Annotated in this window: 49 protein-coding genes, 1 tRNA gene and 1 pseudogene (1 of these 51 cut by a window edge); 19 read left to right on the top strand and 32 right to left on the bottom strand. The window is 73.0% G+C overall.

Annotation, left to right across the window (positions count from 1 at the left end):
• Window positions 1-39: 39 nt before the first annotated feature.
• A complete protein-coding gene (locus A949_RS0123240; RefSeq protein ID WP_019358439.1) occupies window positions 40-1,674 on the bottom strand; it encodes a multicopper oxidase family protein in 1,635 nt (544 codons plus the stop codon).
• Window positions 1,675-1,874: 200 nt separating this feature from the next.
• Between A949_RS0123240 and A949_RS0123235 the strand changes: the two genes are divergently transcribed.
• Both A949_RS0123235 and A949_RS0123230 read left to right on the top strand, forming a co-directional pair.
• Window positions 1,875-4,055 (top strand): MMPL family transporter, encoded by a 2,181-nt coding sequence (locus A949_RS0123235; RefSeq protein WP_019358438.1) that lies wholly within the window; start codon window positions 1,875-1,877, stop codon window positions 4,053-4,055.
• Between the two features lie 88 nt (window positions 4,056-4,143).
• Window positions 4,144-5,355 carry an FAD-dependent oxidoreductase gene (locus A949_RS0123230; protein WP_019358437.1) on the top strand — a complete coding sequence of 404 codons (1,212 nt, stop codon included), beginning with the start codon at window positions 4,144-4,146 and terminating at the stop codon, window positions 5,353-5,355.
• 81 nt (window positions 5,356-5,436) lie between these two features.
• Here the strand turns inward: A949_RS0123230 and A949_RS0123225 are convergent, their stop codons facing one another.
• The gene (locus A949_RS0123225) at window positions 5,437-5,967 is read right to left on the bottom strand and encodes a VOC family protein (protein ID WP_019358436.1); all 531 of its coding nucleotides are present in this window, start codon (window positions 5,965-5,967) and stop codon (window positions 5,437-5,439) included.
• A gap of 307 nt (window positions 5,968-6,274) precedes the next feature.
• Between A949_RS0123225 and A949_RS0123220 the strand changes: the two genes are divergently transcribed.
• Genes A949_RS0123220 through A949_RS0123205 form a run of 4 tightly spaced genes read left to right on the top strand, consistent with a single transcriptional unit; the run spans window position 6,275 to window position 11,178 of the window.
• Window positions 6,275-7,699, top strand: a complete 1,425-nt coding sequence (locus tag A949_RS0123220) for an NAD(P)/FAD-dependent oxidoreductase (protein ID WP_037707363.1) — start codon at window positions 6,275-6,277, stop codon at window positions 7,697-7,699.
• Window positions 7,696-9,249, top strand: coding sequence for a peptide MFS transporter (locus A949_RS0123215; RefSeq protein ID WP_019358434.1), 1,554 nt, complete (start codon window positions 7,696-7,698; stop codon window positions 9,247-9,249). Before A949_RS0123220 ends, A949_RS0123215 begins: the two co-directional genes overlap by 4 nt.
• Entirely contained in the window at window positions 9,246-10,292 is a 1,047-nt protein-coding gene (locus A949_RS0123210; RefSeq protein WP_019358433.1) for a methyltransferase, read from the top strand. The genes A949_RS0123215 and A949_RS0123210 overlap by 4 nt, the downstream gene beginning before the upstream one ends.
• 19 nt (window positions 10,293-10,311) lie before the next feature.
• A complete protein-coding gene (locus tag A949_RS0123205; RefSeq protein WP_019358432.1) occupies window positions 10,312-11,178 on the top strand; it encodes an LLM class flavin-dependent oxidoreductase in 867 nt (288 codons plus the stop codon).
• An 88-nt stretch (window positions 11,179-11,266) separates the two neighbouring features.
• On the opposite strand, the gene A949_RS35680 is transcribed toward A949_RS0123205, so the two are convergent.
• The 5 genes and pseudogenes from A949_RS35680 to A949_RS0123180 form a co-directional block, all read right to left on the bottom strand.
• Entirely contained in the window at window positions 11,267-11,707 is a 441-nt protein-coding gene (locus tag A949_RS35680; protein WP_158687622.1) for a hypothetical protein, read from the bottom strand.
• Between the two features lie 130 nt (window positions 11,708-11,837).
• Window positions 11,838-12,914: a cation:proton antiporter gene (locus tag A949_RS34240; protein ID WP_272944210.1), complete on the bottom strand. Its 1,077-nt coding sequence runs from the start codon at window positions 12,912-12,914 to the stop codon at window positions 11,838-11,840.
• Between the two features lie 38 nt (window positions 12,915-12,952).
• Window positions 12,953-14,150: pseudogene (locus tag A949_RS34235) on the bottom strand (RNA-guided endonuclease InsQ/TnpB family protein).
• A gap of 44 nt (window positions 14,151-14,194) precedes the next feature.
• Window positions 14,195-14,539, bottom strand: coding sequence for a hypothetical protein (locus tag A949_RS37755; protein WP_027759543.1), 345 nt, complete (start codon window positions 14,537-14,539; stop codon window positions 14,195-14,197).
• Between the two features lie 191 nt (window positions 14,540-14,730).
• A complete protein-coding gene (locus A949_RS0123180) occupies window positions 14,731-15,228 on the bottom strand; it encodes a hypothetical protein (RefSeq protein WP_019358426.1) in 498 nt (165 codons plus the stop codon).
• 117 nt (window positions 15,229-15,345) lie between these two features.
• Between A949_RS0123180 and A949_RS0123175 the strand changes: the two genes are divergently transcribed.
• On the top strand, window positions 15,346-15,840 hold the full coding sequence (locus A949_RS0123175) for a MarR family winged helix-turn-helix transcriptional regulator (RefSeq protein WP_019358425.1): 495 nt from the start codon (window positions 15,346-15,348) through the stop codon (window positions 15,838-15,840).
• Window positions 15,841-15,976: 136 nt separating this feature from the next.
• Entirely contained in the window at window positions 15,977-16,903 is a 927-nt protein-coding gene (locus A949_RS0123170; protein WP_037707360.1) for an NADP-dependent oxidoreductase, read from the top strand.
• A 130-nt stretch (window positions 16,904-17,033) separates the two neighbouring features.
• Here A949_RS0123170 and A949_RS0123165 read toward each other — a convergent pair whose 3' ends face one another.
• Entirely contained in the window at window positions 17,034-18,059 is a 1,026-nt protein-coding gene (locus A949_RS0123165; RefSeq protein ID WP_019358423.1) for a methyltransferase, read from the bottom strand.
• An 18-nt stretch (window positions 18,060-18,077) separates the two neighbouring features.
• Complete coding sequence (locus A949_RS0123160) at window positions 18,078-19,712, bottom strand: FAD-dependent monooxygenase (protein ID WP_019358422.1); 1,635 nt, start codon at window positions 19,710-19,712, stop codon at window positions 18,078-18,080.
• Between the two features lie 209 nt (window positions 19,713-19,921).
• Between A949_RS0123160 and A949_RS0123155 the strand changes: the two genes are divergently transcribed.
• The 4 genes from A949_RS0123155 to A949_RS0123140 all read left to right on the top strand — a co-directional run bounded on the left by A949_RS0123155 (window position 19,922) and on the right by A949_RS0123140 (window position 24,474).
• Window positions 19,922-20,938: a methyltransferase gene (locus A949_RS0123155; RefSeq protein ID WP_019358421.1), complete on the top strand. Its 1,017-nt coding sequence runs from the start codon at window positions 19,922-19,924 to the stop codon at window positions 20,936-20,938.
• Window positions 20,939-20,969: 31 nt separating this feature from the next.
• Window positions 20,970-22,601: an FAD-dependent monooxygenase gene (locus A949_RS0123150; RefSeq protein WP_019358420.1), complete on the top strand. Its 1,632-nt coding sequence runs from the start codon at window positions 20,970-20,972 to the stop codon at window positions 22,599-22,601.
• 229 nt (window positions 22,602-22,830) lie between these two features.
• Window positions 22,831-23,256 carry a hypothetical protein gene (locus A949_RS0123145; protein ID WP_019358419.1) on the top strand — a complete coding sequence of 142 codons (426 nt, stop codon included), beginning with the start codon at window positions 22,831-22,833 and terminating at the stop codon, window positions 23,254-23,256.
• 30 nt (window positions 23,257-23,286) lie between these two features.
• Window positions 23,287-24,474, top strand: a complete 1,188-nt coding sequence (locus A949_RS0123140; protein ID WP_019358418.1) for a glutathionylspermidine synthase family protein — start codon at window positions 23,287-23,289, stop codon at window positions 24,472-24,474.
• Window positions 24,475-24,558: 84 nt separating this feature from the next.
• On the opposite strand, the gene A949_RS0123135 is transcribed toward A949_RS0123140, so the two are convergent.
• The 7 genes from A949_RS0123135 to A949_RS34230 all read right to left on the bottom strand — a co-directional run bounded on the left by A949_RS0123135 (window position 24,559) and on the right by A949_RS34230 (window position 32,230).
• Window positions 24,559-24,756, bottom strand: a complete 198-nt coding sequence (locus A949_RS0123135; RefSeq protein WP_037707285.1) for a ferredoxin — start codon at window positions 24,754-24,756, stop codon at window positions 24,559-24,561.
• Window positions 24,757-24,758: 2 nt separating this feature from the next.
• Window positions 24,759-25,958 carry a cytochrome P450 gene (locus tag A949_RS0123130; RefSeq protein ID WP_026004947.1) on the bottom strand — a complete coding sequence of 400 codons (1,200 nt, stop codon included), beginning with the start codon at window positions 25,956-25,958 and terminating at the stop codon, window positions 24,759-24,761.
• Between the two features lie 52 nt (window positions 25,959-26,010).
• On the bottom strand, window positions 26,011-26,679 hold the full coding sequence (locus A949_RS0123125; RefSeq protein WP_019358415.1) for a TenA family protein: 669 nt from the start codon (window positions 26,677-26,679) through the stop codon (window positions 26,011-26,013).
• 26 nt (window positions 26,680-26,705) lie between these two features.
• Window positions 26,706-28,562 carry an asparagine synthase (glutamine-hydrolyzing) gene (gene asnB, locus A949_RS0123120; RefSeq protein WP_019358414.1) on the bottom strand — a complete coding sequence of 619 codons (1,857 nt, stop codon included), beginning with the start codon at window positions 28,560-28,562 and terminating at the stop codon, window positions 26,706-26,708.
• Window positions 28,550-29,746: a nucleotide disphospho-sugar-binding domain-containing protein gene (locus A949_RS0123115; RefSeq protein ID WP_019358413.1), complete on the bottom strand. Its 1,197-nt coding sequence runs from the start codon at window positions 29,744-29,746 to the stop codon at window positions 28,550-28,552. The genes asnB and A949_RS0123115 overlap by 13 nt, the downstream gene beginning before the upstream one ends.
• A gap of 316 nt (window positions 29,747-30,062) precedes the next feature.
• The gene (locus A949_RS0123110; RefSeq protein WP_019358412.1) at window positions 30,063-31,718 is read right to left on the bottom strand and encodes a multicopper oxidase family protein; all 1,656 of its coding nucleotides are present in this window, start codon (window positions 31,716-31,718) and stop codon (window positions 30,063-30,065) included.
• Window positions 31,715-32,230 (bottom strand): hypothetical protein, encoded by a 516-nt coding sequence (locus A949_RS34230; RefSeq protein ID WP_019358411.1) that lies wholly within the window; start codon window positions 32,228-32,230, stop codon window positions 31,715-31,717. The genes A949_RS0123110 and A949_RS34230 overlap by 4 nt, the downstream gene beginning before the upstream one ends.
• Window positions 32,231-32,474: 244 nt before the next feature.
• Between A949_RS34230 and A949_RS34225 the strand changes: the two genes are divergently transcribed.
• Together A949_RS34225 and A949_RS0123095 are read left to right on the top strand one after the other, a co-directional pair.
• On the top strand, window positions 32,475-33,752 hold the full coding sequence (locus tag A949_RS34225) for an NAD(P)-binding domain-containing protein (protein ID WP_019358410.1): 1,278 nt from the start codon (window positions 32,475-32,477) through the stop codon (window positions 33,750-33,752).
• Window positions 33,749-34,201, top strand: coding sequence for an SCP2 sterol-binding domain-containing protein (locus A949_RS0123095; RefSeq protein ID WP_019358409.1), 453 nt, complete (start codon window positions 33,749-33,751; stop codon window positions 34,199-34,201). Before A949_RS34225 ends, A949_RS0123095 begins: the two co-directional genes overlap by 4 nt.
• A 7-nt stretch (window positions 34,202-34,208) precedes the next feature.
• Here the strand turns inward: A949_RS0123095 and A949_RS0123090 are convergent, their stop codons facing one another.
• Entirely contained in the window at window positions 34,209-34,673 is a 465-nt protein-coding gene (locus A949_RS0123090) for a PPOX class F420-dependent oxidoreductase (RefSeq protein ID WP_019358408.1), read from the bottom strand.
• Between the two features lie 105 nt (window positions 34,674-34,778).
• A complete protein-coding gene (locus tag A949_RS0123085) occupies window positions 34,779-35,669 on the bottom strand; it encodes a hypothetical protein (RefSeq protein WP_019358407.1) in 891 nt (296 codons plus the stop codon).
• Between the two features lie 276 nt (window positions 35,670-35,945).
• Between A949_RS0123085 and A949_RS0123080 the strand changes: the two genes are divergently transcribed.
• The 4 genes from A949_RS0123080 to A949_RS0123065 all read left to right on the top strand — a co-directional run bounded on the left by A949_RS0123080 (window position 35,946) and on the right by A949_RS0123065 (window position 38,931).
• Window positions 35,946-36,257 carry a hypothetical protein gene (locus A949_RS0123080; RefSeq protein WP_019358406.1) on the top strand — a complete coding sequence of 104 codons (312 nt, stop codon included), beginning with the start codon at window positions 35,946-35,948 and terminating at the stop codon, window positions 36,255-36,257.
• A gap of 89 nt (window positions 36,258-36,346) precedes the next feature.
• Window positions 36,347-37,378 (top strand): Ppx/GppA phosphatase family protein, encoded by a 1,032-nt coding sequence (locus A949_RS0123075; protein WP_019358405.1) that lies wholly within the window; start codon window positions 36,347-36,349, stop codon window positions 37,376-37,378.
• A gap of 143 nt (window positions 37,379-37,521) precedes the next feature.
• Entirely contained in the window at window positions 37,522-38,457 is a 936-nt protein-coding gene (locus A949_RS0123070; RefSeq protein WP_078534195.1) for a helix-turn-helix domain-containing protein, read from the top strand.
• Window positions 38,458-38,598: 141 nt separating this feature from the next.
• Window positions 38,599-38,931, top strand: a complete 333-nt coding sequence (locus tag A949_RS0123065; RefSeq protein WP_019358403.1) for a chorismate mutase — start codon at window positions 38,599-38,601, stop codon at window positions 38,929-38,931.
• A 140-nt stretch (window positions 38,932-39,071) separates the two neighbouring features.
• Here A949_RS0123065 and pyk read toward each other — a convergent pair whose 3' ends face one another.
• The 7 genes from pyk to A949_RS0123030 form a co-directional block, all read right to left on the bottom strand.
• Complete coding sequence (gene pyk / locus A949_RS0123060) at window positions 39,072-40,499, bottom strand: pyruvate kinase (RefSeq protein WP_019358402.1); 1,428 nt, start codon at window positions 40,497-40,499, stop codon at window positions 39,072-39,074.
• Window positions 40,500-40,697: 198 nt separating this feature from the next.
• Window positions 40,698-41,399, bottom strand: a complete 702-nt coding sequence (locus tag A949_RS0123055; RefSeq protein WP_019358401.1) for an SIMPL domain-containing protein — start codon at window positions 41,397-41,399, stop codon at window positions 40,698-40,700.
• Between the two features lie 113 nt (window positions 41,400-41,512).
• Entirely contained in the window at window positions 41,513-42,937 is a 1,425-nt protein-coding gene (locus A949_RS0123050; protein ID WP_037707349.1) for a lysine N(6)-hydroxylase/L-ornithine N(5)-oxygenase family protein, read from the bottom strand.
• An 83-nt stretch (window positions 42,938-43,020) separates the two neighbouring features.
• Window positions 43,021-44,544, bottom strand: a complete 1,524-nt coding sequence (locus A949_RS0123045; protein WP_078565509.1) for a pyridoxal phosphate-dependent decarboxylase family protein — start codon at window positions 44,542-44,544, stop codon at window positions 43,021-43,023.
• Between the two features lie 305 nt (window positions 44,545-44,849).
• Window positions 44,850-47,399, bottom strand: coding sequence for an aminopeptidase N (gene pepN / locus A949_RS0123040; protein WP_037707343.1), 2,550 nt, complete (start codon window positions 47,397-47,399; stop codon window positions 44,850-44,852).
• Between the two features lie 43 nt (window positions 47,400-47,442).
• Window positions 47,443-48,213: a helix-turn-helix domain containing protein gene (locus tag A949_RS0123035; protein ID WP_019358397.1), complete on the bottom strand. Its 771-nt coding sequence runs from the start codon at window positions 48,211-48,213 to the stop codon at window positions 47,443-47,445.
• 109 nt (window positions 48,214-48,322) lie between these two features.
• Window positions 48,323-48,396 (bottom strand) — tRNA-Leu (locus tag A949_RS0123030).
• A gap of 97 nt (window positions 48,397-48,493) precedes the next feature.
• Here A949_RS0123030 and A949_RS0123025 point away from each other — a divergent pair.
• Window positions 48,494-49,177: an ANTAR domain-containing response regulator gene (locus tag A949_RS0123025; protein WP_019358396.1), complete on the top strand. Its 684-nt coding sequence runs from the start codon at window positions 48,494-48,496 to the stop codon at window positions 49,175-49,177.
• 52 nt (window positions 49,178-49,229) lie between these two features.
• Here A949_RS0123025 and A949_RS0123020 read toward each other — a convergent pair whose 3' ends face one another.
• The 7 genes from A949_RS0123020 to A949_RS0122990 form a co-directional block, all read right to left on the bottom strand.
• Entirely contained in the window at window positions 49,230-49,946 is a 717-nt protein-coding gene (locus A949_RS0123020) for an ABC transporter ATP-binding protein (RefSeq protein WP_026004976.1), read from the bottom strand.
• Window positions 49,943-50,986 carry an ABC transporter ATP-binding protein gene (locus tag A949_RS0123015; protein WP_019358394.1) on the bottom strand — a complete coding sequence of 348 codons (1,044 nt, stop codon included), beginning with the start codon at window positions 50,984-50,986 and terminating at the stop codon, window positions 49,943-49,945. Before A949_RS0123015 ends, A949_RS0123020 begins: the two co-directional genes overlap by 4 nt.
• A 6-nt stretch (window positions 50,987-50,992) precedes the next feature.
• Entirely contained in the window at window positions 50,993-52,861 is a 1,869-nt protein-coding gene (locus A949_RS0123010) for a branched-chain amino acid ABC transporter permease (protein ID WP_037707336.1), read from the bottom strand.
• 5 nt (window positions 52,862-52,866) lie between these two features.
• A complete protein-coding gene (locus A949_RS0123005) occupies window positions 52,867-53,796 on the bottom strand; it encodes a branched-chain amino acid ABC transporter permease (RefSeq protein ID WP_019358392.1) in 930 nt (309 codons plus the stop codon).
• A gap of 94 nt (window positions 53,797-53,890) precedes the next feature.
• Entirely contained in the window at window positions 53,891-55,135 is a 1,245-nt protein-coding gene (locus tag A949_RS0123000) for a branched-chain amino acid ABC transporter substrate-binding protein (protein WP_026004943.1), read from the bottom strand.
• A gap of 573 nt (window positions 55,136-55,708) precedes the next feature.
• Window positions 55,709-56,161, bottom strand: coding sequence for a PaaI family thioesterase (locus A949_RS0122995; RefSeq protein WP_019358390.1), 453 nt, complete (start codon window positions 56,159-56,161; stop codon window positions 55,709-55,711).
• A gap of 79 nt (window positions 56,162-56,240) precedes the next feature.
• A protein-coding gene (locus A949_RS0122990) for an FdhF/YdeP family oxidoreductase (RefSeq protein WP_026004942.1) crosses the window boundary here: on the bottom strand, window positions 56,241-57,003 show its 3' end. It continues 1,520 nt past the right edge of the window; 763 of the gene's 2,283 nt are visible here — the last part of the coding sequence; the start codon falls outside the window, past its right edge; its stop codon occupies window positions 56,241-56,243.

Here is a 57,003-nt window from a genome sequence, read left to right as displayed (position 1 = left end):
GCGTGCCGCGGCCGGTCGCCGCGGACGCTCTGCACGTGGTCAGTGGTGGTCGGAGATCCAGCGCGGGGCCTGGGACTCGGAGCCGGGCCGGGCGATCGTGAACTGCCCCATCATGCCCTGGTCCTCATGGGTGAGGACGTGGCAGTGGTACATGTAGGGGTACACGGTGTCCACCCAGCGCGGCAGCGGGACCGCGAGCCGCACCGTGCCGCCGGCCGGGACGTGGACGGTGTCCTTCTGCCCCCGCAGTCGCGCGGGCGGCTTCCGCCCCCGGTACTCCAGGACGTTGAAGCCGGTGCCGTGCACATGGATGCTGTGCATCCCATCGCTCGAACCGGTGAACTCCCACACCTCCACCGCTTCGGCGGGGGCGACCACGTCCACCCGCGCCATCTCCATGGCCTTGCCGTTGATCTGGGTCCCGTTCATCCGGAACCTGCGCACGGTCGCGCCCTTCGGCACCTCGACCGGGCGCGGCACGTCCCGCAGCCGCTCGGGCAGCGGCTGCGACCTGGTCAGCTTCGCCGCGGGGCGCAGCTGGAGGATGTCGAAGGTGTCCTGGCCGCCGTCCATCCGGTCGGTGGGGAAGCCGAGCCCCAGGTCGGGCGGGAAGCTGCGCAGCAGCGCGGTCCTGCCCGGCTCCATCCGCACCACGATCTCGGCGCGCTCGGCGGCCATGAGCTGCAGCCGGCGCAGCGGCACCGGCCGCTCCAGCAGCCCGTTCTCCTGGGCCACCAGGTGGAACTCGCGGTTGTCGGTGAAGCCGAAGTTGTAGACGCGCGCGTTGGAGGCGTTCAGCACCCGCAGCCGCACCAGCGTGGTGCTCACCTTCAGATGCGGGTCGTGCACCCCGTTGACCAGGATCGTGTCGCCCAGCACGCCCACGCTGCCCACCCCGGCGAAGCTCTCCAGGGTGGAGGCCCCGCGCAGCTCCATCGTGCCGTCGTCCGCGAAGCTGCGGTCCTGCACGATCAGGGGGATGTCGTCCACCCCGTAGTCGCGCGGCAGTCCCGTGCGCTCCTCGGCGTCCTTCTCGTCGTCCACCAGGAACATGCCCGCGATGCCGCGGGTCACGTGCTCGGCCGTGGCTCCGTGCGGATGGGGGTGGTACCAGAGCGTCGCGGCGGGCTGCTCGATCTTCCAGTGCGGCTTCCAGACGGCGCCCGGCTGCACCGTCTGGTGCGGGCCGCCGTCCATCACCGCCGGCAGGTGCATGCCGTGCCAGTGCAGTGTGGTGGCCTCCGGCAGCCGGTTGTCGTAGGCGACCCGCACCGTCTCCCCGCGCCGGGCCCGCAGCGTGGGCGCCAGGAACGGCCCGTTGATGCCCCAGGTCGGGGTCTGCCTGCCGGGCAGCAGCTCGCTCCTGCCCGGCCGCGCCGTGAGCTCGAACAGCCGGTCCCCGCCGCTCCTGCGCCCCTCCAGCAGCCGGGGGACGCGCAGCGGGTTCTCGAACGTCAGCTCCCCGACGTTGGTCAGCTTGCGGTTGCCGTAGACGACCGCGAAGTTGACGGCATAGGCACCGCCCACCACCACTCCCGCGCCCAGCGTGCCGCCCGCGGCCAGCAGGGCGCGGCGGCGGATCCGCCGGCCGCGCGAGGGCGGTCGGCCGTCGGCGTCGCGCTTGTTCTTCCCGGCCCGGCGCGGCCGCTGCTCGTTGTCCGGTTCGCTGGTCATCGGACCATGGTGGCCGGTCATCCGGCCAGCGTCCGGCCGTTGACTCGACTGTCCCTGGAGTGGCGGTGGAGCGCGTGCCGCTGCCCCTTGCCCGGCACGTCCCGGAGCGGCTACAACCTCGCTCGAGCCGTTCTCCAGCGGCTCTGGCCAGGCTGTACGCACGGCCGCGGACCAGCCGACCGCGTGCCCGAGGAGGAACCGTGACCGGCACGCCACCCCGTACGCACTCCACCGCCCCGGCAGCGCAGCCGGACAGCGGTGGACTGTTCGCCAGATCCGCCGTCTTCGCGCACCGCCACCGATGGACCGCGCTGGTCCTGTGGGCCGTGGTGCTCGCCGGGATATGGGCTGCGGCCTCCAGCGCCGGGGACCGCTACCGGGACGACTACTCCATCCCCGGGACCGAGACCCAGCGCACCGTCGAGCTGCTGGAGGAGCACGGTTCCGGGCAGGGCGGCGGCTCGCTGGAGATCGTGCTGCACGACCCGGACGGGCTGCGCGGGAAGGCGGTCCGCCAGGCGGTCGGCGCCATGGAGGCGAAGGTCGCCGGCCTGCCCGCGGTCGACGAGGTGCGCGGCGCCTTCGCCGACCCCTCCTCGCTCTCCCCGGACGGCACCACGGCCTTCGCCACCGTGACCCTCGACCGGCCCGCCGAGGAGATGGAGGTCTCCGACACCCGGCGCATCCTGGACACCGCCCGGACCGCGGCGGGCGACGGCGTGCGCGTCGAGCTCGGCGGCGAGGCGGCCGGCGAACTGGCGGCCGACTCCGGCGGTGCGGCGGAGGGAGCGGGCATCCTCGCGGCGCTGGTCATCCTCGTCTTCATGTTCGGCACCGTGGTCGCCGCCGGACTGCCCGTCATCACCGCGCTGTTCGCCGTGGGCACCACCCTCGGCGCCATCGTGCTCGTCTCCCACCTGTTCACCGTCGCCACCTGGGCGCCGTACGTGATGATGCTCGTCGGGCTCGGCGTCGGCATCGACTACGCGCTGCTCGTCTTCGCCCGGTACCGCACCGAACTCACCAGCGGCGCCGAGACCGCCGAGGCGGCGCGGCGGGCCCTGCAGACCGCCGGGCGGACCGTCGCGGTCGCCGGCTGCACCGTGATCATCGCTCTGCTGGGGCTGGTCGCGCTGGGCCTGGGCGCGCTGCGCGGGGCCGCCCTGGCGGTGGCGCTGACCATCCTGGTCACGATGCTCGCCTCGCTGACCCTGCTGCCGGCGCTGCTGGCCGTCTTCGGCAAGCGCTTCGAGCGGCAGTTCCGGGCCCGCGCCGCCAAGCGCGCCGAGCGGGGCAAGTCCGAGGAGGGCGCGGGCTGGCGCCGGCTGGGCGCGGCCGTGCAGCGCCGGCCGGTCGCGGTACTGGTGCTGGCCGTGGTCGCGCTCGGCGCGCTGGCCGCGCCGATGCTCGGCATGCGGCTCGGCTTCGCCGACGCGGGCAACGACCCGCAGGGCAGCACCAGCCGGGAGGCCTACGACCGGCTCGCCGACGGATTCGGCCCCGGCGTCAACGGCCCGCTGGTGATCGCCGTCGCCCCGCCGGAGGACGGCGACGTCCGGGCGGCGGCCCGCTCCCTGACGACGGCACTGCGCGACACCCCCGGCATCGCGGGCAGCAGCGGGGTCATCCCGACCGGGGACGGCGAGGCGGCCACCGTGCTGGCCTATCCGAAGACGGCGCCGCAGGACGAGGCGACCACCGACCTGGTGCACCAGCTGCGCGAGGAGGTGCTGCCCGGCCTCTCGGAGCGCACCGGCGCCGACTATCTGCTGGGCGGCGCCACCGCCTCGGTCATCGACTACTCCGACACGGTCGCAGCGCGGATGCCGCTGTTCGTGGCCATCGTCGTGGGGCTGTCCATGCTGCTGCTGGCCGCCGTCTTCCGCTCGCTGCTGATCCCGCTGAAGGCCGCGCTGCTCAACCTGCTGTCCATCGGCGCCGCGCTGGGTGCCATCACCCTGGTGTTCCAGAACGGCTGGCTGGGCGAGCAGGCGGGGCCCATCGAGGCCTACCTGCCCGTGATGATCTTCGCGATCGTCTTCGGGCTCTCCATGGACTACGAGGTCTTCCTGCTCTCCCGGATGCGCGAGGAGTGGCTGCGCACCGGCGACCACACCGCGGCCGTCCGCGAGGGACTGGCCCGCACCGGCGCCGTCGTCACCGCGGCCGGAGCCATCATGATCGTGGTCTTCGGCTCGTTCTTCCTCAGCGACGACCGGATGCTGCGCCAGTTCGGCTTCGGGCTGGCCGTCGCGATCTTCATGGACGCCGTCGTCATCCGCTGCCTGCTCGTCCCCGCCGTGCTGCGGCTGCTGGGGCCGCGCGCCTGGTGGCTGCCGCGTCCGGTGGAACGAATCCTGCCACGTCTGGATATCGACTGACGGACGGGCATCGATCGGCGACACTCGAAACCTGCACGACCGCACCGACCCGCACATCAACGCACCCCGCAGAGAACGAGGTTGATCCATGAGCGGCACCCAGTCCGTACGACCCCGCAGAGCGCTGCTGATCGGCTGCGGTATCGCCGGGCCCGTCCTGGCCATGTTCCTCCAGCGCATCGGCGTGGACGCCGTCGTCTACGAGGGCAGCGAGAAGCCGAGGGACGACGCGGGGGCCTTTCTGAACCTGGCGCCCAACGGGATCGCCGTCCTGGAGACCCTGGGCATCGCCGAGGAGGTCTCCGGCAGCGGAACCCTCACCCGCAACACCGCCTTCCTCAACCACAAGGGCCGGCAGCTCGGCCAGAACCCGGCCGAGACCGTGCTGCTGACGCGGGGACGGCTCAACCAGGCGCTGCGCGAGGCGGCCGTCGAGCGCGGCGTGCCGATGGAGTTCGGCAAGTTCTTCGAGAGCGTCACCGAGACGGACGAGGGCGTGTCGGTCCGCTTCCGCGACGGCACCACCGCCGAGGGCGACTTCCTCGTCGGCTGCGACGGCATCCACTCCAAGACCCGCTACACCGTGCTGCCCAACGCCCCCAAGCCCGCCTACACCGGAGTGATCGGCACCGCCGGGTACACCCATTCCCGGCACGGGGCTCCCGAGGACGGCACCATGCGGATGTCGTTCTGCCTGGAGGGGTTCTTCGGCCACCAGACCACCCCCGGCGGGGAGATCTACTGGTTCGAGAACTACCACCACGAGCGGGAGCCCGCACGCGGTGAGATCGAGGCCGTCGAGCACCAGGAGTGGCAGCGCCGGCTGCTGGAGCGGCACCGCAAGGACCACTACCCGGTGCCGCAGCTGATCGAGGACACCGCCGACGGCATCATCGGCTACCCCATCTACGACATGCCCTCGCTGCCTACCTGGCACAAGGGGCGGGTCTGCCTGGTCGGCGACGCCGCGCACGCCACCTCGCCGCACGTCGGCCAGGGCGCGTCGATGGCGATGGAGGACGCGATCGTGCTGGCCAAGTGCCTGCGGGACATCCCGCAGGTGGAGCGGGCCTTCGCGGCGTTCCAGGACATCCGCAAGGACCGGGTCGAGAAGATCATCAAGGAGGGGCGCCGGACCGGCAACCAGAAGGCGGCGGCCAACGGCTTCCAGCGCGCCCTGCGCGACCTGGTGCTGCCGTTCTTCCTCAAGCTCGGCGTCAAGGCGACCGAGCCGGTCTACTCCTACCGCGTCGACTGGGACGAGGAGGTCCGGCCCGCGCCCGCGGGCCGCGCGGCCTGAACGTGCGGTCCCGGACAGCCGGAGGGGGTACGCCCGGTCCGCGTACCCCCTCCGCCGCTGTCCCGGACCGCGCGGCGCGGATCAGGACTCGTTGTGCGTGGAGAGCTGCACCAGGTTGCCCTCCGGGTCGGCGACGTAGGCCGAACGCTCGCCCCACGGCTGGTCCTTGGGCGCCATCAGGCCCCGCGCGCCCGCCTGCCGGGCCTTCGCGTACAGCGCGTCCACATCGCTGGTGATCACCACGATCTCGGACTGCTTGCGCAGCGACCGGCCGATGTGCCGCAGCGGCGTGGACTGCTTGATCACGTCGTAGGTGGCGAAGGTGAGGTAGTAGCTGTCGCCGAGGCTGACCGTGCCGAAGACGGCGTCCCCCTCGGCGGGGAAGCGGAAGTCGACCTGGAAGCCGAACGCCTCGTGGTAGAAGTCCAGCATCTTGTCGATGTTCCTGGTGTAGAGGCTCGGCTGCCCGTACCGCACGATCTCGGCCGTCGACGGCGCCTCGGCCGCCGCCGGCTGCGCACCGCTGCTCGGGGCGCCCGCCACCAGCCCGACGGACAGCACCGCCGCGCTCGCCGTGCTGACGGCCAGGGTGCGGATGGCTCTTGCACGCATGGTGGTCTCCTTCGCTTCGACTGACCCGGGCCGCTCCCGGGCGCCGCCCAGCAGACTCCACCCCGCTCGAGCCCCGCTGGAGCGGCCCCGCTCCGCCTCCACCGGCTCTCGAACCGGTTGTGCCCGACCGCGGCACCCGCGCGGTGCGGGGGAACGCCCGGGATCGCGGGGCGCGCGGTGTCGCGGGGGATGCCGCCGGACATTGAGGCCGTCTCCACCGCTCCTCCGGCAGCCCGGCGCACCGTGCCCGGGAGGGTCCGAGCCTTCCACCCGATCTGTCCTGGGCCCCGGAGGAATGGAGAAGTTCATGCGCGGTTCCACCCAGATCCTCGTCATCGGGGGCGGGCCTGCCGGGTCCACGGCGGCCGGACTGCTGGCCAAGCAGGGCTTCGAGGTCACCCTGCTGGAACGGGACCAGTTCCCCCGCTACCACATCGGCGAGTCGATCCTCCCCTCGTGCCGCCCGATACTCGAACTCCTCGGCGTCTGGGACAAGGTGCAGTCCCACGGCTTCCAGCCCAAGGGCGGTGCCTACTTCTTCTGGGGCCCGGAGGAGTGGGAGGTCAAGTTCGACAGCCTGGGCGACGACGGCACCAACGCCTGGCAGGTCGTCCGCTCCGAGTTCGACGAACTGCTGCTGCGGCACGCCGCCTCGCTGGGCGTCGAGGTGGTGGAGAACGTCACCGTCAAGGAGCTGGAGTTCGCGGGGGAGCGGCCGGTCGCCGCCCGCTGGGCCGGCACCAAGGACCCGGACCGGAGCGGCCGCATCGCCTTCGACTACGTCATCGACGCCTCCGGGCGCGGCGGCGTCCTGGCGGCGCGGCACGTCAAGAACCGCCAGTACCACGAGATCTTCCGCAACGTGGCCGCCTGGTCGTACTGGAAGAACGTCAAGCCGCTCGACCGGGGCCCCGAGGGCGCCATCGCCGTCTGCTCGGCACCCGACGGCTGGTTCTGGGTGATCCCGCTGCACGACGGCACCACCAGCATCGGCCTGGTCACCGGGCGGGACATCTTCAACGAGAAGCGCAACCGCCTCGGCGGCGTCCAGGAGGTCTACGACCAGGTGCTGGCCGACTGCCCGGCCGTCACCGACCTGCTCGGCGGCGCCGAGCAGGTCGGCGAGATGAAGGTCGAGCAGGACTACTCCTACACCGCGCAGGACTTCGGCCGCCCGGGCTATCTGATGTGCGGCGACGCCGCCTGCTTCCTCGACCCGCTGCTGTCCACCGGAGTCCACCTGGCCACCTACAGCGCGATGCTGGCCAGCGCCGCACTCGGCAGCGTCATCCGCGGCGAGGCCGAGGAGGAAGAGGCCTGGCAGTTCTTCAACACGGTCTACCAGCACGCCTACGAGCGGCTGCTGGTGCTGGTCTCGGTCTTCTACGAGAGCTACCGCGGCAAGGAGCACCACTTCTACAACGCGCAGAAGCTCACCTCCGCGCAGCGCGAGAACCTCAACCTCCAGGACGCCTTCGACCGGATCATCACCGGTATCGCCGACATGGAGGACGCGCAGGACGTGTACTCCAGCGTGCACGCCCATCTGAACGGCGCCGAGAGCGGCGACCCCAACCCGCTCGCCAACCTGAACAAGGTCCACGAGCAGAAGCAGGCCCCGATGAGCGAGCAGAACGCCGTCGGCGGCCTCTACCTCGCCTTCCACCCTCAGCTGCGGCTGGCACGCGCCGGCGCCGCCGAGGCGGCTCCGCAGGGAGGCCCGACGGCATGACGGCACAGCAACCGGCCCCCGCGGCGGACGGCGCACCGGCCGCCACCACCTCGCTGCGGCCCTGGCCCAACTGGTTCCGCACCCTGTTCATGAGCGACCTGTGGGAGCGCTTCGGCTTCTTCGGCATGCAGGCGATCCTCGTGCTGTTCGCCGTCGCGCCCCGCGACGAGGGCGGGCTCGGGCTCGCCAAGACGGACGCCGCCGCGCTGTTCGGCGCCTGGATCGGGCTGGCGTTCATGCTCTGCCTGCCCGGCGGCTGGGTCGCCGACCGGCTGCTCGGCCCGCGGCGCACCCTGGTGCTCGGCGCCGCCGTCACCACCGCGGGCCACTTCGCGCTCGCCACCCCGCTGCTGTGGCTGACGCCGCTCGCGCTCGTCCTGCTGGCCGTCGGCATGGGCCTCTACAAGCCCAACCACCAGGCCCTGCTCAACCTGATGTTCAAGGACGGCGGCCGCCGCGAGGCCGGCATCTCGCTGATCTACGTCGGCATCCAGGTCAGCGCGCTCACCTCGCCGCTGATCGCCGGATTCCTCGGCGAGCGCGTCGACTGGCGGCTCGGCTTCGCCGTCTCGGGCACCGCGATGCTGATCGGCACCATTCAGGTGGCGCTGGCCCGGCCGCAGTTCCAGGGGGTGGGCGACCTGCCCGGCCGGCCGCTGGACGCGGCATCGGCCCGCCGCGTCAAGCGCCGGACCGGCGCCGTCGCGGCCGTCCTCGTGCTGCTGCTGTCCGGGATGGCCGCGGGCGGAGCGCTGACGGCGGGCAGCGGCATCGCCCTCGTCGGCATGGTCACCATCGTCGCACCCGTCGTCGCCTACACCGTGCTCTACCGCAGCCCCGAACTGGGGCCGCCGGACCGCAGGAGGCTGCGCGCCTTCCTGTGGATCTTCCTCGGATCGACGCTGTTCTGGTCCCTCATCGCCCAGGACGGCTCCTCGCTCACGCTGTTCGCCAAGAACTCCACCGACCGCGACGTGCTCGGATTCGAAGTCCCGGTCAGCTGGCTGCAGTCGGCCACCCCGCTGTTCATCCTGGTGCTGGCGCCGGTGTTCGCCTGGCTGCTGCTCAAGCACAGCGGCGGACGCGGCGGCGTCCCGGCCAAGTTCTCCGCCGGCCTGCTGCTGACCGGCGTCAGCTTCCTGATCATGGCGGTGGCCGCCGGGCTGGCCTCCGGCGACACCAAGGTCTCCCCGCTGTGGCTGCTGGTGGTCTATCTGATGCACGCCTGCGGCGAACTGATCGTCGCCGCCGTGGGCATCGCCGCCGTGGCCGACGTCCTGCCGCGCCGGTTCATCGCGCACATGCTGGGACTGCTCTGGCTGTTCGCGGCACTCGGCGGCGGCGCCGGCAGCGGCCTGGTCCGGCTGATCGACGTGATTCCCGAGGCGCTGTACTACCTGCTGCTCGCGGTGCTGGCGCTGTCCGTCGGCGGCGCCCTGGCCCTGCGGCGGCACGCCGTGGCCCGCGGCCTGGCCCCCGAGGGCGCGGACACCGAGGAACCGCCCGAGGGCACCGCGCCCGCGACCGTCAAGGAAGGAGACCGCGCATGACCTCGCTGCCCCCGGCACCCGAGTCCGCCACCCTCGACACCCCCCAGACCTCGGAGCTGGCCCGGCTGGGGCTCGGCTTCGCGGCCTCCAAACTGCTGCTGAGCGCGCTGGAGCTGGGCGTCTTCTCCGCCCTCGCGCAGACCGCCGACGGCAGTGCGGAGGCCGAGGAACTGCGCGCCGCGCTGGGTCTGCACCCGCGGGCCGCCTCCGACTTCTTCGACGCGCTGACCGCCGTCGGCCTGCTGGAGCGGCAGTACGGCCGCTACCGCAACAGCGACACCGCCCAGCGGCACCTGGTCCGCGGCCCCGACTACCAGGGCGGCTTCCTGGAGGGCGCGGGGTTCGTCCTCTACCCCGCCTGGGGGCGGCTCACCGAGGCGCTGCGCACCGGGGAACCGCAGGCCGAGGGCGACTTCGAGGCCATGCTCAGCGACCCGCAGGCCCGCCGGATGTTCCTGGCCATGCAGGACTCGCTCAGCCAGCCGCTGATCCCGCATCTGCTGGCGGCGCTCGACTGGTCCGGATACGCCACCCTCACCGACGTGGGCGGCGCCCGCGGCAACCTGGCGGCGCGCATCGTGCGCGAGCGCCCCGGGCTGACGGCCACCGTCTTCGACCGGCCGCAGAACGCCGGACCCTGCGCCGAGCACACCGCGGACCTGGGGGTGGCCGACCGTACCGGCTTCGTCGGCGGCGACTTCTTCACCGACCCGCTGCCGCCCGCCGACGTCGTCGTCATCGGCCATGTCCTGGCCGACTTCTCCCGCGACGAGCGCCGCGCGCTGATCGAAAAGGCGTACGCGGCCGTGCACGCGGGCGGGGCGCTGCTCGTCTACGACCCGATGAACGGCGACAAGCCCGAACTGGCCTCGCTGATCGCCAGCCTGCACATGCTGGTCATGACCCCGGCGGGAGCCGGATACCACCCGGACCACTGCGCCGGGTGGATGGAGCAGGCCGGATTCACCGGGGTGACCTCCCGGCCGCTGCCGCTGGGCAACACGCTCCTGGCCGCCCGCAAGCCGACGGCCGTCACGTCCTGACGACACAAGGAGACCGACTGTGGAGATCGGAGTGGGTCTGCCCACCACCGTGCCCGACGTCGACGGGCGGCGCCTCGTCCGGTGGGCGGCCCGCGCCGAGGAGCACGGCTTCTCGACGCTGGGCGTCCTGGACCGGCTCGTCTACGACAGCTACGAACCGCTCACCGCGCTCACCGCGGCCGCGGCCGTCACCGAACGGATCCGGCTGACGACCAGCGTCCTGCTGGCCGCCTACCGGCCCGGCACCGCGCTGCTGGCCAAGCAGCTCGCCACCCTGCACGAGATCTCCGGCGGCCGGCTGGTGGTCGGCGCCGCGGCGGGCGGCCGCGAGGACGACTTCCAGGCGACCGGTGCCGCATACCACGACCGGGGGCGCCGGCTGGACGCGCTGCTGACCGAACTGCGCAACGTCTGGGACGGCAAGCAGACCGACACCGGTGTCGCGGGCATCGGGCCCTTCCCGGCGGCGCCGGGCCCGGAACTGATCGTCGGCGGCCACACTCCGGCGGCGATGCGGCGGGCAGCGCGGCACGCGGGCGGCTGGATCGCGGGCGGAAGCTCGGCCACGGCCTACGCCGACCTGGCGCAGCAGGCCCGCGCCGCCTGGCGCGCCGAGGGCCGCACCGACAGTCCGCGACTGGTCGCGCTGGTCTACGCCTGCCTGGGTCCGGAGGCACGCGCCACCGCCGAGCGCTATCTGCGCGCCTACTACGCGTTCATCGGCCCCAAGGCCGAGATGGCGGCCAAGGCCGTCCTCACCGACGCGGACTCCCTGCGCGAGACGGCCGCCGCCTACGCCGCGGCCGGCTGCGACGAGCTGCTGGTCTTCCCCTGCACCGCCGCACCCGAACAGCTCGACCTGCTGGCGGAGGCCGCACTGGGCTGACGCCGCGCTGCCTGCTCGGGCCCGTCCCCGGACCCGGGACGGGCCCGAGCAGGCTGACCGCCGTCGGCCCGGCCGCACCGGCAGCCCCTCAGCTCCGCGACGCCTCGGCGACCGCCGTCAGGAAGGCGAACTGCTGCTCCCGGGCATCAGGCGGCGCGCACGTGCCGGTCTGCACGTCGAATGTCGCGTTGCGGGCCTCGGTCGCGAGCCGGAGGATGCGTTCGTCCTGCGTGGCCAGGAGCAGCCGGTTGATGGCGTAGTTCACCCGTGACCGGGCCGCCCAGCTCTCGTGGGTGGCCTCCTCCTGCTCGGGCGTCCCCTCGTCCTGCGTGGCCAGACGTGTCTCCCAGTAGAGCCGCCCGCGATAGTCCGTCAACGCGTCCGCCAGGCTGGTCGCAGCGTCCTGAAGTCTCTGGATCCGGGCCGTGTGCTCGGCACGGGAGGACACCCAGCGCTGCAACAGACCAGTGGTGAGGGCCCCCAGCAGCGTCCCGATCACTGCGACCACACTCGCCCACACAGCGTTCACACCTGTTCCCCCCCGGTCTCAGGCCGACTCCGCGGCCAGTCTGGCAGGAAGAGCGGGACGGAACCATGGCCCGCGATCCGCCGAGGGCGGGCGGCGGGGATCGGCGGCCGACCTGGAGGACATCACCCGCTCAGCCTTTCCGGGCGGTCGCCGGGGTGGCGCGGGTGCGCCGGGGGCGCTCCGCCGGGTGGTCGAAGTCGCCCAGCGCCGTCGGGCCGCCGCGGCGGCGGCCGAGCAGCCGCAGCAGCGGTCCCGTCATGACGGTGGTGAGCAGGGCCATGACGACCAGCAGGCCGTACAGCTCGCGGTCCAGGACGCCCAGTTGCAGTCCTACGGTCAGGATGACGAGCTCCGTCAGGCCGCGGGTGTTCAGCAGCGCGGCCAGCAGTCCGCTCTGCACGGGCGGCACCCGGTTGAGCCGGGCGCCCGCGTAGGCGCCGGCGAACTTGCCGGTCACCGCGGTCAGCAGGATCAGCCCGAGTTCGCCCAGGCCGCGGACTCCGGTGCGGGAGAGGTCCACCTGGAGCCCGGCGACGACGAAGAAGGCCGGCAGCAGCAGGAGCCGGGTGAGGTATTCCAGCCGGTCGGTGAGCTGGAGGCGCAGCTGCCGGGAGGTGTCGCGGGGCAGCACGGCGCCGAACAGGAAGGCACCGAAGGCGAAGTGGGCGCCCAGCCAGGCGGTGGCCAGGGACGAGAGCAGCAGCCCGGCCAGGACCACGACGAGCTGGTCGGCGGTCACATGGTCGCGCGTCCACCCCTGCCACCCGGCCCGTCGCGCGGTGCCGGGCCGGTGGAAGAGCCACCGCAGGCCGGGCCGTACGACGCACAGCATGAGGGCCAGATAGCCGGGCGCCAGCAGCATCCGCCACTGGCCGCCGCCGCCCGCGACGGTGGCGACGACCGCCAGCAGGGACCAGGCGAGGACGTCGTCGAGCGCGGCGCAGGCGAGCGCGATGCCGCCGATCCGGGTACGCCCCAGCCCGCTGTCGGCGAGGATGCGGGCCAGCACGGGGAAGGCGGTGACCGCCATCGCGGCGCCGAGGAAGAGCACGAACGCGGCGCGGCCGCCGGTGGCGTGCCGGTCGGCGAGGTGCAGCGCCAGCAGCCCGCCCAGCAGCAGCGGCACCAGCACCGAGCACAGGGACACGGAGACCGCGAGGCGTTCGGTGCCGCGCAGCCGGGTCAGGTCCAACTCGTAGCCGACCAGGAACTTGACATCCTCCCCTCCCTGAAGGGAGGGGATTCCTACGGCTCGCGCCGTGGGGTTTTCTGCTTCGCCGCCGACTGCCCGCCCGGAGAACTCCGTTGAGGTCTTACACCAGCTCCACAGACAGACACGGCCAGCCCGGCCGCCAGCAGGTTCTTCGCCGCGTTCACGTCGCGGTCGTGGGTGATTCCGCAGCCGCACGTCCAGGTGCGGACGTGCAGGGGCATCTTCGATGCGATAGTGCCGCAGGCGGAGCACAGCTTGGAGGAGGGGAAGAAGCGGTCCACCGCGACCACTTCCCGCCCGTACCAGGCAGCTTTGTACTCCAGCATGTTCCGGAAGTCGGACCATGCGGCGTCGGAGATGGCGCGGGCCAGGCTGCGGTTCTTGACCATGTTGCGCACGGTCAGGTCCTCGATCACGAGCGTTTGGTTTTCACGCACGAGTCGAGTGGTCAGCTTGTGCAGGTGGTCACGGCGCCGGTCGGTGATCCGGGCGTGGATCCTGGCGACCTTGCGCCGGGCCTTGGCCCGGTTGGCGCCGTCGCCCTTGGCCTTCTTCGCCAGGCGGCGCTGGGCCAGGGCGAGACGTGCACGGTCGCGGCGCTCGTGCCGGGGGTTGGCGAGCTTCTCGCCGGTTGAGAGGGTCAGCAGGTGGGTCAGGCCCACGTCGATGCCGACCGCCGCACCTGGTGGCGGGCAGCGGCTTCACGGCCGGGTCGTGGCACAGTATCGACACAAACCAACGTCCCGCGCTGTCCTGCGACACGGTGACCGTGGACGGAGACACACCCTCGGGCAGTGGCCGGGACCACACGATGTCCAGTGGCTCGGTCATCTTGGCCAGGGTGATCCTGCCGTCCCGGTACCGGAACGCACTGGTCGTGTACTCGGCGGACTTCCTGGACTTCTTGCGGGACTTGAAACGCGGGTACTTGGCCCGCTTCCCGAAGAAGTTGGTGAACGCCACCTGCAAGTGCCGCAGCGTCTGCTGCAACGGCACCGAGGACACCTCGGACAGGTAGGCCAGCTCCTCAGTCTTCTTCCACACGGTCAGAAGCGCCGACGTCTGGTTGTAGTTGACCCGCTCACCCCGCGCCCACGCCTCGGTGCGGGCCGCGAGCGCCAGGTTGTAGACCTTCCGCACACACCCGAAGGTGCGCGACAGCTCTGCTGCCTGCGCATCCGTCGGGTAGAAGCGGTACTTGAACGCCCGCTTCACGTGAGCCGTGGTCATGGCTCACAAACTAGCCAGACGCAGGTGGAGATCAAACCTGCGGGTCAGAGCACTGCGGTCCGCCCTGGGGGCGAATCACAGCCCGTTGCCCTGCTTCGCAGGTGCTCCGCTTCCTCCCCACCTGAAGGTGGGGATATCCACGAAGGAGTCACGATGAACAGCACCAGCCCCAGGTCCGCCAGTGCCGCGAGCAGGGGCCGGATGTCGGCCGGGAAGAGGAAGCGGGCCGCCGCGCCGTCGAACAGGGTGGGCCCCAGGAGCACCCCGGCGAGCAGTTCGCCCACCACCGGGGGCTGTCCGAGCCGGCGCGCCGCCGCGCCCAGCAGCCGGCCGAGCACCAGGACGGCGGCGAGCGCCGCGAAGAAGGACTGGACCTGCTCCGGAGTCATGCGGGCGCCCCCTGCGCGTGCCGGGCGGTACCGGGCGGTACCGGCGATGCGGCCGGTCGTCCGGACGACCGGCCGCACCCGCCATGACCGGCAGGTTCCGGTGCCGGAGGGGCAGGCTACGGGCGCGTGCTCGAGGGCGGTTGGAGAGCTCGGGCCGGCGGGCTCGTCCGCGGCCCGCGCTGGTGCCCGGTCTACGGTGTCCCGTGCTCCTTGCCGGGGTCGGGCAGTACCGGTTCGGTGCCGTCCCGGTGCGCGGTGCGGGCGTCGTCGAGGAACTCGCGGGAGAACATCGCGCTGAGCGTGGCGACTCCGCCGCGGGCGACGCGGATCTCGCCGTGCTGGAGCGTCCCGGTGAGCCGCACGACGCGGCCGCGGTGCTCGTTGTGCCGTTCGCGGTCCTTGACCTTGCAGCGTCCGACCAGGGTCAGCTCGGACTCCTGGAGGACCGCGTCCTCGGGGAGCAGGAGCTTGAGGGTGCTGCGCTCGCTGTGCAGCCGCAGCTCGATCTCGCCCTCGGGGAGCTGGGCGGAGCGCAGGTCGAGGTGGACGGAGGAGCGCCGGGTGCGCACCTCGATGGTGCGGGACCGGGTCCAGTGGCCCAGCCGCTTCACATTGGTGTAGAAGGCTTCGACCTGCTCGACCTGCTCCTCTGGACGGTCCGGTGTGTGTTCCGTGTGCTGGTTGCTCATCGCAGTGTTCCTCTCTGGAACCCGGGCAACAACCCGATGGTGGGAATACCTTGGAAACCGGTTATCTTGGAAGCCAAGGTAACCGGACGCCTTTAGTTTGAGAGTCGAGATACTTGTATGTCAAGTGACCAGGACGCTCCGCCGCGCGAACCGAAGGAGAACGCGCTGCGACAGCAGCTCGGCGCCGAGGTCCGCGCCCTGCAGGGCGCGACCGACGCGGTGGACGCCGCCGCCGCCGACCGGCTCGGCATCAACCGCACCGACCTGCACTGCCTCGACGTCCTCACCCAGCGCGACAGCGCCACCCCCAGCCAGCTGGGCGCCGCGCTCGGCCTGACCACCGGCAGCGTCACCGCGATGCTCGACAGGCTGGCCCGGCTCGGCTACCTCACCCGCGAGCCGGACCCGCGCGACCGCCGCAAGTCCGTCGTCCGCGCCACCGAGCGGACCCAGCGCGGCGCCGGCGACCTCTACGGCCCGCTCGCGCAGGAGGGCGCGGCCCTCCTGGAGCGCTACTCGCTGCCCGAACTGGAGCTCCTGCTGGACTTCGCCCGGCGCAGCCGCGAACTCCAGGAGCGGCACCTGCGGCGGCTGCGGGAGGAGGCCGACTGAGCCCCCCGCCGGCCCGGAAGCCCGCCGGTCGGAGACGACCGGTGCGGAACCCGGCCGGCGGGCATGGGAGGAGGCGTGCCGGGAACGCGGGGCGGGGAGTTCCGTTCCCCCCACGCACAGGAAGCAGGTGCTCGCCATGCCCGAGGCCATCGCCTTCGCCGCGTACGGCGGCCCCGAAGTGCTCCGGCTCACCGGTATCGACGTCCCCGAACCGGACCCCGACCAGGTCCGCGTCGCCGTCCGGGCCGCGGGCGTCAACCCGCTGGACTGGAAGCTGCGCAGCGGCGCCCTGGCCGCCGTCATGCCGGTGCCGCTGCCGCACATCCCCGGGTCGGAGTTCGCGGGCACCGTCGAGGCGGTCGGCGACGGCGTCAGCAGCCTGGAGCCGGGCGACGAGGTCTTCGGCCACGCCTCGCAGGCCTACGCCACGCTGCTCGTCGCCGACCTCGACATGCTGCGGCTGCGCCCCGGCGACCTGGACGTGCACCGCGCCGCCGGGCTGCCCTCCGCCGCGGAGGCCGCCTACCGCGCCCTGGAGGAACTGGACGTCGCCGCGGGGGAGACCCTGCTCGTGCACGGCGCGGGCGGCGCCGTCGGCAACCTCGCCGTCCAGTTCGCGCTCGCCCGGGGCGCGCAGCTGGTCGGCACCGCGGCGGAGCGGGTCCACCAGCGGCTGAGCCGGCTGGGGGCCGTACCCGTCCGCTACGGCGAGGGCTGGCCCGAGCGGGTGGCGGCCGCCGCGCCGCACGGGGTGGACGCGGTACTGGACGTCTCGGGAGCCGACGTGCTCGGTGACTCGGTACGGCTCGCCCGCGGCGGCGCCGCACGGGTCCTCACCCTCGCCTCCCCGCAGGCCGCGCAGGCACACGGGGCCAGGTTCTCCGGCGGCGGGGACGGCCTCCGGCGCACCGGAGCCGCGCTCGACCAGGCCCTGGCCCTGCTGCGGCGCGGCACCCTCGAGGTGCCGCTCCACGCGCCCTTCCCGCTCGCCGAGGCGGCCGAGGCGCACCGGGCCGGGGAAGCCGGCGGACTGGACGGCAAACTGGTGCTCACCATGGAGTGATCCAGCCCAGCCCAGCCCAGCCCAGCCCAGCCCAGCCCAGCCCAGCCCAGCCTCGGACCCCCGCGAGCGCGCACGCCCGTCCGCCCGCCCCCGGCGCACGGGGGGCGGGCGGACGGGCGAGGACCGCGGGTCAGCCGCCCTTGTGGGCGATCACCAGGGTGACGTCGTGGCCCAGCGAGCGGTGTTCGACCCGGGCGAAGCCCGCGTCGTGCATCCACCCCGTGCACTGGGCCAGCGTGTACCCCTTCCCGTGCGGGGTCATCAACTGGAGGTTGAGGCTGCGCAGCAGATTGCGCAGATAGCTCTCCTCACCCGGGACGATCACCGGGTCCCACACCAGGAAGGCGCCGCCGGGGCGCACTCCGGCGAAGGCGTTCTTCACCAACTGGGCGCGCTGGTCGTCGTTCCAGTCCACCAGCGCGTGCCCCAGCATCAGCACATCGGCCTCGGGCAGCGGCCCGGCGAAGAAGTCACCGCCGTGGAAGCCGAGCTTGCCGGTCGTCCCCAGCGCCGCCATGTGCGCGTCGAAGTCCTCCTCCAGCTGCGGCAGGTCGAAGACCCGCGCCTCCAGATGCGGATGCGCGCCCACCAGACCGGCCAGCACATTGCCCCGGCAGCCGCCCAGCTCCAGCACCGAGCCGTAGGACGCCCAGTCGAAGACCTCCGCCAGCGCGGGGATCAGCGGCCTGCTGGCGTCCTCGGCCATCCGCACCAGCCCGTCCTTCTTCTCCTCACTGTCGTAGAGCTGATCGAACATGTCCTCGCCGGAGTAGGTCGCCGCCTGCGGCTCCTCGCTGCGCAGCCCCTCGGCCAGCCGGTCCCACGCCGGATACATCACCCGGTCGGCGAGCTGCAGGAACCCGCTGAGCGAGGCCGGATCGCCGGGCACCAGCAACTGTTCCGACACCCGCGCGTTGGCCCAGGCGCCGTCCGCCGTGCGCTCCAGGAAGCCGAGTTCGGCCAGCGCGGCGAGGAAGTGGTCGCAGCCGCGCCGGCCCAGCTCCAGCCGCTCGCGGAGCCCCTCCTCCGGCAGCGGCCCCTCGGCCAGCGCCGCGAACAGCCCCAGCCGCACCCCGGCCAGCACCAGCTTCGCCGGCTGGAAGGCCATGGCCTGGCCGAGCACCTGTCCGGCCCGGGCCGTCACCTCGTCAGTCATCGGCCCGCTCCGCCCCGGTCACGAGGCCGCCGCCGAGGCGCGCGCCAGCACGTCGTCGAGCACCGCGTCCGGGTCCGCCACCGCCGCGGTGCCCTCCGCCGAGCGCCAGGCCACGAACGCGTCCGGCCGCACCAGCACGGCGCCGCCCGGCCCCACCCCGTAGGCGGCCGCCCAGTCGCGGTCCTCGGGCCGCAGCTCCTCCTCCGGGCCCACCGCGTGGGTGCGCAGCGGCACGCCCAGCCGCTCGGCGGCCTTGACCGCGGCCTTCGCCCAGGCACCGCCGTCCGGGCCGTGCAGCAGGACGAAGCCGTCCCAGAACAGGTCGATGGAGGAGATCCGCTCAGCGCCCTCGGCGCCGTCGGTGCCCGAACGGGTCAGCCACACGTGCGGCGCACGGGTGCCCGGCTCGCCCGTCAGCTCCAGATCGGGGGTGAGCACCCTGGAGCCCTCGGCGCCGACGACGGACGCGGAACGGTACCGGTAGCCGAGCGTGATGATCACGTCGTCGACGAAGTCCTTCCGGTCCTGCTCGGTCGCGTAGCCGTGCCGGATCCGGTTGCGCACCAGGGCCTGCTCGGACATGGCGGTGCCCAGCGGACGGCGCTCCGCGTCGTAGGTGTCCAGCAGCGCGTCGGTGCCCCAGCCGTCGTGCACGGCCGCCAGCTTCCAGGACAGGTTGTGCGCGTCGTGGATGCCGGTGTTGGCCCCGAAGCCGCCCGCGGGCGGGTGCACATGCGCGGCGTCGCCCGCCAGGAAGACCCGGCCCACGCGGAAGGTCTCGGAGACCAGCTGGGCACCCTGCCAGGGCACCTTGTCCATGATCTCGACGTCGATGTCCTTGCCGGCCGCGCGGCGGACGATCTCCACGCAGCGCTCGTCGGTGTAGTCGTCCGGCGTCTCGCCCTTCTCCGGGTAGTAGATGGGTGCCGCCAGCCACGGGTCGCAGCCGTGCAGCCGGGAGAGGCCCATCAGCGAGCCGCCCGCCGAGGCGTAGCACAGGATGAACTTGCGGTCCTTGAGCAGCGTCTCCAGCTCCGGCGCCCGGAAGTAGATGCTCAGCGCGTTGAACACGGTCCCGCGGCCGGTCCGCTCGACACCCAGCGCCTTGCGGACGCGGCTGCCCGCGCCGTCGGCGCCGACCAGGTAGTCGGCGCGGATGGTGATCCGGTTCCCCGTCGCGGCCTCCTCGGCCACGGCGGTGACGCCCTCCTCGTCGGCCTCGAAGGAGACCAGCCTGGTGTTGAAACGGACATCGGCGCCGTACTCCCGGGCCTTGGCGACCAGCACCTTCTCGTACCGGTCCTGCCCGCAGCCCATCACCCGCTCCGGGCTGACCGTCGGGCCGTCCAGCGACGGGGACTCCAGCAGTTCCGCGTTGTCGATGTCGGAGAAGGTGTCGACCTTGATGATCCCGCCCTCGAAGTAGGCGTGCGAGTTCCCCTTCTCCAGGGCGCGGATCTCCTTCCCGAGCCCCGCGGCGCGGAACAGCTCCATCGTGCGGGCCTGCAGGCCCGGGGCGCGGGGGAGCATGGAGGTGCTGTCCCGCTTCTCCAGCAGCATCGTGCGGACGCCGCGCCGCCCGCTGAACAGCGCGGTGGAGAGCCCGACGGGACCACCGCCGACGATCAGCACCGGGATCTTCACGTCATACATGCATGTCCCCTCTGAACAACTGGGCTTGGCCGGTTTCGGCACCCCTGATGAGTAGCCACGGCCCCTTGAGGGCCACTGGAGATCCGGCGGGGGCGCACGGCTCCGACGCCGTCCCCACCGCGGTTCGAGGGGCGCTCAACTTCGCGGTGTGACCCTCCCGGAGCGGCCCTGGCGCCAGGCCATGTGCCGTTTCGGAAGGAGTCCTGCGCATGACGCACACCAGCCTGGATGTCAGCACCCCGGCCGGAATCATCCGGCTGAGCAACGCGTTCTGCGACGCGAAGGCGCTGCTGACCGCTGTCGAACTGGGTCTGTTCACCACCCTCGACCAGAAGGGCCCCGCGACCGAGGAGGAGATCCGCAAGGAGCTGGGCCTGCACGGCCGCGGACTGGGCGACTGGCTCGACCTGCTGGCGGCGCTGGGCCTGCTCACCCGCGAGGAGGGCGGCAGGTTCGGCAACGCGGAGGGCGCCGGCACCTACCTGGTGCGCGGCAGCAACCGCTACGTGGGCGGCTTCCTGGAGCGCTCCAACCGCAACCTCTACCCCGCCTGGGGCAAGCTCACCGAGGCGCTGCGCACCGGTGAGCAGCAGTCGGGCAGCGACTTCGAGGAGGTCACCCGCAACCCGCACATCCTGCGGCAGTTCGTCGGCATGATGGACGCGCTCACCCACGTCGTCGGCCCCGAACTGGTGGGCAAGTTCGACTGGAGCGGCCACGACTCCGTGCTCGACATCGGCGGCGCCCGCGGCAACCTGTGCTCCATCATCGTCAAGGCGCAGCCGCACCTCGCCGGGCACGTCTTCGACCTGCCGCCGATGGAGCCGCTGTTCGAGGAGCACGTCGCCTCCTACGGGCTGACCGGCAAGGTCACCTTCCACGGCGGCAGCTTCTTCACCGACCCGCTGCCCAGCGCCGACGTGGTCACCCTCGGGCACGTGCTGCACGACTGGGACGAGCAGCAGCGCGGCGAACTGGTCACCAAGGCCTTCCACGCCGTCAATCCCGGCGGCGCGCTGCTGATCTACGACCGGATGCTCGACGACCAGCCCGACCACGTCGAGAACCTGGTCATCAGCCTCGACATGCTGCTGGTCACCGACGGCGGCTCCGAGTACCCGGTCTCCGAGGCCGTCGCGCACGCCGAGCGCGCCGGGTTCGCCTCCACCGAGGTACTGCCGCTGAGCGACTACGACACGCTCGTGATCTGCCGCAAGGCCGCCTGAGCGGGCCCGTCCGAGAGAGGAGTCCGTACCCATGAGCGCTAACCAGCAGGCCCCGCAGCAGGTTCCGGTACTGATCGTCGGAGGGGCGGTGACAGGGCTGTCCACCGCGGTCTTCCTCGGCTGGCACGGCATCCCCTCGCTCGTCGTCGAGCGCCACCCCGACACGCTGAGCCACCCGCGCTCGCGCGGCGTCAACCCGCGGACCGTCGAGCTCTACCGGCAGGTCGGGCTGGAGGGGCCCATCTGGTCCGAGGCCAGTCTCGCCACCGACTTCAGCAAGCTGCTGATGATCCGGGCCGAGACCCTCGCCGGGCCCGAGATGTTCAGCGGCCCCACCGACCAGCCCGACCCCACCGGCGGCGTCAGCCCCTGCGAGTGGGCCCCCATCGACCAGGACCGGCTCGAGCACCTGCTGCGCGGCCGCGCCGCCGAACTCGGTGCCGAACTGGCCTTCGGCACCGAACTGGTGTCCTTCGAGGAGAGCGGCGAGGGCGAGGACGGCGGAGTCACCGCCGTGCTCCGGGACACCGCCAGTGGCGAGGAGCGCACCGTGCGCGCCGCCTACCTCGTCGCGGCCGACGGCAGCCGCAGCCCCGTCCGGCGCGAGCTGGGCATCGAGACTGACGGACCCGGCGAGTTCGCCACCACCCTCTCGGTGCTCTTCGAGGCGGACCTGAGCCGGGCCGCCCGGGGCCGCGACGTCGGCGTCTGCTACCTCGACAAACCCGCGCCCTCCACCATCCTGTTCGCGCACGACGGCAAGCAGCGGTGGATCTTCGCCACCGCCATGCCCGAGGGCGAGACACTGGAGACGGTCACCGAGGAGCAGGCGGTCGAACTGGTCCGCGCGGCCATCGGCCAGCCCGACCTGGACGTGCGCATCGTTCCGCAGCTCCCGGCCGGCGGCGCCAAATGGCTGAGCTTCATCATCGGCGCCCAGGTCGCCCGCGAGTACCGGCGCGGCCGGGTCTTCCTGGTCGGCGACGCCGCCCATCTGGTGCCGCCCACCGGCGGGTTCGGCGCCAGCCTCGGCATCCAGGACGCCGGAAACCTGGCCTGGAAGCTGGCCGCCGTCCTGGACGGCGAGTCCGGGCCCGAACTGCTGGACACCTACCAGACCGAGCGCCACCCGGTGGCCTGGATGACCCTCCAGCAGGCCCTCGGGATGATGCAGGAGCGCACCGGCCCGGACGGCGACGGCGAAGGGGAGGGCCCGGACCCCGCCGAGGCGTACAGCACCACCGTCTTCGGCTACCGGTACGGGGACGGCCCGCCGGTGCCGCCGCACGCGCTGCGCGGCGAGCCGGGCACCCGCGCCCCGCACATCGGGCTGGACCGGGCCGGGGAGGACATCTCCGCCCTGGACCTGTACGGGCGGGCGCCGGTGCTGCTGACCGCGCAGGACGGCCAGGCGTGGGTGGAGGCGGCCGCGGCCGTGTCCGCGGACACCGGCGTGCGGATCGACGCCCACCGGGTGGGCGGTCCGGGAGCCACCCTGACCGCGGCGGACGACCGGGCCGTGGCCGAGCAGCACGGCATCGCGGCCGACGGCGCCGTCCTCGTCCGCCCGGACGGGTTCGTCGCCTGGCGCTCCGAGGGCGCTGCCACCGACCCGGCGGCGGCCCTGCGGACGGCGGTGCGGGAGCTGTACCCGCCCCGCTGACCCGGCCCGCGGCGGCGGGACGCGCACCGGGCCCGGCGGCCGGAGAGCCGCCGGGCCCGTTCGCGTGCCCCGACAGCCGCCCGAGCACGCGGAAAACGGGGAACCGCGCGGACCCGGCCCCTCCGCCGGGGCCCGCCCCGGCGCCGCGCGCCACCCATTAGGGTGTGCGCAGTTCGAATCTCGACGTCGCATTCGGACGTCCAGGCATTCAGTTATCCAGGGGGACCGCATGACCACCACGCCGAATCCAGCGAGCAGCGACCGGGAAGCCGCCCGGGGGCGGCGGCGCAGGCTGCGTTCCTCGACCGTGGTGCTCGGCAGCATGGGCGCGCTGGCCGTCGCGCTGTCCGGATACTCCTCGGAGCCGGACCGGCGGTGCGTGGACCCCGACAGCTACGACGCCGTGCGCGGCTACCGCATCCTGCCCCCGAGCCAGTGCGGCACCCGGGGCGCGGCCACCGCCGCCCTCCCCGCCGCCCGGACCGCGGGGCAGCGGGACGGGCGCGCGGGCAGCGTCTGGTACTACGGCGGCCGGGAGGACGAGGGCCGCGCCAAGGGCGGCACCTTCGTGCACGCGGCGGCCGTCGAGCGGGCCGGCTTCGGCTGCGACGACGACGATGACGGCTACGGCACCGGCGGCGGGTACGGCGGCTGAGGCGGGCGCGGACGAGAGGAGCAGGCCCGCGTGGAACGCCACACCCTCACCCCGCGCCCCGGCTGGCAGCAGACCGTCGAGGAGCAGGGCTGCATCTACCCGCTGACCCGCTACCCGGACGGCTCGCTGCGCCCCTACTGGGACGAGAGCGCCTACTACGCCCTCACGCTGCCCGAGGTGGAGGACCTCGAGGAGGTCGTGGAGGAGCTGCACGCCATGTGCCTGCGGGCCGCGGAGCACATCGTGGCCGCCGACCGGTTCGCGGACCTGGGCATCACCGACCCGGCCCTGGTGCACCGGGTGTCCGAGAGCTGGCGGCGGCGTGCCGAACTGCCCAGCCTCTACGGCAGGTTCGATCTGCGCCACGACGGGCGCGGCGGGCCGGCGAAACTGCTGGAGTACAACGCGGACACCCCCACCTCGCTGGTGGAGGCGGCGTCCCCGCAGTGGTTCTGGATGGAGGACCGCTTCCCCGGCGCCGACCAGTGGAACTCGCTGCACGAGCGGCTGGTCGGCGTATGGCGCAAGCAGGCCGCGCTGCTGCCGCCGGGCGCTCCGGTGCACTTCGCCCACTCGGCCCGGGACGAACTGGGCGAGGACCTGATGACGGTGGCCTACCTCCAGGAGACCGCCGAGCAGGCCGGCCTGGAGACCGTCGCGATACCGGTGGAGGAGATCGGCTGGGACCGGCTCGCGGGCCGGTTCGTCGACCAGCGGCTGAAGTTCGTCCGGGCCTGCTTCAAGCTCTACCCGTGGGAGTGGCTGGCCTCCGACCGGTTCGGTCCGCACGTGCTGGAGACCCTCGACAACGGCGGTGGCACCGGCAGCACGCTGTGGATCGAACCGGCGTGGAAGATGCTGCTGTCCAACAAGGCGCTGCTGGCGATCCTGTGGGAGCTCTTCCCCGGCCATCCGAATCTGCTGCCCGCCTATCTGGACGGGCCCCGGGAGCTGGCGGGCACGACCGGGTGGGCGGCCAAGCCGCTGCTGGGCCGCGAGGGCGCCGGCGTCACGCTGCACGAGCCGGGCACCGAGCCGTCGGTGCGTGACGAGCCGTGCTGCTACCAGGCGCTGTGCCCGCTGCCGGAGTTCGACGGCAACCGCACGGTGCTGGGCACCTGGGTGGTGGACGGGGAGGCCGCCGGTCTGGGCATCCGCGAGTCCGCGGGCCCCGTCACCGACGAGTACGCGCGGTTCGTACCGCACGTCATCCGCTAGCCGCAGGTCCGTGACCGTCGGCCCGCCGCGGAGCGGCCGGTCCCGGTGCGCGCGGGGAGGCGGGCGCCGGGACCGGTCCGGGGGTCACTCCTCGGTGACGTGGATGGACTTCGTCGGACAGCCGCGGGCCGCCCGGCGGACCTCCTCGTGCAGCCGCCCCTCCGGCGTCTCGTCCAGGACGACGACCAGACCGTCCTCGTCCTGGTCGAAGACAGCGGGGAGCCGGTACACGCACAGGCTGCTGACCGCGCAGGTCTCCGGATTCGCGGTCACGCGGAGCATGCTCACCACTCCACGGGGATCTCGGTGAAGCCCTCCATGAACCCGCCCAGCGCCCGCGGCAGCTCCTCGGCCGGGGCCGCGAGCCTGATGTCGGGGAAGCGCCGCAGCAGCGATTCGGTGGCCACCTGCAGCTCCATCCGCGCCAGTGCGGCGCCCACGCAGTAGTGGATGCCGGCGCCGAAGGTCATGTGGTGGTTCTCCTGGCGGCGGATGTCCAGCTCGAAGGGCTGGTCGAAGACCTCGGGGTCCATGTTGGCCCCCTCCTCCGACAGCAGCACGCTGGTGCCCTTCTTGATGACCGAACCGTCCGAGAGAGGAATGTCGTCGACGGCGTACCGCATGGTGCCCACCGAGGAGCCCATGATCTGGGTGCGCAGCAGCTCCTCCACCGTGGAGGGCACCAGCGACCAGTCCGCCTGGATCTCGCGCACCAGCTCCGGGTGGTGCAGCAGCACGGCCGTGCCGGTGCCGATCTGGCTGGCCGTGGTGACGTACCCGGCGATCAGCAGCCCCTGGCACCAGAAGTGCAGCTCGTGGTCGTTGAGCCGGTTGTCCTCCTCGTCGCGGACCCGGATCAGCTCGCTCACCAGGTCGTCCCCGGGCTTCTCGCGCTTGGCGTCGATCAGGTCGCCCAGGTACTTCCACAGGTTCTGCCGGCACTGCCCGACCTCCTCGGGCGGCAGCTTGGTGACCGACAGGAAGCCGTCGACGTACTCGCGGAACTGGTCGCGGTCCTCGGCCGGCACGCCCAGCAGCTTGCAGATCACCATGATCGGCAGCGGGAACGCCAGCGCCTCGTTCAGCTCCACCGGGCGCGGCCCGGCCGCCATTTCGTCCAGCAGCTCGTCGGCGACACGCTGCACATACGGCCGCAGCGCCTCGATCCGGCGGGCGGTGAACGCCTTGGTCACCAGCGAGCGCACCTGGGTGTGCTTGGGCGGATCCGGGTCGATCTCCGGGTCCATGAACAGGTCGTTGTCCGCGGAGATGCGTGCGCAGTCGGGGCGCGCGATGTTGCGCGAGAGACGCTTGTCCGCGAACAGGGCGCGCACGTCCTTGTAGCGGGTCACCAGCGTCGCCACGTCCCCGCTCGGCAGCGTCACCTCCATCGCGGAGCTGCTGTGCACATGCCGCAGCGCTTCGGGCACCTGCATGGGCGGGGTCCAGGCGAACGGATACCTGGGCGGGGTCTGAGTGCTCACGGTTGTCCCTTCGGGTTGCGGTGATCAGGTGGGGGAGACGGAAGCGGGCCGGTCACACCGGCCACTCGGGGCGGTCCCAGGCGGCCTCGGCGAACGCCCACTCGTGCCGGATGCCGGTGCGGAAGTGCTCGACCAGCCGGTCGCGTCCGGCCGGCGACGACGTCTCGCCCAGCTCGTCGGCCAGCCCCAGGAAGGCCCGCACCGCGTAGCCGTATCCCGCGCCGGGGTGGTACGCCTCGATCCACTCCGCGTACCGGGATCCGGCGGTGTGCCGCTCCAGCAGGTCGTCGGAGACCCGGAAGTTGAACCACACCATCGGCAGCAGCGCCCCCACCCCGGCGGTGAAGGAGGCGGCGCTGGAGGCGTTGAAGAACGCGCAGTGCGCATGGGTGACCGGACTCGCCTGCGGCGTACCGGCCGCGGGCAGCCCCGCACCCGCCGCCCATTCGGCGTACTTCTGGCGCAGCCGGTCCCGCGCCTCCAGCGTCCCGGTGATCGAGCGGCCCAGCAGCGCGGTGTGCGCGTCCGCCTCGGCGGCGGCGGCGGTGCGCGCCAGCGCCCGTGCGTAGGCGGGCAGCAGGTGCCCGGTGTCCTGTTCCACGAAATACGCCAGTGACTCGCCCGGCAGGGAGCCGTCCCGCAGCCCCGACCAGAACGGGTGGGCCTGCACCTTCTCCAGCACCGGCGCGGCCAGCTCCTTGAGCTGATCGCTCAGCAGCATCGATTCTCGCCCCTCTCCGTTCGCTCTCACAGATCCAGCCGGACGCGGTAGTGGCGCAGCCACGCGTCGAGCTGGAGGACCATCTCGACGTTGCGGCGCTCGCCCCACCCGTCGACCGCGATCGGCCGGTCCTCGGCGGCCAGTTCCGCGCAGGCGGGGCCGTCCAGCAGCGGCCGCACCGGGCTGGCGGGGTCGGCGACGACCGCGTCGAAGCGCTGCCGCAGCACCTGCCCGTAGCGCGGGTCCTGGGTGATCGGGAAGGGACTCTTGCGGCGCTGGGTCACCGAGTCGGGCAGCAGATCGGCGACGGCCGAGCGCAGCACGCTCTTCTCACGGCCGTCGGCCGTCTTCATCGACCAGGGGATGTTGTAGACGTACTCGACCAGCCGGTGGTCGCAGTAGGGCACCCGCAGCTCCAGGCCGACCGCCATGCTCAGCCGGTCGTCGCGGGAGAGCAGCAGCGGCAGCCAGCGGGTGAGATGCGCGTGCCCGACCCGCCGCATCACCCGCTCGGTCTCCGACTCGCCCGGCACCGCGGGCACCTCGGCCACCGTCTCCGCCCAGCGCTGCGCCGAGTAGCCCGGCACGTCGATCTTGCGCAGCAGACCGGGGTCCAGCAGCCCGGTGCTCATCCCGTGCGGCGCCACCCGCAGACCCATCGTCACCCAGGGGAAGTTCGCGGTGTCCACCAGCGTCGGGTCGCGGAAGGACTGGTAGCCGCCGAACAGTTCGTCGGCGACCTCGCCCATCAGCGCCACCGTGGAGCGCTGCCGTACCGCCCGCAGCAGCAGATACAGCGAGCGGTCCATGTCCGGGATCGGCCGGGGCAGGTCCTGGGCCCGCAGCGCCGCCGCGTCGACGACCTGGTCGGCCAGGTCCGCGGTGCGCAGCACCACCGGTTCGTGGTCGGTGCCCACATGCCGGGCGACCTCGGCCGCGTAGGGCGCGTCCGGGTCCTCGTGCCAGAAGTCCTTGCGGAACCGCTCCGTGTGCCCTTCGAAGTCCACCGCGAAGGTGCGCGGCCGCCCGCCGCCGGCGCGGGCGGCGAACGCCGCCAGCGCGCTGGAGTCCACCCCGCCCGACAGCAGGGTGCACAGCGGGACGTCCGAGACCAGGTGGCTGCCGACCGCGTCCTGCAGCAGCCCGCGCACCGTCTCGACGGTCCGCTCCAGCGTGTCGGGGTGTTCGCGGTCGGGCAGCGACCAGTAGCGCGACTCGGTCAGCACCGCACCGCCGGCACCCTGCTTGAGCAGCGCCGTGTGCCCGGCGGGCAGCTCCCGGATCCCCCGGTAGACGGCGTGCCCCGGGGTCGCGATGTAGGCCAGCAGCTCGGCCAGCCCCTCCGCGTCCACCACGCACTCCAGCGACGGGTGGGCCAGCAGCGCCTTGGGCTCGGAGCCGAAGAGCAGACCGTCCGCGGTCCGCGCGTAGTACAGCGGCTTGATCCCCAGCCGGTCGCGGGCCAGCAGCAGCTGCCTGCTGCGCGGATCCCACACGGCGAACGCGAACATGCCGTCCAGCCGCTCCACGCACTCCGGACCCCACTCCAGGTAGGCGCGCAGCACCACTTCGGTGTCCCCGGCCGTACGGAACCGGTGGCCCAGAGCCGTCAACCGGGAACGCAGCTCCCGGTAGTTGTAGATCTCGCCGTTGTGGACGAGCACGGCCAGGGTGCGCCCGTCGTGCTCGGCGGTCATCGGCTGGACGGAGTCGTCCACGTCGATGACGGCGAGCCTGCGATGCCCCAGCGCGGCGTCCGCGTCGGTCCACACCGACTCGTCGTCCGGCCCGCGGTTGGCGAGGGTGGCGGCCATCGACCGGACGACGCTGCCCTCCTCGCGCATCTCCCGCGCGAAGTCGATCCAGCCCGCTATGCCGCACATGCGACCACCCGCTCCTCCAGCTCGCCGACCAGCGACGCGGGCGCGGGCTGCGCCAGCATCCCGTCCCGCAGCGTCCATGCCGCCGCGCGCCGCTCCGCACCCCGCTCGGGGTCCAGCAGCCCGGCCGCGGCGTCCCGCAGCCGCTCCGCGTCCGCCTCGTCGCGGGTGAGGACCTCACCCGCACCGGCCGCCAGCACCCGGGCGGCGTGCCCGGCGTGGTCCGGCAACTGCGGCACCAGCAGCAGCGGTGCGCCCGCGCGCAGCCCGGTCAGCACCGTGCCGGCCCCGCCGTGCGCGACCACCAGGTCCGCGTCGCCGAGCACCGTGTGCAGGGGCGCGTCGGTGACCACCCGCACACCGTCGGGCACCTCGCCCAGCAGCGGCCGCTGCGCCGCCGTGACCGCCAGTACCGTCTCGGTCCCCGGCAGCGCGGCGAGTGCCCGCGCGGCGTGCCCGGCGAGGAACAGCGCCGGGTCCAGCCGCGCCATCGTGTGCCCCCAGGTCACCACGGCCCGGCGGATCCCGGGTGCCGGTGGCGGCAGCGGCGGATCGGGCGGCGTGCCCGGCCCGTTGAACGGCACGTACCGCATGGGCAGCCGCGGATGCCCGGCCGGGTCCGGCGCCTGGAACCCCGGCGGACACGGGTCGATCGTGACCGCGCCGAACGGGTCGTAGCCCTCCGGGTCCACGCCCACCCGCTCGGCCAGCGGCGCCAGCGCCTCCGGCAGCAGCGGGCGGGCCCGCGCCATCAGATCGGCGCCGTACAGCAGCCGTACCGCGGGAATCCCGGCAGCGGCGGCGGCCAGCGGACCGGCCAGCGCGGTGGGTTCGGACACCACCACATCGGCCCGCCAGCGCCGGGCCGTCTCGGCGGTGCCCTCGACCATCGAGTCGGCGTGCGCGGTGAACATCCGCAGCGCCCGCGGCCCCTTCCCGGCGCGCGGCGCCCGCCGGTCGGCCGTGGGGTCGTCCTCGCTGGGCAGCACATAGCCGCGCACCATGCCGGCCCCGTCGACGTCCTTGCCGACGGCGGCGCCCGGCAGCCCGGTCCGCTCGATGAGCGGCAGCAACTCCGGCTGGCTGACGACCAGCACCTCGTGCCCCGCGCTGCGGCAGGCCCAGGCCAGTGGCACCAGCGCGTACAGATGAGAGGGCCAGGCCCAGGTCGTGAACAGTACCCGCATCGCAGCCCCAACCCTTTCCGCCGCCAACCTTGACGTGGCCGACGGTGCCGGAGGGGGCTAGGGGGCGGGTCGCTGCTCGCTCGAGGCGCCGCCGTGCCAGGCGCGGCCCGCTGTCCCGCACTCCGCTCCGCGGGCGCTTCGATGCGCAGGCAGCGGGGCAGCGGGGCAGCGGGGCAGCGGGGCAGCGGGGCAGCGGGGCAGCGGGACGGCGGGGGAGCGGGCAGCCGGAAGCCCTCGGGGCCGCCCGCCTACGCGGGGGCCCCGAGGGCTTCGGCCGGCCGGTCGGCCGGGTACCGGGCCCGGGGCCCGGCGCCGGTCACACGATGCGGAAGTCCGCCATCATGGCCATGTCCTCGTGCTCCAGGTTGTGACAGTGCAGCATGTACATCCCGCGGAAACCGGCGAACCGGATGAGGACGTCCACGACTTCGAACGGCCGCACGTCCACCGTGTCCTTCCAGCCCGCGTCCGAGTCCAGCGGCGCCTTCCCGCTGCGCGACAGCACCTGGAAGTGGGCCAGATGGACATGGACCGGATGGTGGAAGTCGCTGGTGAAGCGCCAGCGTTCCACCGAGTCCAGCCGGGGCGAGGCCAGCGGCGCCCCGGGATCGTACGGCTTTCCGTTGACGGTCCACATCCGCATGCCGTGCACCTGCTTCTGCCGGAAGTCGAACTGCCGGTCGACGACCGCCTGCCCGGCCTTCAGCCGCTGCACGTCCGCCAGCCGCCGCGGCACCCGGGGAGCGCCCGCACCCCGCTTCGCCCGCCGCGTCACCCGGAACCGCATCACGTCGCGGGTGCGGCCCTGCCCCAGCGTGTTGACGAGCCGCACCTCCGAACCCACCGGGAACGCCGCGAAGTCGATGACGACGTCGAACCGTTCGGCGGGCGAGACCGGCAGCTCCTCGTGCTCGCGCGGCGCGTCCAGCAGCCCGCCGTCGCTGCCGACCTGGACGAACGCGGCGCCCTCCCGCGGCCCCGGATCCAGCGCGAGCCGGAAGCGGCGCGCGTTGGAGGCGTTGAGGACACGGAAGCGGTACCGCTCGGCGCTGACCTCCAGCTCCGGCCAGGGCGCGCCGTTGACCAGGATGACATCGCCCGTCACCCCCTCCATGTACTGCGCGCGCACCCCGGGCTTCCCCGCGAGCGAGGGGTCGAGCGACGGGTAGCGGAACGAGCCGTCCTCCTCGAAGGCCCGGTCGCAGATCATCAGCGGGATGTCCCGGGAGTCCTCGGGCAGCGGCAGCCCGCTCTCCTCGTCGTCGTGCACCAGGAACATCCCGGCCAGACCGCGCCACACCTGCGGGGCGCTGAAGTCCATCCGGTGGTCGTGGTACCACAGCGTGGTCGCCCGCTGCTTCAGCGGATAGACGTACTCCTTGTGCCCGCGTGAGACCGTCCACTCCGAGGGCTTCACCATCTCCGAGCCGCTGTACTCGCCCTTCCCGGCCTGCTCGGGGTGCCGCGGATCGGGGAAGCCGGAGGGCAGCACCAGATCCGTGGGATGCCCGTCGGACTCCGGCCGCTGCACACCGCCGTGCAGATGGGTGGAGGTCGGCATCTCCAGCGCGTTGCGCACCCGCAGTCGCAGTTCGCGCTCCGACTCGCCGACGAAGGTGGGGCCGGGGAACCGCCCGTCGTAGCCCCACACCTCGGTCCTGAGGCCCGGCAGGATCTCCTGCCGGACGGCGCGCTGCTCCACCTCGTACACCGCGGCACCGCCCCGGGTGCGCACCGGCTCGGCCACCGGCGGCACCGGCAGCGGCACCTGGAACGGCTCGGGCAGCCGTGCGGTGCTGCGCAGCAGTTCGCCGGAGATCCCGTCACCGGCCCGCGGCGCCCCGCAGCCCGCCGCCCCGCCCAGTGCCGCGGCGGCGCCCGCTCCGCCGGCCAGCGCCAGCAGCCGCCGCCGCCCGGGGCCGCGGCGCGGCGCGGGAGGCCCGTCGCCGCTGCCCTCGTGCGGCGCGCTCATCCCCGCCTCCCGCGGCCCGGGCGGTACGCGTACGCCCAGTGGACGAGCGCGGTACCGGCGGAGACGAGGAACACGCCCATCGGGATGTGCAGTTCCAGCTCCCGCGCGTACCCCCAGCCCGCCTGCATCGAGATGACGAAGCTCAGCAGCAGCGCCAGCACCGCCGGCCACAGCGGCCCGCGTCCGGGCCGCCACACCAGGACCGCCGCGAGGACCAGGACCCAGCCGGTGAAGGTGATGGTGTGGGAGTTGATCTCGTGCAGTTCGAGCAGGTCCACGTCGCCGCTGATGAACATGCCCGCCAGCACCGGCTGCACCAGCAGCAGGAGGAGGAAGAGCGTCACCACCGCGCGCATCAGCACGATCGGCCAGCGGCGCACCCGGGGCGCGGCGGCTCCGGCGGCGGAGCCGTCCGGCCCGGGCGCGGGGGAGGGAGGCGGGGCCGGTCCCGGGGCGGGCCCGCGAGCAGCGTCCGGGGCGCCGGCGAGGCCCCCGTCGGGATTGTGTGCCATGGCGTGATCTCTCCGGGGTCGGGGTCTGGCCCGAGCGTAGGCAGACGCCGCTCGAGCAGGACTTGAGCCGCCGTCTCCGCGCGGCCGACGCGCACCCGTCCGGGCTCCTGCGGGAGGCGCCGCCCGCAGGTCCCCCGGCCGGGGCGGCACCGGGCGCCGGCCCCCCGCCGGAGCGGACCTCGATCGGATGTCGAGCGCGGATGGTGACCGTGGGGGCCGTTCCCACGCATTGGAGGCGGACACCATGCAGGCTGATTCGCGGCCACCGTTCCGCGTCATGCTGCGGATGGAGATCCATCCCGGCAAGGAGCAGGAGTTCGAGGAGACCTGGCGACAGGTGGCCACCGGCATCGCGCGCGAGCCCGCCAACCGGGGCCAGAAGCTGCTGCGTTCGGTCGAGGACAAGAGCGTCTACCACGTCCTCACCGACTGGACGGACGAGCCCTCCTTCCGCGCGTTCGAGCTGAGCGAGGCGCATGTCGAGAACCGGCGCAGGCTCCAGCCGTTCCGCAGGGGCGGGGAGATGGCCGTCACCGAGACCGTCCACGAACTGCCGCCGGCCTCCGCGCCGGCCCGGCACGAGACGCCCGCTGCCGCCGCCGGAGGAACCGCCGCCCCCGGGCCCGCCGCCGCGGACCGCGAACCGCCGGCCTTCATCGGACTGGGCAACATGGGCGGCGGCATGGCCCGCCGCCTGCTGGACGCGGGACATCCCCTGACCGTCCACAACCGCACCGCGGCCAAGGCCGTGCCGTTGGCCGAGGCGGGTGCCACCGTCGCCGCGAGCCCCGCGGAGGCCGCGGCGGGCCGCTCCGTGGTGCTGCTCAGCCTGGCCGACGAGGCCGCCGTCGAGGACGTGCTGTTCGGACAGGTGGCCCCGGTGCTGGTAACCGGCGCCGTCGTCGTGGACACCTCGACGGTCTCCCCCGCCTACGCCCGCGAGTGCGCCCGGCGGCTGGCCGGGCTCGGACTGCGCCGGGTGGAGGCGTGCGTCGTCGGCAACCCCTTCCAGGCCCGCGAGGGCAAGCTGCGCGTGTACACCAGCGGCGACGAGGCCGACATCGCCCGCGTCGGCGACCTCCTGGAGACCCTCGGCAGCCAGGTCGTCCACCTCGGCGAGCCCGGCACCGCCGCCACCCTCAAGCTGATCTTCAACCTGCTGCTCGGCGCACAGGTGGCCTCCCTCACCGAGGCGGTCGCCTACGGCGTCGCCGCCGGGCTGGACCGCGACCAGTTGCTGGCCTCCGTCGCGGAGAGCGGCTTCAGCTCGGTGGTGCTGCGCTTCCGCGCCGACCTGATGCGCAAGGGCGCCTACGAGCCCGCCTTCTTCCGGTCGACGCTGATGGAGAAGGACCTGCGCCTGGCCCTGGGCGACGCGGCGGAGGCCGGGGCGCCGCTGCCCGTACTGGACGCGGTGCGCGAACGCTTCGCCGCCGTCAACGCGGCGGGCGACGGGGACAAGGACGCCTCCGTCCTGCTGGAGCACACCGTCCCGCACGACGGCACCCGGGACGCGTCGTGACCGGGCGCGAAACGGCCCCCCACCGGCTCCGCGATCCCGCCCGCACCGGCGGAACCGTCGAGGTCCTGCCGCCCGAGGCGACCGAGGCGCTGCTGGACCTGGTCTTCGAGTGCTTCCGCGCCCGGTTCGGCCCCCGGCGCGCCGCACTCGCCTCCGGCGTCTTCCACTACGAGATCGACACCCCGCACGGCGTCCGGCACCGTTACGTGGCCGTCGGCGGCGGAAGCTGCACCACCACCTCCGCCGCCCTCGACGGCCCCGCGGACGCCACGATCGGGGTGACGCTCGCGGACCTGGTGGCGCTGGCGGCGGGGGAGTCGAAGGGCACCGACGCCTTCGTCGGCGGCCGGCTGAAGATCTCGGGCGACGTGTTCTTCGCGATGAGCTGGATCGAGTGGTCCGGCGCCCGCAGCGGTTCCGCGTCCGGACCGGACGCGGAACCGGCGTGATCTCCCGTCAGGAGGCGAGGCGGGCGGGGAAGCCGCCCGTGGCGATCGGGCCCCAGCGCTGCGGCGTCACCCGGATCAGCGACTTGCCCTGCTTGACCATGGCCGAGCGGTACTCGTCCCAGTCCGGGTGCTCGCCCGAGACGGCGCGGAAATACTCGACCAGCGGCTCCACCGCCTCCGGCACGTCCAGCACCTCGGCCGCACCGTCGACCTGCACCCAGGGCCCGTTCCACTCGTCGGACAGCACCAGCACGCTCACCTCGGCCTCCCGGCGCGCGTTGTGCGTCTTGGCGCGCTCCGGGTAGGTCGCGACCACGATCCGTCCCGCGGAGTCGACCCCGCAGGTCAGCGGTGACGCCTGCGGAGTGCCGTCCGCGCGGCGGGTGAGCAGGATGGCCCGGTGCCGGGGCCGTACGAACTCCAGCAGCTCGTCGAGTCCGACCCGGGTGTTGGTAGCGATCGAGGGAGCCATACCCCCGAACCTACGCCATCGAAGCGCCCCCGGGAGCGCTCGGCGCCCCGCGGATCCGACGAGCGGATCCGACGAGCGGATCCGGCCGGCGGAGCGGAGCCGGGTTCAGGTGTCGCAGGACCACACCGCGCCGCACAGCCGGCACCGGGCGCGGACCCGGCCGCGTACCGGAACCCGCAGCCGCACCCGGCAGGTGGGGCAGGGGAAGGACACCCGCGGTCCCTGGCCGCCGCCCGGCTCGAAGGCGTACCCCGCCGTGCCGCCGCGCGCCGCGCCGTGCCGCCGGTCCCGCACATAGCGGCGCCGCTCCACCCAGGGGGCCGCTGCCAGCGGGGGCATCTCCTCGTCCCGGTCCGCGACGCGGCGGCCCCGTACGTAGGCCTCGTATGCCTGCGGGCTGGTGAACTTCACCGCCGGGTCCTCGCCGCAGACCTGGGCGCGCTTGGCCAGCACGTAGCCGAACTCCTCCGGCGTGAGGTAGCCGAGCTTCTGCGAGGTGAGGGCGTCCTGCCGGAAGGCGTCCAGCAGCAGCCAGCCCGCGCCCAGATAGGCGGCGGCCGTGTCGGTGAGGATCTCGTTGGCCCGGGTGCCCTCGAAGGCCAGCCCCAGGCGGTGCAGCCACACATGCGTCACCTCGTGCGCGAGGGCGGCCCCGATGTCCCGGCGGTGCTGCTTGAACCGGGCGTTCAGCTCGACGAAATACTCCGGCCCGGCCTCCAGTTCGACGTTCGCCGCGTGGGTCATCCCCTCCCGGAAGCTGACGATCACCCGGGCCTCCGGCAACCGCAGGTGCGCCACCATCACCCCCGCGATGCGCTGCGTGCCCGGGTACAGGTCGTCGGCGTCGGCGAAGGCCACGTCGCCGGGCGCGACATCGGAGGCGAAGCCGCGCACCCCCTCCGCCGACAGCCTCCGGTAGAGCGCGGTGATCGCCTCGCGCACCGTCTCCAGATGCGGAAAACCCCGTTCCACGGGGTCGGTCGCCGGTCCGCCCATCGCCACACCCCCACAACCCGCGGCACCCCGGCACACGGCTCACCGCCACCATAGCGCCGCACCGGGTCCCGGGCGGGGCAGCGACGGGCCCGCCCGGCGAGTGGGCCTCACAGCCGGGGTTTGCGGCCCGAGGTGTCGGTAATACGAGATGCCAAGTGCTTGGGAGGACAGGCACATCCGCGGGAGGTGGTCGCGCAGACCACCACGGGTGTGCCACCCGAGTCGCTTCCCGCGGTCGCCGGACAGCCACACCACGACTCGGAGGAGCGAGTACCCATGTGCGCAGCACCCCACCGCCACATCCACGACCGTGTCCCGTACGCGCACCCGCACCCCGGGACGGACGCGCTGCGCGAACAGCCGGTCGAGCTGCGCGACCGGGTGCGCGCCGCCGTCCTGGAGCTGACCGGCGCCCCGGGCACCGCCGCCACCGTGCAGCTGATCGCCCGGCACACCGGGCTGACCGGGGAGGAAGTGCGGGCCGGACTGCAGGCCCTGCACGGCCGCTGCGCCGTGGGGCGGCACCGCACAGCCGGGCACCGCACCGGTTCGCGGCCCCACGCGACGGGACGGGTGTCCACCCTCTGAGAGACTCCCGCTGCGGGGCGCACACGGCCCGGCCCCCGCACGCCCCGCGGACCGCGCCGGGGCGGGACGCGGCCGGCCGGAGGTCCGAAGTGCGCGTGGGGGTTCTCGACGTCGGCTCCAACACCGTACGGCTGGAGATCGCCGACGCCGGAGGCGCGGTCCCGCTCCCCGTGCACACCGTCAAATACCGGCTGCGGCTGGCCGACGACGTGGACAGCACCGGACGGCTGCCCGAACCCGCCGTGCGGCGGCTCGCCGAGGCGGCCGCCGCCGCCCGGCAGGAGGCCGACGACTGGGGGGTGGCCCGGCTGACCGCCTTCGCCACGGCCATCGTGCGGGAGGCCCCCGACCGCGCCCGCATCCTCGCGGCCGTACGCGAACGCTCCGGGCTGGAACTCCGCCTGATGTCCGGTCGCCGGGAGGCGGAACTGACCTTCCTCGCCGCGCGGCGCTGGATGGGATGGCGGGCCGGGCCCATGGTGCTCCTCGACATCGGCGGAGGTTCGGCCGAAGTGGCCTTCGGCCGCGCCGGAGTACCCGATCTGGCCTTCTCGTTCCCCCTGGGTGCCGGCCGGCTCACCCGCGAGTACCTCGGCACCGCCGACCCGCCCCCGGCCGAACAGCTCCGGACGGTACGGCGGCTGGTGCGGCACGAGCTGCGCGACGTCGCCGCCCGCATCCGCTGGGAGCGGCCGCACACCGCCGTGGCCACCTCGCGCACCCTGCACCAGCTGGCCCGGCTGTGCGGGGCACCGCCCGGACGCGAAGGCCCCTTCACGCCCCGCTACCTGCACCGCGCCCGGCTCCGCGGCGAACTGCGCAGGCTGGCGCGGCTGCCTGCGGCCGAACGCGCCGCACTGCCCGGCATCTCACCGTCCCGCGCGGGCCAGGCCCTGGCCGGAGCCGTCGTCGCGCACACCACCATGGCGCTGCTGGAGCTGCCGACACTGGAACTGTGCCCCTGGGCGCTGCGCGAGGGCGTCCTGATCCACCAGCTCGAACGCGACGCGCTCCGCGGCCACTCGCCCGGCGCCGACCACTCGCCCGGCGCCGGCCACCCGCCCCTGCCGGACCCGCCCGCCGCGGTGGGACGTCCAACACCCCCGCACGCTCGTCCGTAGGCAGCCGCCCCGCACCGAGGCCCGGACGCCGGACCCCGACCGCGTGCGGCACCGGTGACCGGCGCGGTGCGCTCACCGTACGCTGCTCCCCTGGACGAGTGAGGGGAGTGCGTGCGGTGGCCGAGCACCGGTACCGGTCCTGGATGCGGTACTTCACCCCGGGCCCCGTCCACCACCGGCTCGGCCTGGTCTGCCTCGGCGTCGGGATGCAGCACGGCGCGCTGCCCCCGGTCGGCCCCCGCACCCTGGACCACCACGTCGCCGTCGTCATCAGCGGCGGCCGCGGCTGGTGCACCGACCCCGGCGCACCGCAGGGTCCCCGGCACGAGGTCGTCGCCCCCGCGCTGCTGTGGCTCACCCCCGGAGTGCGGCACCACTTCGGCGCCGGCCCCGGACGCGGCTGGGACGAGAGCTTCGTCGACTTCACCGGCTCCGCCGTGACCGCCTACACCGAACTGGGCTGCATCGAACCCGACCGCCCCCTCGTCCCCCTCACCGACGCCGAACCGGCCCGCGCCGCCATCGCCCGCGTCGCCCGGGCCGCGCGCCCCGGCAACCCGCTGCTGGAGGTGGAGGCCGCGGCGGCGGTCCACGAACTCCTCGTCGCCCTGCGCCGGGCCCGCGCCGACACCACCTCCGGCGGCGCGCCCGTGCTGGAGGCCCTGGCCCGGGACGCCTTCCGCCCGCTCTCCGTCGCCGACCACGCCGCCCGGCAGGGCATGACCCCCGCGACGCTGCGCGCCGCCGTCCGCCGCAGCGCCGGATGCAGCCCCAAGGACTATCTGCTGGGCATCCGCCTCGGCCGCGCCAAGGAGCTGCTGACCGCGACGGATCTGCCGGTCGCCACCGTCGCCCGGCGCGTGGGCTACGACGACCCGGCCTACTTCTCCCGGCTGTTCACCCGCCGGGTGGGCACGCCCCCGGTCCGCTTCCGCGCGATCCAGTCCCGTACGGTCCCCGGCGGATACGCCGGCCGCGTCCCCGACCCGGACCGTCCGCCGATCCTGTCCCGCGGACGGGATGCGGCCCCGCACCGTCGGCCGCCCGCGGCCCGGACCACCGCGCCGGACCACCGCTGAGACCCGCACCGGCGTGTGCTGCCGTCCGGCCGGGCCGCGCAGTGCCGGGCGCCGGTCCCCGAACCGCGCCCCGGCGCGGGCCCGGTACCGCGGCCCGGTCCGCCGCCGCGGACGGATGCGGCGGACGGATAGGGTCGGGCGATGACCAGCAGCAGCAACCCCGGGCCCGACGAGGCCGTGCGCGCGGAACTGAGCGCGCTCCGCGACAGCATCGACAACATCGATGCCGCTGTGGTGCACATGCTCGCCGAGCGGTTCAAGTGCACCCAGCGGGTCGGCCGGCTCAAGGCCGACCACCGGCTGCCTCCCGCCGACCCGGCCCGCGAGGCACGGCAGATCGCCCGGCTGCGGGAACTCGCCCAGGACGCGAAGCTGGATCCGGCCTTCGCCGAGAAGCTGCTGAACTTCATCATCGCCGAGGTGATCCGCCACCACGAGCAGCTCGCGGGCGGCACCCGACAGCGGACCGACTGACCGCTCAGCGGGCCGACCGACCGCTCAGCCGGCCGGCGGAACCGGGCGCCGCAGCCCGGCGGGCATGCCCTGCCGGGCGGCGCCCGCCGACATCCGGCCCCGCCCGCGCCCGGCCGGGACCGGACCCGCGGACGCCGGGCTCAGGAATCCTCCTCGCCCAGCCGGTGCACCCGCACCAGGTTCGTCGAGCCGGACACGCCGGGCGGCGAGCCGGCGGTGATGACCACCAGATCGCCCTGTTCGCAGTGGCCCAGCTTCAGCAGCATCTCGTCGACCTGGTCCACCATCTCGTCGGTGCTCGACACCATCGGACCGAGGAACGCCTCCACGCCCCAGGTGAGGTTGAGCTGCGCGCGGGTGGCCGGGTCCGGGGTGAAGGCCAGCACGGGGATGGGGGAGCGGTAGCGCGACAGCCGCCGCACCGTGTCCCCCGACTGGGTGAAGGCCACCAGATATTTGGCGCCCAGGAAGTCGCCCATCTCGGCGGCGGCCCGGGCCACGGCGCCGCCCTGCGTCCGGGGCTTGCCGCGCTCGGTCAGCGGCGGCAGCCCCTTGGCGAGAATGTCCTCCTCGGCCGCCTCGACGATCCGGCCCATCGTGCGCACCGTCTCGATCGGATACTTGCCCACACTCGTCTCGCCCGAGAGCATCACCGCGTCGGTGCCGTCCAGCACCGCGTTCGCGACGTCCGAGGCCTCCGCCCGGGTGGGCCGGGACGCGTCGATCATCGAGTCCAGCATCTGGGTCGCCACGATCACCGGCTTGGCGTTCCTGCGGCACAGCTTGACGGCCCGCTTCTGCACCAGCGGCACCTGCTCCAGCGGCATCTCCACACCCAGGTCGCCGCGGGCGACCATGATCCCGTCGAAGGCGTCGACGATGGCCTCCAGGTTCGCCACCGCCTGCGGCTTCTCCACCTTGGCGAGGACGGGCAGCCGGCGGCCCTCCTCCGCCATGACGCGGTGCACCTCCTTGATGTCGTGCCCGCTGCGGACGAAGGACAGCGCGATCAGGTCCGCGCCCGTGCGCAGCGCCCAGCGCAGGTCCTCGATGTCCTTCTCGGAGAGCGCGGGCACCGAGACGGCCACCCCCGGCAGGTTGAGGCCCTTGTGGTCGGAGACCATGCCGCCCTCGACGACCTTCGTGTGCACCACGGGCCCCTCGACCCGGGCCACCTCCAGGGTGACCCGGCCGTCGTCCACCAGGATGCGTTCGCCCGCCGTGACGTCGGCGGCCAGACCCGGATAGGTGGTGCCGCACATCGCGCGGTCACCCTCCATGTCCTCGACCGTGATGGCGAACTCGTCGCCCCGTTCAAGGAATACAGGGCCTTCCTGAAAGCGGCCCAGCCGAATCTTCGGACCTTGAAGGTCCGCGAGCACCCCCACGTTCCGCTTCGTCTCCTCCGAGGCGGCGCGCACCCGGTGGTAGCGCTCCTCGTGCTCGGCGTGCGTGCCGTGGCTCATGTTGAACCTGGCGACATCCATTCCCGCCTCCACGAGCGTCTTGATCTGCTCGTACGAGTCGGTGGACGGGCCCAGGGTGCTGACGATCTTTGCTCGGCGCATAGCCCGAGCCTAAGACTTACCGACGCGTAAAGAACCGCCGCCGGAGATTTGTGCAACCGCCCTTTACCGAATAGCCATTGAATCCCGAGGACAACTAATAAAGTGGGCGTGCATTCGCTCTGATGAGCGTCCGCCAGGCCCTTCCGTCCCACCCGTCGAGACGGAACACCCCGGCGGACCTCGCGCGCTCCTCGCGCCTCAGCCCAATTGCGGCGGACTCATCACGAACCGTGCATTCACCTGCGCCGACACCGTCTGCACCTGCGGCTCCAGATCCAGCTCGGGCGGCGGACCCGCGGGCGCCCCGGAGAACCCCCGCATCCCGCCCGGCGCCGCCGGAAGCCGCGGCGGACCACTGCCCTCCGCGCCCAGATCGGCCAGCTCCACCAGCGCCACCAGACGCGCGCCCAGCGCCTCCGCGTACTCCCGCGCCCGGGTCACCGCCTCCCGCACCGCCTGCTGCCGCGCCGAACGGTGCGCGGGCGAGTTCCGCCACAGCCCCCACCACGGCCCCTCGACCTGCGTCAGCTCCAGGTCGGCGAGCCGCGTGGTCAACTCGCCCAGCACCGTGAAGTCCGTGACGGTGGCCTGCAGCCGCACCCGCCCGTGGTACGCGTGCACCCGCTCCCGCCGGCTGCCGTCCACCATCTCGGGCTGCACACTGAACGCCCCCGTCGACAGCTTCTCCACCGCGTCGCCGTAGCTCCTGACCAACTCCAGCGCCTGCGCGTTCCGCCGGGTCAGATCCTCCAGCGCCCCGCGCCGGTCCCGGCCCCGCGCCGAGACCAGCACGCCGATCCGCGCGTACTCCGGGTCGAACTCCAGGCTCGCCTCCCCGCGCACCGCCACCCGCGGCGCCTCGGGAGTGCCGAACGGCGCCGCCCCCGCATCCCCCGGCACCGGACCGAAACCCGCACCCGCCTCCGGGCCCGCACCCGGACCGCCGGAGTCCGCACCGTGCGGCGGCGGGGGCGGCGGCGGAGGAGGAATCGGCGGAGTCCCGGGTATCTGCGTCATACGGACACTGTGGCAGACCGCCCCGCGCCGCCCGCGCCGCCGTCCGCCGCAGCCGGCCCCGCCCGCAGCCCGAACGTGGTGAAGGCCGTACGGCGCGGCAGCGGATAACTCTCCCGGCCCGTCACCGCGTTCAGGATCACCGCGCTGCGGTGCGCCGCCAGCCCCAGATCCGGTGCCCCCACCCCGTGCGTGTGCCGCTCCGCGTTCTGCACGAACACCGAACCTTCCACCGCGGGATCCAGCACCAGCCGAAAGTCCTCGTCCACCAGCGGACGCCCCGAGCCGTCCCGGCGCACATATCCCTCCAGCGCCGCCAGCAGCCCCTCCGCCGGACGCTCGGCGTAGCCCGTCGCCAGCACCACCGCGTCCGTCGTCAGCACGCCCCGCTCCTGCTGCTCGGCATGCTCCAGCCCCAGCTCCAGCCGCGCCCCGCCGCCCCGCCCCGCCGTCCGCACCCGCACCCCGGGCGTCAGCACCACATCGGGCCACCCGGCACTCCCGCCGTCCCCGCCCCGGTCACCGGCACCCCGGTCCAGCTCCAGCGTCCTGCGGTACAGCTCGTCGTGCACGGCCGCCAGCGTCCCGGCGTCCACCGCCTTGTGCAACTGCCCCTGCCGGGGCAGCAGCCCGTCCCGGACCGGCTCGGACAACCCGTGGAAGTAGCGGGTGTAGTCCGGGGTGAAGTGCTCCAGCCCCAGCTTGCTGTACTCCATCGGCGCGAACGCCGGGCTGCGCGTCAGCCAGTGCAGCCGCTCCCGGCCCGCCGGCCGGCCGCGCAGCAGATCCAGGAACACCTCCGCACCCGACTGCCCCGACCCGATCACCGTCACATGCCCGGCCGCCAGCAGTTCGGCCCGCCGCTCCAGATACTCCGCGGAGTGATACACCGGCACCGCCGGATCCTGGGCCGACGGCCGCAGCGCACGCGGCACGTGCGGCGCCGTACCGATTCCCAGCACCACGTTGCGCGCGTACGACCTGCCCGGCGCCGACATCCCGCCCAGCGCGTCCAGCCGGGTGAAGTCGACCTCGAACAGACCCCGTTCGGCACTCCAGCGCACCGCGTCCACCCGGTGCCCGAAGCACAGTCCCGGCACCCGCTCGCTCACCCAGCGGCAGTACGCGTCGTACTCCGCCCGCTCGATGTGGAACCGCTCGGCGAAGTAGAACGGGAACAGCCGCTCCCGCTCCCGCAGGAACCGCAGGAACGACCACGGGCTGGCCGGATCCGCCAGCGTCACCAGGTCCGCCAGGAACGGCACCTGCAGCGTCGCTCCCTCGATCAGCAGCCCCGGGTGCCAGCGGAACTCCGGCCGCTGCTCGAAGAACGCGCACCGCAGCCCGGCCACCCCGTCGCCCAGCGCGGCCAGCGAGAGGTTGAACGGACCGACCCCGACCCCCGCGAGATCCAGCGGCTCCACCGCCTCCCACTCCCCGCCGCTGTTCCCGCGGCCGTTCCCGCCGCCGGTTCCGCCGTCGGCCCGCCGTGCCCGCGCCACGCCCCTCACGCCTCCACTCCCGCGCCGGACTCGCCCGCCGGGCTCCCGTCCGCCGGGCTCCCGTCCGCCGGGTCCTCGCTCCGGCCGCCGGAGTCCGCCCCCGCCGCCTCCACCACCAGCTTCAACAGCGCCGCCAGATCGCTGCCCCGCACCGCCGGATTGAGCACCGTCACCTTCCACCACAACCGTCCCTCCACAGCGGCCCGGCCCAGCACCACCTGCCCCCGCTCCAGCAACTGCCGCCGCACCCGCGCCACCAGCGCGTCGTCCCCGCCGGCCGGACGGAACACCACCGTGGAGACCGACGGCCGCGCATACAGTTCGAACCGCTCGTCCCCCGCCACCCGGTCCGCCAACTCCCGCGCCGCCGCACAGGTACGCTCCACCAGCCGGGCCATCCCCGACCGCCCCAGCGCCCGCAGCGTCACCGCCACCTTCAGCACATCCGGACGCCGCGTGGTCCGCAGCGACCGCCCCAGCAGATCCGGCAGCCCCGCCTCCGTGTCGTCGTCGGCGTTCAGATAGTCGGCCCGGTGGTCCAGCACGCGCAGCGCCGCCCGCTCCGGCACCGCCAGAAAACCCGCCGCCACCGGCTGCCACCCCAGCTTGTGCAGATCGAACGTCACACTGTCCGCTTCCGCCAGCCCCGCCAGCCGCTCCCGCAGCGCCGCACTGAACAGCAGCGGCCCCCCGTACGCCGCGTCCACATGCAGCCAGGCACCATGCCGCCGCACCACCTCGGCCACCCGCGGCAGCGGATCGACCGCACCGGTGTCCGTCGTCCCCGCCGTGGCCACCACCAGCGCCCGCGCCCCCGCATCCGCCCGCGCCAGGCCACCCAACGCCGCCTCCAGCGCAACCGGATCCAGCACCCCGCGCGGCGCCGGCACCACCAGCGGCGGCTCCAACCCCAGCAGCCACGCCGAACGGTGCACACTGTGATGCGCGTTCGCGCCGCACACCACCCGGGCCCGGCCCCCCGCGGCGGCCTGCCGCTCCCGCGCCAGCAGCAGCCCCAACTGGTTCGCCTCCGTACCGCCGGTCGTCACCAAGGCGTCCGGCACCGCCTCCGGGCACCCGGCCTCCGGACCTGCGACCGCAGCCGCGCCCGCGAAGACCAGCCGCGCCAGCTCCCGGCACACCAGCGCCTCCACCTCCGAGGCGGCCGGCGCCTGGTCCCAGGAGTCCAGCGACGGATTCAGCGCACTCACCGCCAGATCAGCGGCCGCCGCCACCGCCAGCGGCGGACAGTGCAGATGCGCCGCGCACAGCGGCTCCGCCGGATCGGCGGCACCCCGCGCCACCGCACCGACCAGCACCTCCAGCGCCTCCCGCGCGCCGGCGCCCTGCTCCGGCAGCACCGCACCCACCGCGGCGCGCAGCCGCGCCGCGACCACCTCGGGACCCCCCTCCGGCAACGGCCCGCCGCGCTCCACCGCACCGCGTGACAACGCCCCCAGCACCGCGCCGAGCAGCGGGCGCAGCGCGGCCGGACCGGCCGCACCACCCGCCAGCGCACCGTCCGGCACCCCGGACCCCGGCTCCCCGTCCTGCCCCGGCTCCCCGCCCGGCTCCGGACCGGCCCGGCCCCCCGGAACGGGAAAGACATCCTGCAGGCCATCGACGACGAACGCGGACACGGCGGCTCCTTCGGACACGGCGGACCGACACGACGGCGGCCACGGGTGGTTAGGGCGACCTAACTTAGGCGCCGTGCGCCCCGCTGCCCGCCGATCCCCGCGCTACTTCGCCCGAACGAAGTAGCGCGCCCCGGACGACCCGGCGGATCTGATAAGAGCCCCGCACCCACCCGGGCCGGCCGGGACGGCCCGCCTCACGCCACCGCCGCCCGCACCCCCAACGCCCGCCGCAGATCATCCAACTGATCCTCCAGCCGACGCCGCAGCGCGGGCACCGGCTCACCCGAGGTCAGACACTCCTCGCCACGCGCCAGCGTCGCCTCGTCCACGAACGCCGCAGGAAACGCATACCGGCCCGCTGCCTCCGCCATCGCCGCACCTCGCCGCTCGGCCAGCGGCACCACCTCGGCGAAATACCGCTCCACATAACCCCGCAGCAGCTCCCCCTGCTCCGGCTGCCAGAAACCCTGCGCCGTCGCCGTGAACAGATAATTCGACAACGCGTCCGCCGGGCCGAACATGGCCTCCCAGGCCGCCTCCTTCGCCTCCGCACTCGGCAGCGCCGCCCGGCACCGGGCAGCGGCCTCCGCACCCCGCGCACTCGGATCCGCCGCACGCGCCTCCTCGATCTCGTCCACCCCCACCGCACCCAGCACCGACAACCGCAACAGCAGCCGCCACCGCAGCTCCGCGTCCAGCACCGGCCCGCCCCCCGGCACCCGGCCCGCACTCCGCCACGCCAGCAGCTCGGCCGGATCGGTCGCACAGTCGATGAAATACCGGGCAGCCGTCAGCCGCACCCCCGACCCCGCAGCAGCCGCACCACCGGCACCCTCCCCGGCGCCACCACCGACACCCAGCAGCTCACCGCACACCTCACCCAGCAGCCCCAGCGCCTCCCGCCGCTCCGCACCCACCAGGAACCGCTCCGCCGCCTGCCCCCGCGCGAACGCCAGCACCCCCTGCACCACCGCGTTGTCCACCTCACGCGGCAGATGCGCCCGCACCGTGCGCACATACTCCAGCGGCTCCAGCTCCCCCTCCCGCACCATGTCCCGCGCCGCGTTCCACACCACCGCACGCGACAACTGCCCCGGCAGCCCCGACAGCGCCGCCCGCACCGTGCCCCACGAGACCGGATCCAGCCGCACCTTCGCGTACGTCCAGTCCAGATCGTTGACCAGCACCAGATCCGGCCGCGGCCCCTCCAACGTCACCGTCAGCCGTCCCCCGCCACCCGGCACGTCCCGCTCCAGCCGCTCCCGCAGCACCAGCCGCGACGCGTCCGCCGGAGCCCGGTCGTACAACCCCAGCGCCAACCGGTGCGGACGCTCCCCCCGGTGCTCCACATCCACGTACCACTGCCGGGCCTCCGACTCGCCCACCCGCGGCACCAGCGTGTCCACACCCGTCGTCCGCAGCCAGCTCTCCGCCCAGCCCCGCACATCCCGGTCCGACGCACGCGCCAGCGAGTCCAGGAACTCCGCCAGCGTCGCGTTCCCGAACCGGTGCCGCGCGAAATGCTCGTTGATCCCCGCCAGGAAACTCTTCTCGCCCAGCCACACCACCAGCTGACGCAGCGCCGAGGCACCCTTCGCGTACGAGATCCCGTCGAAATTGCCCCGCGCCGCCGCCGTGTCCGGCACCGAGTCCGGATCCGGCGCCACCGGATGCGTCGAGGGCCGCTCGTCCGCGTCGTACCCCCAGCTCTTGCGCGCCACCGCGAAGTCCGTCCAGGTGTCCGTGAAGTGCGTCGCCTCGCCCAGCACCTGGTAGCCCATGTACTCCGCGAACGACTCGTTCAGCCAGATGTCGTCCCACCAGCGCAGCGTCACCAGATCGCCGAACCACATGTGCGCCATCTCGTGCGCCACGACCATCGCACGCGTCTGCCGCTCGGTGTCCGTGACCGCCGAACGGAAGACGAACTCGTCCCGGAACGTCACCAGACCCGGATTCTCCATCGCCCCCGAGTTGAACTCCGGCACGAAAGCCTGGTCGTAGGAGTCGAACGGATACGGCTCGTCGAAGATCTCGTGATAGCGGTCGAAACAGCGCCGCGTCACCTCCAGCAGCTCCGCCGCGTCCGCCTCCAGATGCGGACCCAGCGACCGGCGCACATGCAGCCCGAACGGCAGCCCGGCGTGCTCGGTGCGCACCGAGTGGAACGGCCCCGCCGCCACCGCCATCAAATACGTGCTGAGCGGCGGCGTCGGCGCACACTCCCACCGGCCGCCCTCCCCGTCCACCCGGGCCGCCACCCCGTTGCCCAGCACGGTCCACTCCCGCGGCGCCGTCACCGACACCGCGAACTCGGCCTTCAGATCGGGCTGGTCGAAGCAGGCGAACACCAGCGGCGCGTCCGCCATGCAGCACTGCGTGTACACATAGGCACACCCGTCCTCCGGATCGGTGAACCGGTGCATGCCCTCACCCATCCGCGAGTACGGCATCACCGCCTCGACCCGCAGCTCGTGCTCCCCGGCCGCCAGCCCCCGCAGCGGCAGCCGCCCCTCCCGCAGCGCACCCGGATCCAGCGCCGCACCGTCCAGCTCGGCCCGCAGCAGCTCCCGCGGCCGCACCTCCACGAATGTGTCGGCGCCCCCCTCCAGCACGGCGAACCGCACCACCGTCGTGGACCCGAACACCTCCTCGCCCCGCGTCAGGTCAAGATCCACGGCATACCGCCGCACCCGCACGACCCGAGCCCGTTCCTGCGCTTCCGCACGCGTCAACACGACCATGCGCGCCATAGTGCCCCACCCGGATGCGCCGGGCACCGGGACCTCAGTATTTCGGGCCCACGTGCGCGTCCATCAGCGCCACGGAGGCGCGCCGGGCGACGGAGACGTTGCGGGCGCCCCGCGGATGCCTGGCGGCCGTCCACGCGACGCCGAGCGCGTCGAGCGTGCGGGTGTAGAGGTCGACGATGTCGGGGGACTTGTTGGTGAAGAAGTACCGCGGGTAGGTGTAGCGCTTCCGCCGGCCGCCCACCGTGCGTGTGGTCCAGTTCGCGATGCGGCAGCCGTCCGAGTGCACTAGGCCCCGGATCAGCTCCCAGCGGTGGGCGCCGGTGATCTGCTGCTGCCAGGGCACCAGCTCGATGCGGCGCTCGTGCTTCCTGCCCGGGCCGTGCTGGGGGAACAGGCAGGGCCAGTGGTTGGAGTAGGAGGTCACGGCCACGCAGCCGGGCGCCTGGACGCGGTGGACGCTGTTGCCCGGGCGCACCGCGCGCATCGCGTCCTCGCAGGCGTCGATCAGTCCGGGCCAGGCGTCGGCGCAGGAGACCCGCAGCGTCCAGGAGCGCCCCGTCCTGCTGACGCAGCCGTCTCCCAGGTACAGGCCCAGCAGGTAGGCGTAGGAGGACGGGTCGTCCGGCGGGCGCGGCGGTGTCGCACAGCGCTCGCAGGTGGCTCCGGAGCGGGTCCCCGGATGCAGGCGCTGCTGCCAGGTGCGCAGACACCACCGGGATATCCCCGTCTGCCTGCTCACCGCGTTCAGGCTTCGTCCTTGCGCGACGAGTGCGAGGGCCCGCTTGCGCGTTTCCAGGTCGTACACGGGTTCAGCATGTGCCGACCTGTGCGAGCTGAGGGCCGTATGGCGTCCCTCTCACCTGAACCGGCGAAGCCGACGGCGAGGGGTTGCAATCTTGAAATCGAAGGTAGAGTGCCCCGGGTCGGACTCGAACCGACACTGTATGGGTTTTGAATCCATCATCTCTGCCAATTGGATTACCGGGGCCCTTCGAACTGAAGGATTGCGGTCACCCGCTGTGCCAACACTTTACAGGACCTGGGTAGGCTCGTGTCTCCCACCCGTGGCGGAAACGAGGAGCCAAGTGAGCGCGGCGGACTTCCCCGAGCCCGAGAGTGCCCAGAGTGCAGAGCCTGTCGAGGAACCGACCCCGGCGGGCGGGAGTGAGCATGTGCCTCCGGCGACGCGGCGGGTCGTGATCGCGGAGGACGAGGCCCTGATCCGGATGGATCTCAAGGAGATGCTGGAGGAGGAGGGCTACACCGTCGTCGGCGAGGCCGGCGACGGCGGGCGGGCCGTGGAGCTGGCCCGCGAGCACCGGCCCGATCTGTGCATCTTCGATGTGAAGATGCCGGTGCTCGACGGCATCTCCGCGGCCGAGAAGGTCGCGGAGGAGGGCATCGCGCCGGTGCTGATGCTCACCGCGTTCTCGCAGCGCGAGCTGGTGGAGCGCGCCCGGGACGCCGGGGCCATGGCCTATCTGGTCAAGCCGTTCAGCAAGACCGACGTGGTGCCGGCCATCGAGATGGCGGTCTCCAGGTTCACCGAGCTGAAGGCGCTGGAGAAGGAGGTCGCGGACCTCTCCCAGCGGCTGGAGACGCGGAAGCTGGTGGACCGGGCCAAGAGCGTGCTGCAGACCCAGTACGGGCTCACGGAGCCGGCCGCCTTCCGCTGGATCCAGAAGACGTCGATGGACCGGCGGCTGTCGATGCAGCAGGTGGCGGAGGCGGTCATCGCCGACGCGGAGGAGCGCCGCAAGCAGCAGTGAGCACCGGGAGGGGGCGGGTCCGGTCCGGATCCGCCCCCTCCGCTGTGCGCGGTCAGTCCTCGCCGAGGTACGCCTTGCGGACGGACTCGTCGTGCATCAGTTCCTCGCCGGTGCCCGAGAGGGTGATGCTGCCGGTCTCCATCACATGGCCGTGGTCGGCCAGCGAGAGCGCGGCCTGGGCGTTCTGTTCGACGAGGAGGATCGTCGTCCCCTGGGCCCTCAGTTCGCCGATGGTCGACATGATCTTCTGCATCATGATCGGGGAGAGGCCCATGGAGGGCTCGTCGAGCATGAGCAGTTTGGGGCGGGACATCAGGGCGCGGGCCATGGCGAGCATCTGCTGTTCGCCGCCGGAGAGGGTGCCGGCGGCCTGTCTGCGGCGTTCTCCCAGGATGGGGAAGCGTTCGTAGGCGCTGCCGATGTCGTCGGCGACCCCGGCGGGGTCCTTCCGGAGGAAGGCGCCGAGCCGCAGGTTCTCCTCGATGCTGAGGCGGGGGAAGATGCGGCGTCCTTCGGGCGAGTGGGCCAGCCCCATGGCGACGATCTTGTGGGCGCCGACGCCGTCGAGTGGCCGCCCGTCGAAGCTGATCTTCCCGGTCGCCGGTTTGAGCAGTCCGGAGAGGGTGCGCAGGGTGGTGGTCTTCCCGGCGCCGTTGGTGCCGATGAGGGTGACGACCTCGCCTGCCTCGACGGTGAACGAGATGCCTTTGACGGCTTCGATCTTGCCGTAGGCGACGCGCAGGTCCTCGACTTCGAGCAGGGCCATCAGTCCGTCCGTCCTTCCTGACGTCGGTCCGCCGGATCGGGCTCCGCCGCGTCCGGGGCCGCGTCCGCCCGGTCCGCGCTGCCCCCGGCGTCCGCCGCGCTGCCCCCGTCCCCGTCTCCCTCTCCGTCCCCGTCGCCGCTGTCCGCTCCGCCCGCCGTGTCCCGGTGGGCTGCGGCTTCGGCCTCCTCGGCGGCCTGCACCTCGGCCGCCTCCGCCTGGCCGGGTTCGCCCTCGAAGGGGGTGCCGAGGTAGGCGGCGACGACGCGTTCGTCGCGCTGCACGGTCTCGGGGGTGCCTTCGACGAGTTTCTCGCCGCGGACCAGGACGGCGACGCGGTCGCAGAGGTTGAAGATGAACCGCATGTCGTGCTCGATGACCAGTACGGCCGTGCCCTGTTCGCGGATGGCGAGGACGAGTTCGCGGGTGGCGGTGGTCTCGACGGCGGTCATGCCCGCGGTGGGCTCGTCCAGCAGCAGCAGTCCGGGCTCGCTGGCGAGGGCGCGGGCGATCTCCAGTTTGCGTTGTTCGCCGTAGGGGAGGTTGCGTGCGAGGTGTTCGCGTTTGGCCTCCAGCCCGGTGAAGCGCAGCAGGTCCATGGCGCGCTCCTCGGATTCCCGTTCGGCTCTGCGGAAGCGGGGTCCGCGGACGAGGGCGGAGAAGAGGCCCTCGTGGGTGCGGGTGTGCCGGCCGACGAGGACGTTCTCCAGGACGGTCATGTTGGCGAAGAGGCGGATGTTCTGGAAGGTGCGGGCGATGCCTGCCTGGGTGACCAGGTGGGAGCGGTGGGGCAGGACGGTGCCCCGGTAGCGGACGGTGCCCTCGGTGGGGATGTAGAGCCCGGTGAGGCAGTTGAAGAAGGTGGTCTTGCCGGCGCCGTTGGGCCCGATGAGGCCGACGATCTCCCCGGCGTGCACATCGAGGTTCACGTCCCGCACGGCGGTGAGGCCGCCGAACCGCATGGTGACGCCGGAGGCGTCGAGCACGGCGCGGCCGCTGCCGGTGCCGGGGGGCGGGGCGCCGGGCGTGGTGGTCGTGGTGGTCATCTCGTCTCACGCCTCCGTCTTGCCGAGGCCAAGGGCCGCTGGCGTGGGGGTGCTGGGCTGTTCCGGCTCGTGGAACTCGAGCTGCTTGCGGCGGTCGGCGATCAGGCCCTCGGGCCGGAAGCGCATCAGCAGGACGAGTGCGATGCCGAAGAGCAGGAGCTGGTAGTCGGCCATGAACTGGAGTTTGGCCGGGATGAGGTAGAGGAGTGCCGCGCCGATGAGGGGTCCGCTGACGGTGCCCATGCCGCCGAGGATGACGGCGATGAGGAGGAAGGCGGAGTTGGGTGGTGCGGTGTGCACGAACTTGTAGGACTCGGGGGTGACGGAGAACTCGACGTGGGCCAGGACGGTGCCGGCCATTCCGGCGAGGGTGGCGCCGAGGGCGAAGGCCATGAGCTTGAGCCGGAAGGCGTTGACGCCCATGGCGCGGGCCGCGGTCTCGTCCTCGCGGATGGCGATCCAGGCCCGTCCGATGCGGGAGTTGTCGGAGCGCCGGAAGACGGTCACGACGATCGCGGTGAACAGCAGCATCAGCAGGTAGTAGTTGCCGAAGCGGCCGAGTTCGAAGCCGAGGACGGTGTGCGGCTGTCCGAGGTCGAATCCGAAGATCTTCAGGTCGGGGATGTTGGGGATGCCGTTGGGTCCGTTGGTGATGTTGGGGCCGGAGTCGCCGTCGAGGTTCTGTACGGAGATGCGGAAGATCTCTCCGAAGCCGAGGGTGACGATGGCGAGGTAGTCGCCGTGCAGGCGCAGTGAGGGGAAGCCGATGAGGAGTCCGAAGACGAGGGCGACGGCGGCGCCGATGAGGACGGCGGCCCAGAACGGTACGTGGATGCCGAGGGAGGAGGTCTCGGCTCCGGAGACCAGGGCCGCGGTGTAGGCGCCGACGCCGAGGAACGCGACGTAGCCCAGGTCGAGGATGCCGGCGAGGCCGACGACCATGTTCAGGCCGAGTGCGACGGTCGCGAAGATCAGCACGCTGACGGCGATGTTGGTGTACGCCTCGTTGCTCTGGGTGATCGGGAAGAGGAGTGCGGCGGCGAAGGTGGCGGCCAGGGTGACGGTGCGGTGTGCGACGGTCAGCGCGGAGAGCCGCCGGGGCAGCCCGGCCCGGGCGAGTGCGGGGAAGGCGAAGGCGGCCAGGATCAGGAAGCCGATGAACGGCGGGCCGCCTTCGGCCTCGATGCCGTAGGCGAAGACGTAGAGGCCGGCGGCGCAGGCGGCGCAGATCACCAGGATCTCGGCCCAGCCGGGCAGGGGCGCTGCCGGTCCCGGCGGGGGTGCGGCGACGGCCCGGCGCAGCCGCTGCCAGGGCGCGCCCTGCCGGGTGCCGGGTGCGGGCCGGTCCGCGTCGGCGCCCGCGGGCGGGTCGGCGGGCAGGTCGGTGGGCAGGGCGAGGGCGCCGACGACGGCCAGCAGGGTGCCGGCGGCGGCGATCCACATGCCGGGTTCGAAGTTGACGACGCCGCCGAGTTCGACGGCGATGGCGGCGGCGGTGTACCAGGTGGCGGCGAGGTTGCCGAGGGTGAGCAGGAGCAGGGCGCTGTGTCTGCCGCCCGGGGTGAGCCAGCGCAGTCCGGGGACGCCTGCGGTGGCGAGGAGCATGGCCGCGGTGAGGACGGCTGCGGTGAGGGTGAGGAGTTGGAGACCCGCCGGATACAGCGCGATGGTCAGGTTGCCGGGGAACGCGGAGGTCCAGGTCCAGGGGAGCATGGTGCTGGCGAAGGCGGCGAGGGCTCCGGCGCCGACGAGGGTGCGGCCCCGGGTGCGGCTGGTGTGCGGGTCGGGGCTGAGCGGGAGGGGCGGTGGGCCCGCGGTGGCGGTGGTGGCGGCTGCCGCGTCGGGGGCCGGGGTCGTGGTGTGCTGTGTGGTCATGGGTATCACGCCCGATCCGCGAGGCGTTCGCCGAGGATTCCTTGGGGTCGTACGAGGAGGACGAGGATGAGCAGGATGAACGCCCATACGTCCTTCCAGGAGCCGCCGCCGAACTGTTCGAGTCCGGGGATGTCGCCGATGTAGGCGGTGGCCATGGCTTCGCCGACGCCGAGGACGAGGCCGCCGACCATGGCGCCGTAGATGTTGCCGATGCCGCCGAGGACGGCGGCGGTGAACGCCTTGAGTCCGGCGATGAAGCCCATCCGGAAGTTGACCTCCCCGGTCTTGAAGCCCTGGGCGATGGCGGCGACGGCGGCGAAGGCGGCTCCGATGGCGAAGGCCATCACGATGATGCGGTCGGTGTTGACGCCCATCAGTTTGGCGGTGTCGGGGTCCTGCGAGGTGGCCTGCATGGCGCGTCCGGTGCGGGTCTTGGCCACGAACAGGCCGAGCGCGAGCATGCACACGGGTGCGGCGACGAAGATGAACAGGTCTTCGCGGGAGAGGGCGACGAAGCCCAGGTCGAGGTCGCCGCCGCCGAGTTGCGGGAAGGGGCGGGCCTTCTTGGCCTCGGGGTAGAAGGCCCAGACGGCCTGCTGGAGTGCGAGGGACAGCCCGATCGCGGTGATCAGCGGCGAGAGCCGGGGTCCGCCGCGCAGCGGCCGGTAGGCGAAGCGTTCGGCGCCGACGGCGACGAGGACGGCGCACACGACGCCGAGGAGGATCATCAGGGGGAGGGCGACGGCCATGCCGGTGCCGGCGGGCAGCCACAGGTGGGCGGTCAGCGCGCCGAAGCCGCCGATCATGAATATCTCGCCGTGGGCGAAGTTGATGAGCTGGACGATGCCGTAGACCATCGTGTACCCGATCGCGATGAGGCCGTACAGCGCGCCGAGTGCGAGTCCGTTCGCCAGCTGATCCGGCAGATCTTGCACCGGGACTCCTTGAGGGGTCAGATACGGCTGCGCGGGGGCGCGTCGGGCGCCCCCGCGCAGCCGTGCGGTACCGACTGGGGCAGTGGTGTGCGGGTCAGTCCTCGCCGAAGGTGCCGGTCCGCACCGGCTCGTGCTTGCCGCCCTTGACCTCGTAGACGGAGAGCTGCTTGTTGGTGGTGTCGCCGTACTCGTCGAAGGCGACGTCTCCGGTGACGCCCTTGAACCGGACGTCCTGCATGGCCTCGGTGATCTGCTTGCGGGTGTCGTCCATGGAGCCGGGCAGTTTGCCGTCGTTCTTCTCCGCCACGGCCTTGACCGCCTGGATGATCGCCCAGGTGCTGTCGTAGGCGTAGCCGCCGTAGGCCTCGTAGGGCAGCTTGTAGTCGGCGGCCCGGTAGTTCTTCATGAACGTCTTGGCGGTGTCGAGGGTCTCCAGCGGTGCTCCGACGGAGGTGGCCAGGTCGCCGTCGACGTTCTTCTTGCCGAGCTTGATGTACTCCTCGCTGTAGAGCGCGTCACCGCCGACGACCGGCGCGTCGGAGCCGGCCTTGGTGATCTGTGCGCTGAGCGGGGCGCCTGCCGGGTACTCGCCGCCGTAGTAGACGAAGTCGGCCTTGGACTTGGCGACCTTGGTGGCGACGGCGGAGAAGTCCCGGTCGTCGGGGTTGATGTGGTCGGTGCCCACGACCTTGCCGCCGAGCTTCTTGAACTCGTCGGTGAAGGTGCCGGCCAGTCCGGCGCCGTAGGTCTTCTTGTCGTCGATGATGTACGCCTTCTTCAGCTTCCGCTTGTCGAACAGGTACTGGGCGGCGTACGGGCCCTGTACGGCGTCGGTGGTGGAGGTGCGGAAGTAGGTGTCGAACAGCCGCTTCTTGTCGCCCTTCTGCCAGTTGGGGCCCTGGCTGAGCTCGGGGGCCGTGTTGGCGGGGGAGACCTGCACCAGTCCGGCGTTGCCGAAGACCTTCTGCATGGACTGGCCGACGTGCGAGTTGAGGGGGCCGACCACCCCGACGACCTCGTCGTTGCCCACCAGTTTGGTGGCGTTCTGCTGGCCGGTTCCGGCCTGGGCCTGGTCGTCCAGCGCCTCCAGTTTGAAGGTGACGCCCTTGACCTCGTTGTTCTTGTTGGCGGTTTTGACCGCGAGGTCGCTGGAGTTCTTGATGCCCTGCCCCAGTGCGGACAGGTCGCCGGTGAGCGGGGCGTCGACGCCGATGACGACGGTGGTGCTGGAGCCGCTGTCGCTGCCTCCGCTCTTGTCGTCGCGCGAGCCGCACGCGGACAGGGTGAGGGCTCCCACCGTGGCGGTGGCGGTGAGTATGAGCAAGGAACGGTGACGCACGATCAGTCCTTTCCCCGAGGCGCGGCCCCCCATGGAGTGAGTGGCCGTATCGCGCGCCGGGCCGTACGAGTCGTACAGAACGGTGCTGTCGTGCGCCCGGCGGCGCGTGACTGGCGGTGACTCTATGGCGCTGCCGGTGCCGCCGGGCAGAGGGCGGATCCAGGATGTGACTTTCTTGTTATGACCGTCACGGAACCGGTCGACCGGTGGCCGCTCCTCCGCGGGCCGCCCGGTGTGACGGGCGGATGGCGGACATGTTGCGCGGCCGGAAGCCGCAGTTGGTCCGGCGCTTCGCCGGCCGGGGCCGCGCGGCGGGTCCGGATACCGTACGGGCCGCGCGGGCGCACGCCCGGGTGCGGCGGGCCCCGGGGGACGCGATGGGCCCTGTCGTGCCTGCTTGTCACGCAATGTGACGCCCGGGTGGCGCCGCCGCACCGGGGGCGGCCGGCTCCGGCGGGCGCCGATGCGGCGGCCGGCGGCGCGGGGGTGGCGGTATCGGCAGGCGGCGGTACGGCGGCCCCGCCGTACCGGGGGAGCGGATGCGGCCCCGGTGCCGGGGTGCTGCGGTGGTCCCTACGCGTCACGCAGCAGGCAGGTCAGGCGTGCCGAGCACACCCGCCGGTCCTGCTCGTCGGTGACGACGATCTCGTAGCTGGTCATCGTCCGTCCCCGGTGCGCCGGGGTGGCCACCCCGGTCACCAGGCCCGAGCGCGGCCCGCGGTGGTGGGTGCAGTTGAGGTCCACCCCGACGGCGGCCTTGCCCGGTCCGCCGTGCAGCATCGCTCCCACCGAGCCGAGCGTCTCGGCGAGCACGGCCGAGGCGCCGCCGTGCAGCAGCCCGTAGGGCTGGGTGTTGCCCTCGACCGGCAGCGTGCCCACCACCCGCTCGGGGGCCGCGTGCAGGATCCGCAGCCCCATCCGCTCGCCCAGCTTCCCGGCCGAGAACAGCGCGGGCAGGTCGACCCCCGATCCCTTCCACTGGTCCAGGATCTCCTGGGGGAACTCGGTGGTGGTCTGCTCGCCCATGTGCCGCTGCTCCGATCCTCCGTCGTCCGCCGGTGCTCCGTCTCCGACCGGCCGATCCGAGCCTATGCCCGCGCGGGCGTCAGTCGGCCGCCGCGGGAGTGAGCCTGATCACGATGGACTTGCTGGCGGGTGTGTTGCTGGTGTCGGCGGTGGCGCCGAGCGGCACCAGCACGTTGGTCTCCGGGTAGTACGCGGCGGCGCATCCGCGCGCTGTCGGATAGTGCACGACGCGGAATCCGCGGGCGACCCGTTCCCGCCCGTCCTCCCACTCGCCGGTCAGATCGGCGTAGCAGCCGTCCGCCAGTCCGAGCGCTGTCGCGTCCGCCGGGTGCACGAGCACCACGCGGCGGCCGTCGCGGATGCCCCGGTAGCGGTCGTCCAGCCCGTAGACGGTGGTGTTGTACTGGTCGTGGGAGCGCAGGGTCTGCAGCAGCAGCCGTCCCTCGGGCAGCCGCGGGTATTCGACAGGGGCTGCCGTGAAGTTCGCCTTCCCCGTCGCGGTGGGGAAGTGCCGCCGGTCGCGGGGCGCGTGCGGCAGCGTGAAGCCTCCGGGGCGGGCCGCCCTGGCGTTGAAGTCCTCGAAACCGGGCACCACCCGCGCGATGCGGTCGCGGACGAGCCCGTAGTCGTCCGCCAGCTCCGCCCAGGGGACGGCGGATCCGCTGCCCAGTACGGCCTGCGCCAGCCCGGCCACGATCGCGGGCTCGGACCGCAGCAGCGGGCTCGCCGGCTCCAGCCGCCCCCGTGAGGCGTGCACCATGCCCATGGAGTCCTCGACGGTGACGAACTGGTCGCCCCCGGGCCGGGAGTCGCGCTCGGTCCGCCCCAGGGTGGGCAGGATC

Source organism: Streptomyces sp. AA1529 (genome assembly GCF_000280905.1).
Taxonomy (GTDB): domain Bacteria; phylum Actinomycetota; class Actinomycetes; order Streptomycetales; family Streptomycetaceae; genus Streptomyces.
This window is presented reverse-complemented; position numbering and strand designations above follow the sequence as displayed.

What these genes read in the sequence shown, in the direction of transcription:
- A949_RS0123240 (WP_019358439.1), bottom strand. Translation starts at nt 1,674, where the DNA reads ATGACCAGCGAACCGGACAACGAGCAGCGGCCGCGCCGGGCCGGGAAG.
- A949_RS0123230 (WP_019358437.1), top strand. Translation starts at nt 4,144, where the DNA reads ATGAGCGGCACCCAGTCCGTACGACCCCGCAGAGCGCTGCTGATCGGC.
- A949_RS0123225 (WP_019358436.1), bottom strand. Translation starts at nt 5,967, where the DNA reads ATGCGTGCAAGAGCCATCCGCACCCTGGCCGTCAGCACGGCGAGCGCG.
- A949_RS0123220 (WP_037707363.1), top strand. Translation starts at nt 6,275, where the DNA reads ATGCGCGGTTCCACCCAGATCCTCGTCATCGGGGGCGGGCCTGCCGGG.
- A949_RS0123215 (WP_019358434.1), top strand. Translation starts at nt 7,696, where the DNA reads ATGACGGCACAGCAACCGGCCCCCGCGGCGGACGGCGCACCGGCCGCC.
- A949_RS0123210 (WP_019358433.1), top strand. Translation starts at nt 9,246, where the DNA reads ATGACCTCGCTGCCCCCGGCACCCGAGTCCGCCACCCTCGACACCCCC.
- A949_RS37755 (WP_027759543.1), bottom strand. Translation starts at nt 14,539, where the DNA reads ATGACTCCGGAGCAGGTCCAGTCCTTCTTCGCGGCGCTCGCCGCCGTC.
- A949_RS0123180 (WP_019358426.1), bottom strand. Translation starts at nt 15,228, where the DNA reads ATGAGCAACCAGCACACGGAACACACACCGGACCGTCCAGAGGAGCAG.
- A949_RS0123175 (WP_019358425.1), top strand. Translation starts at nt 15,346, where the DNA reads ATGTCAAGTGACCAGGACGCTCCGCCGCGCGAACCGAAGGAGAACGCG.
- A949_RS0123170 (WP_037707360.1), top strand. Translation starts at nt 15,977, where the DNA reads ATGCCCGAGGCCATCGCCTTCGCCGCGTACGGCGGCCCCGAAGTGCTC.
- A949_RS0123165 (WP_019358423.1), bottom strand. Translation starts at nt 18,059, where the DNA reads ATGACTGACGAGGTGACGGCCCGGGCCGGACAGGTGCTCGGCCAGGCC.
- A949_RS0123160 (WP_019358422.1), bottom strand. Translation starts at nt 19,712, where the DNA reads ATGTATGACGTGAAGATCCCGGTGCTGATCGTCGGCGGTGGTCCCGTC.
- A949_RS0123155 (WP_019358421.1), top strand. Translation starts at nt 19,922, where the DNA reads ATGACGCACACCAGCCTGGATGTCAGCACCCCGGCCGGAATCATCCGG.
- A949_RS0123150 (WP_019358420.1), top strand. Translation starts at nt 20,970, where the DNA reads ATGAGCGCTAACCAGCAGGCCCCGCAGCAGGTTCCGGTACTGATCGTC.
- A949_RS0123145 (WP_019358419.1), top strand. Translation starts at nt 22,831, where the DNA reads ATGACCACCACGCCGAATCCAGCGAGCAGCGACCGGGAAGCCGCCCGG.
- A949_RS0123135 (WP_037707285.1), bottom strand. Translation starts at nt 24,756, where the DNA reads ATGCTCCGCGTGACCGCGAATCCGGAGACCTGCGCGGTCAGCAGCCTG.
- A949_RS0123125 (WP_019358415.1), bottom strand. Translation starts at nt 26,679, where the DNA reads ATGCTGCTGAGCGATCAGCTCAAGGAGCTGGCCGCGCCGGTGCTGGAG.
- asnB (WP_019358414.1), bottom strand. Translation starts at nt 28,562, where the DNA reads ATGTGCGGCATAGCGGGCTGGATCGACTTCGCGCGGGAGATGCGCGAG.
- A949_RS0123115 (WP_019358413.1), bottom strand. Translation starts at nt 29,746, where the DNA reads ATGCGGGTACTGTTCACGACCTGGGCCTGGCCCTCTCATCTGTACGCG.
- A949_RS0123110 (WP_019358412.1), bottom strand. Translation starts at nt 31,718, where the DNA reads ATGAGCGCGCCGCACGAGGGCAGCGGCGACGGGCCTCCCGCGCCGCGC.
- A949_RS34230 (WP_019358411.1), bottom strand. Translation starts at nt 32,230, where the DNA reads ATGGCACACAATCCCGACGGGGGCCTCGCCGGCGCCCCGGACGCTGCT.
- A949_RS34225 (WP_019358410.1), top strand. Translation starts at nt 32,475, where the DNA reads ATGCAGGCTGATTCGCGGCCACCGTTCCGCGTCATGCTGCGGATGGAG.
- A949_RS0123090 (WP_019358408.1), bottom strand. Translation starts at nt 34,673, where the DNA reads ATGGCTCCCTCGATCGCTACCAACACCCGGGTCGGACTCGACGAGCTG.
- A949_RS0123085 (WP_019358407.1), bottom strand. Translation starts at nt 35,669, where the DNA reads ATGGGCGGACCGGCGACCGACCCCGTGGAACGGGGTTTTCCGCATCTG.
- A949_RS0123080 (WP_019358406.1), top strand. Translation starts at nt 35,946, where the DNA reads ATGTGCGCAGCACCCCACCGCCACATCCACGACCGTGTCCCGTACGCG.
- A949_RS0123070 (WP_078534195.1), top strand. Translation starts at nt 37,522, where the DNA reads ATGCGGTACTTCACCCCGGGCCCCGTCCACCACCGGCTCGGCCTGGTC.
- A949_RS0123065 (WP_019358403.1), top strand. Translation starts at nt 38,599, where the DNA reads ATGACCAGCAGCAGCAACCCCGGGCCCGACGAGGCCGTGCGCGCGGAA.
- pyk (WP_019358402.1), bottom strand. Translation starts at nt 40,499, where the DNA reads ATGCGCCGAGCAAAGATCGTCAGCACCCTGGGCCCGTCCACCGACTCG.
- pepN (WP_037707343.1), bottom strand. Translation starts at nt 47,399, where the DNA reads ATGGTCGTGTTGACGCGTGCGGAAGCGCAGGAACGGGCTCGGGTCGTG.
- A949_RS0123015 (WP_019358394.1), bottom strand. Translation starts at nt 50,986, where the DNA reads ATGACCACCACGACCACCACGCCCGGCGCCCCGCCCCCCGGCACCGGC.
- A949_RS0123010 (WP_037707336.1), bottom strand. Translation starts at nt 52,861, where the DNA reads ATGACCACACAGCACACCACGACCCCGGCCCCCGACGCGGCAGCCGCC.
- A949_RS0122995 (WP_019358390.1), bottom strand. Translation starts at nt 56,161, where the DNA reads ATGGGCGAGCAGACCACCACCGAGTTCCCCCAGGAGATCCTGGACCAG.